General features: G+C 69.6%; 47 protein-coding genes (1 of these 47 cut by a window edge). 21 read left to right on the forward strand and 26 right to left on the reverse strand.

What is annotated here, in order from left to right; translation table 11 throughout:
* Positions 1 to 168: 168 nt before the first annotated feature.
* The 4 genes from AC1DQJ_RS17880 to AC1DQJ_RS17895 all read right to left on the reverse strand — a co-directional run bounded on the left by AC1DQJ_RS17880 (position 169) and on the right by AC1DQJ_RS17895 (position 4,016).
* Positions 169 to 801: a pseudaminic acid biosynthesis-associated methylase gene (locus AC1DQJ_RS17880; RefSeq protein ID WP_477605758.1), complete on the reverse strand. Its 633-nt coding sequence runs from the start codon at positions 799 to 801 to the stop codon at positions 169 to 171.
* Between the two features lie 8 nt (positions 802 to 809).
* Complete coding sequence (locus AC1DQJ_RS17885) at positions 810 to 1,508, reverse strand: cytidylyltransferase domain-containing protein (RefSeq protein WP_477605760.1); 699 nt, start codon at positions 1,506 to 1,508, stop codon at positions 810 to 812.
* 124 nt (positions 1,509 to 1,632) lie between these two features.
* Positions 1,633 to 2,442, reverse strand: a complete 810-nt coding sequence (locus AC1DQJ_RS17890; RefSeq protein ID WP_477605762.1) for a CHAP domain-containing protein — start codon at positions 2,440 to 2,442, stop codon at positions 1,633 to 1,635.
* Between the two features lie 50 nt (positions 2,443 to 2,492).
* The gene (locus AC1DQJ_RS17895) at positions 2,493 to 4,016 is read right to left on the reverse strand and encodes a hypothetical protein (RefSeq protein ID WP_477605764.1); all 1,524 of its coding nucleotides are present in this window, start codon (positions 4,014 to 4,016) and stop codon (positions 2,493 to 2,495) included.
* A 62-nt stretch (positions 4,017 to 4,078) separates the two neighbouring features.
* On the opposite strand from AC1DQJ_RS17895, the gene AC1DQJ_RS17900 reads away from it, so the two are divergent.
* Complete coding sequence (locus AC1DQJ_RS17900; RefSeq protein WP_477605766.1) at positions 4,079 to 5,692, forward strand: hypothetical protein; 1,614 nt, start codon at positions 4,079 to 4,081, stop codon at positions 5,690 to 5,692.
* A gap of 226 nt (positions 5,693 to 5,918) precedes the next feature.
* The gene (locus tag AC1DQJ_RS17905; RefSeq protein WP_477605768.1) at positions 5,919 to 7,001 is read left to right on the forward strand and encodes a methyl-accepting chemotaxis protein; all 1,083 of its coding nucleotides are present in this window, start codon (positions 5,919 to 5,921) and stop codon (positions 6,999 to 7,001) included.
* Here AC1DQJ_RS17905 and recQ read toward each other — a convergent pair.
* The 4 genes from recQ to AC1DQJ_RS17925 all read right to left on the reverse strand — a co-directional run bounded on the left by recQ (position 6,998) and on the right by AC1DQJ_RS17925 (position 11,819).
* Positions 6,998 to 8,866, reverse strand: coding sequence for a DNA helicase RecQ (gene recQ, locus AC1DQJ_RS17910; protein ID WP_477605770.1), 1,869 nt, complete (start codon positions 8,864 to 8,866; stop codon positions 6,998 to 7,000). The genes AC1DQJ_RS17905 and recQ overlap by 4 nt on opposite strands.
* 104 nt (positions 8,867 to 8,970) lie before the next feature.
* The gene (locus tag AC1DQJ_RS17915; RefSeq protein WP_477605772.1) at positions 8,971 to 10,710 is read right to left on the reverse strand and encodes an N-acyl-D-amino-acid deacylase family protein; all 1,740 of its coding nucleotides are present in this window, start codon (positions 10,708 to 10,710) and stop codon (positions 8,971 to 8,973) included.
* A 219-nt stretch (positions 10,711 to 10,929) separates the two neighbouring features.
* Positions 10,930 to 11,382 carry a COG3650 family protein gene (locus tag AC1DQJ_RS17920; RefSeq protein ID WP_477605774.1) on the reverse strand — a complete coding sequence of 151 codons (453 nt, stop codon included), beginning with the start codon at positions 11,380 to 11,382 and terminating at the stop codon, positions 10,930 to 10,932.
* Between the two features lie 14 nt (positions 11,383 to 11,396).
* Entirely contained in the window at positions 11,397 to 11,819 is a 423-nt protein-coding gene (locus tag AC1DQJ_RS17925; protein WP_477605776.1) for a hypothetical protein, read from the reverse strand.
* A 31-nt stretch (positions 11,820 to 11,850) separates the two neighbouring features.
* Here AC1DQJ_RS17925 and AC1DQJ_RS17930 point away from each other — a divergent pair, with 31 nt between their 5' ends.
* The 3 genes from AC1DQJ_RS17930 to AC1DQJ_RS17940 all read left to right on the forward strand — a co-directional run bounded on the left by AC1DQJ_RS17930 (position 11,851) and on the right by AC1DQJ_RS17940 (position 14,495).
* A complete protein-coding gene (locus tag AC1DQJ_RS17930) occupies positions 11,851 to 12,978 on the forward strand; it encodes a DNA cytosine methyltransferase (protein WP_477605778.1) in 1,128 nt (375 codons plus the stop codon).
* Positions 12,979 to 13,067: 89 nt separating this feature from the next.
* Positions 13,068 to 14,048, forward strand: a complete 981-nt coding sequence (cysK, locus tag AC1DQJ_RS17935) for a cysteine synthase A (RefSeq protein WP_477605780.1) — start codon at positions 13,068 to 13,070, stop codon at positions 14,046 to 14,048.
* Positions 14,049 to 14,060: 12 nt separating this feature from the next.
* Positions 14,061 to 14,495 carry a very short patch repair endonuclease gene (locus tag AC1DQJ_RS17940; RefSeq protein WP_477605782.1) on the forward strand — a complete coding sequence of 145 codons (435 nt, stop codon included), beginning with the start codon at positions 14,061 to 14,063 and terminating at the stop codon, positions 14,493 to 14,495.
* Here the strand turns inward: AC1DQJ_RS17940 and phnD are convergent.
* The gene (gene phnD, locus AC1DQJ_RS17945; protein ID WP_477605784.1) at positions 14,492 to 15,499 is read right to left on the reverse strand and encodes a phosphate/phosphite/phosphonate ABC transporter substrate-binding protein; all 1,008 of its coding nucleotides are present in this window, start codon (positions 15,497 to 15,499) and stop codon (positions 14,492 to 14,494) included. The genes AC1DQJ_RS17940 and phnD overlap by 4 nt on opposite strands.
* 120 nt (positions 15,500 to 15,619) lie before the next feature.
* On the opposite strand from phnD, the gene AC1DQJ_RS17950 reads away from it, so the two are divergent.
* A complete protein-coding gene (locus AC1DQJ_RS17950) occupies positions 15,620 to 17,326 on the forward strand; it encodes a lysine--tRNA ligase (protein WP_477605786.1) in 1,707 nt (568 codons plus the stop codon).
* Between the two features lie 141 nt (positions 17,327 to 17,467).
* On the opposite strand, the gene AC1DQJ_RS17955 is transcribed toward AC1DQJ_RS17950, so the two are convergent.
* Entirely contained in the window at positions 17,468 to 19,861 is a 2,394-nt protein-coding gene (locus tag AC1DQJ_RS17955; RefSeq protein ID WP_477605788.1) for a zinc-dependent metalloprotease, read from the reverse strand.
* Between the two features lie 255 nt (positions 19,862 to 20,116).
* On the opposite strand from AC1DQJ_RS17955, the gene AC1DQJ_RS17960 reads away from it, so the two are divergent.
* The 4 genes from AC1DQJ_RS17960 (at position 20,117) to AC1DQJ_RS17975 (ending at position 23,405) form a co-directional block, all read left to right on the forward strand.
* The gene (locus AC1DQJ_RS17960) at positions 20,117 to 20,590 is read left to right on the forward strand and encodes a MerR family transcriptional regulator (RefSeq protein WP_477605790.1); all 474 of its coding nucleotides are present in this window, start codon (positions 20,117 to 20,119) and stop codon (positions 20,588 to 20,590) included.
* Between the two features lie 95 nt (positions 20,591 to 20,685).
* Positions 20,686 to 22,473 (forward strand): acyl-CoA dehydrogenase C-terminal domain-containing protein, encoded by a 1,788-nt coding sequence (locus tag AC1DQJ_RS17965; RefSeq protein ID WP_477605792.1) that lies wholly within the window; start codon positions 20,686 to 20,688, stop codon positions 22,471 to 22,473.
* Complete coding sequence (locus AC1DQJ_RS17970; RefSeq protein ID WP_477605794.1) at positions 22,473 to 22,925, forward strand: OsmC family protein; 453 nt, start codon at positions 22,473 to 22,475, stop codon at positions 22,923 to 22,925. Before AC1DQJ_RS17965 ends, AC1DQJ_RS17970 begins: the two co-directional genes overlap by 1 nt.
* Positions 22,926 to 23,024: 99 nt before the next feature.
* A complete protein-coding gene (locus AC1DQJ_RS17975) occupies positions 23,025 to 23,405 on the forward strand; it encodes a hypothetical protein (protein ID WP_477605796.1) in 381 nt (126 codons plus the stop codon).
* Between the two features lie 138 nt (positions 23,406 to 23,543).
* Here the strand turns inward: AC1DQJ_RS17975 and AC1DQJ_RS17980 are convergent, their stop codons facing one another.
* Both AC1DQJ_RS17980 and AC1DQJ_RS17985 read right to left on the reverse strand, forming a co-directional pair.
* Positions 23,544 to 23,957, reverse strand: coding sequence for a PaaI family thioesterase (locus AC1DQJ_RS17980; RefSeq protein WP_477605798.1), 414 nt, complete (start codon positions 23,955 to 23,957; stop codon positions 23,544 to 23,546).
* On the reverse strand, positions 23,957 to 24,403 hold the full coding sequence (locus tag AC1DQJ_RS17985) for a PaaI family thioesterase (protein ID WP_477605800.1): 447 nt from the start codon (positions 24,401 to 24,403) through the stop codon (positions 23,957 to 23,959). The genes AC1DQJ_RS17980 and AC1DQJ_RS17985 overlap by 1 nt, the downstream gene beginning before the upstream one ends.
* A 476-nt stretch (positions 24,404 to 24,879) precedes the next feature.
* Between AC1DQJ_RS17985 and AC1DQJ_RS17990 the strand changes: the two genes are divergently transcribed.
* A complete protein-coding gene (locus AC1DQJ_RS17990; protein ID WP_477605802.1) occupies positions 24,880 to 25,890 on the forward strand; it encodes a ligase-associated DNA damage response exonuclease in 1,011 nt (336 codons plus the stop codon).
* Positions 25,890 to 27,509, forward strand: coding sequence for a cisplatin damage response ATP-dependent DNA ligase (locus AC1DQJ_RS17995; protein ID WP_477605804.1), 1,620 nt, complete (start codon positions 25,890 to 25,892; stop codon positions 27,507 to 27,509). The genes AC1DQJ_RS17990 and AC1DQJ_RS17995 overlap by 1 nt, the downstream gene beginning before the upstream one ends.
* Positions 27,510 to 27,563: 54 nt before the next feature.
* Here AC1DQJ_RS17995 and AC1DQJ_RS18000 read toward each other — a convergent pair whose 3' ends face one another.
* Positions 27,564 to 29,141, reverse strand: coding sequence for a M28 family metallopeptidase (locus AC1DQJ_RS18000; RefSeq protein WP_477605806.1), 1,578 nt, complete (start codon positions 29,139 to 29,141; stop codon positions 27,564 to 27,566).
* A gap of 170 nt (positions 29,142 to 29,311) precedes the next feature.
* Between AC1DQJ_RS18000 and acs the strand changes: the two genes are divergently transcribed.
* The 5 genes from acs (at position 29,312) to AC1DQJ_RS18025 (ending at position 37,029) form a co-directional block, all read left to right on the forward strand.
* On the forward strand, positions 29,312 to 31,249 hold the full coding sequence (acs, locus tag AC1DQJ_RS18005; protein WP_477605808.1) for an acetate--CoA ligase: 1,938 nt from the start codon (positions 29,312 to 29,314) through the stop codon (positions 31,247 to 31,249).
* Between the two features lie 29 nt (positions 31,250 to 31,278).
* A complete protein-coding gene (locus tag AC1DQJ_RS18010; RefSeq protein WP_477605810.1) occupies positions 31,279 to 31,851 on the forward strand; it encodes an SRPBCC family protein in 573 nt (190 codons plus the stop codon).
* A 66-nt stretch (positions 31,852 to 31,917) separates the two neighbouring features.
* On the forward strand, positions 31,918 to 32,904 hold the full coding sequence (locus AC1DQJ_RS18015) for a small ribosomal subunit Rsm22 family protein (protein WP_477605812.1): 987 nt from the start codon (positions 31,918 to 31,920) through the stop codon (positions 32,902 to 32,904).
* Between the two features lie 112 nt (positions 32,905 to 33,016).
* On the forward strand, positions 33,017 to 34,000 hold the full coding sequence (locus AC1DQJ_RS18020) for an NADP-dependent oxidoreductase (RefSeq protein WP_477605814.1): 984 nt from the start codon (positions 33,017 to 33,019) through the stop codon (positions 33,998 to 34,000).
* Between the two features lie 221 nt (positions 34,001 to 34,221).
* Positions 34,222 to 37,029 carry a M16 family metallopeptidase gene (locus AC1DQJ_RS18025; protein WP_477605816.1) on the forward strand — a complete coding sequence of 936 codons (2,808 nt, stop codon included), beginning with the start codon at positions 34,222 to 34,224 and terminating at the stop codon, positions 37,027 to 37,029.
* A 13-nt stretch (positions 37,030 to 37,042) separates the two neighbouring features.
* On the opposite strand, the gene AC1DQJ_RS18030 is transcribed toward AC1DQJ_RS18025, so the two are convergent.
* The 4 genes from AC1DQJ_RS18030 to AC1DQJ_RS18045 form a co-directional block, all read right to left on the reverse strand.
* Complete coding sequence (locus tag AC1DQJ_RS18030; protein ID WP_477605818.1) at positions 37,043 to 38,341, reverse strand: Hsp70 family protein; 1,299 nt, start codon at positions 38,339 to 38,341, stop codon at positions 37,043 to 37,045.
* Between the two features lie 96 nt (positions 38,342 to 38,437).
* A complete protein-coding gene (locus AC1DQJ_RS18035; RefSeq protein ID WP_477605820.1) occupies positions 38,438 to 40,726 on the reverse strand; it encodes an NADP-dependent malic enzyme in 2,289 nt (762 codons plus the stop codon).
* Positions 40,727 to 40,834: 108 nt separating this feature from the next.
* A complete protein-coding gene (locus AC1DQJ_RS18040; protein ID WP_477605822.1) occupies positions 40,835 to 42,127 on the reverse strand; it encodes a S41 family peptidase in 1,293 nt (430 codons plus the stop codon).
* 45 nt (positions 42,128 to 42,172) lie between these two features.
* Positions 42,173 to 42,781 (reverse strand): TetR/AcrR family transcriptional regulator, encoded by a 609-nt coding sequence (locus tag AC1DQJ_RS18045; protein ID WP_477605824.1) that lies wholly within the window; start codon positions 42,779 to 42,781, stop codon positions 42,173 to 42,175.
* Between the two features lie 71 nt (positions 42,782 to 42,852).
* On the opposite strand from AC1DQJ_RS18045, the gene AC1DQJ_RS18050 reads away from it, so the two are divergent.
* Entirely contained in the window at positions 42,853 to 43,476 is a 624-nt protein-coding gene (locus tag AC1DQJ_RS18050) for a glutathione binding-like protein (RefSeq protein ID WP_477605826.1), read from the forward strand.
* On the opposite strand, the gene AC1DQJ_RS18055 is transcribed toward AC1DQJ_RS18050, so the two are convergent.
* The 4 genes from AC1DQJ_RS18055 to AC1DQJ_RS18070 form a co-directional block, all read right to left on the reverse strand.
* Positions 43,461 to 43,661, reverse strand: coding sequence for a hypothetical protein (locus AC1DQJ_RS18055; protein WP_477605828.1), 201 nt, complete (start codon positions 43,659 to 43,661; stop codon positions 43,461 to 43,463). The genes AC1DQJ_RS18050 and AC1DQJ_RS18055 overlap by 16 nt on opposite strands.
* Positions 43,662 to 43,745: 84 nt before the next feature.
* Complete coding sequence (locus tag AC1DQJ_RS18060; RefSeq protein WP_477605830.1) at positions 43,746 to 45,293, reverse strand: sensor histidine kinase; 1,548 nt, start codon at positions 45,291 to 45,293, stop codon at positions 43,746 to 43,748.
* Entirely contained in the window at positions 45,290 to 46,000 is a 711-nt protein-coding gene (locus AC1DQJ_RS18065) for a response regulator (protein WP_477605832.1), read from the reverse strand. The genes AC1DQJ_RS18060 and AC1DQJ_RS18065 overlap by 4 nt, the downstream gene beginning before the upstream one ends.
* Complete coding sequence (locus AC1DQJ_RS18070; protein WP_477605834.1) at positions 45,997 to 47,472, reverse strand: DUF4153 domain-containing protein; 1,476 nt, start codon at positions 47,470 to 47,472, stop codon at positions 45,997 to 45,999. Before AC1DQJ_RS18070 ends, AC1DQJ_RS18065 begins: the two co-directional genes overlap by 4 nt.
* A gap of 178 nt (positions 47,473 to 47,650) precedes the next feature.
* Here AC1DQJ_RS18070 and dapB point away from each other — a divergent pair, with 178 nt between their 5' ends.
* From dapB to dut, 3 genes are all read left to right on the forward strand, one after another.
* The gene (gene dapB / locus AC1DQJ_RS18075; RefSeq protein ID WP_477605893.1) at positions 47,651 to 48,421 is read left to right on the forward strand and encodes a 4-hydroxy-tetrahydrodipicolinate reductase; all 771 of its coding nucleotides are present in this window, start codon (positions 47,651 to 47,653) and stop codon (positions 48,419 to 48,421) included.
* Positions 48,421 to 49,845 (forward strand): amidase family protein, encoded by a 1,425-nt coding sequence (locus AC1DQJ_RS18080; RefSeq protein ID WP_477605836.1) that lies wholly within the window; start codon positions 48,421 to 48,423, stop codon positions 49,843 to 49,845. The genes dapB and AC1DQJ_RS18080 overlap by 1 nt, the downstream gene beginning before the upstream one ends.
* Positions 49,846 to 49,938: 93 nt before the next feature.
* A complete protein-coding gene (gene dut, locus AC1DQJ_RS18085; RefSeq protein ID WP_477605838.1) occupies positions 49,939 to 50,412 on the forward strand; it encodes a dUTP diphosphatase in 474 nt (157 codons plus the stop codon).
* Positions 50,413 to 50,529: 117 nt separating this feature from the next.
* On the opposite strand, the gene AC1DQJ_RS18090 is transcribed toward dut, so the two are convergent.
* The 5 genes in view from AC1DQJ_RS18090 to AC1DQJ_RS18110 are tightly spaced (at most 14 nt apart) and all read right to left on the reverse strand, a layout consistent with a single transcriptional unit that may run on beyond the window.
* Positions 50,530 to 52,512 carry a TonB-dependent receptor gene (locus tag AC1DQJ_RS18090; RefSeq protein ID WP_477605840.1) on the reverse strand — a complete coding sequence of 661 codons (1,983 nt, stop codon included), beginning with the start codon at positions 52,510 to 52,512 and terminating at the stop codon, positions 50,530 to 50,532.
* Between the two features lie 7 nt (positions 52,513 to 52,519).
* Positions 52,520 to 52,795, reverse strand: a complete 276-nt coding sequence (locus AC1DQJ_RS18095; RefSeq protein ID WP_477605842.1) for a hypothetical protein — start codon at positions 52,793 to 52,795, stop codon at positions 52,520 to 52,522.
* 14 nt (positions 52,796 to 52,809) lie between these two features.
* Complete coding sequence (glcF, locus tag AC1DQJ_RS18100; RefSeq protein WP_477605844.1) at positions 52,810 to 54,129, reverse strand: glycolate oxidase subunit GlcF; 1,320 nt, start codon at positions 54,127 to 54,129, stop codon at positions 52,810 to 52,812.
* On the reverse strand, positions 54,129 to 55,352 hold the full coding sequence (locus tag AC1DQJ_RS18105) for an FAD-binding protein (RefSeq protein ID WP_477605846.1): 1,224 nt from the start codon (positions 55,350 to 55,352) through the stop codon (positions 54,129 to 54,131). The genes glcF and AC1DQJ_RS18105 overlap by 1 nt, the downstream gene beginning before the upstream one ends.
* Positions 55,353 to 55,356: 4 nt before the next feature.
* Positions 55,357 to 56,542, reverse strand: the 3' portion of a protein-coding gene (locus tag AC1DQJ_RS18110; protein WP_477605848.1) for an FAD-linked oxidase C-terminal domain-containing protein. It continues 302 nt past the right edge of the window; the window shows 1,186 of its 1,488 coding nt (coding positions 303–1,488); its start codon lies off the right edge, out of view — the gene reads right to left on this strand; it ends in the stop codon at positions 55,357 to 55,359.

Raw genomic sequence — 56,542 nt, forward strand, 5'->3', positions numbered from 1 at the left:
GCGCGCCACCTCCCCCAAAGGGGGAGGAACTGAGAATGGAGATGCTCCCCCACTGGGGGAGCTGTCAGCCGGATGGCTGACTGAGGGGGACTTCGACCTCCGCCGCATGCCCCCTCCGTCTCGATGCTGCGCATCGATCCACCTCCCCCAAGAGGGGAGGATCTGGGGTCAGCCCTTGCGGAACAGCCACCAGGTGGCGTCGTCGAGCTGGGTGGCGCGCTTCCAGAAGAAGCCGTAGTCGACCAGCTGCAGGTCCGGGAAGCGGTCCATGTAGAGGCCGCCGAAGTCGTTCTTGAACAGCAGGCCTTCCTGACCGCGATAGCTGATGCTCTCCGCCCGCGGCGAGAAGTACTCCGAGCACAGCACGTATTTCGAGGAGACCCGATAGATCTCGTCCATGGTCGCTTCCAGCTGCGACGGGTCGACGTGGATCAGCACGCCCGAGGTGAACGACATCTCCACCGCGCCGTCGGCCACCGGGATGGTGTCGCCGAACCCGGCATAGAGCCGTTCCGGCGGCAGCACCTTGTCAGCCAGCACCCGGGCGCGGGCGGCGGGGTTGGGCTCGATCGCCGACAGCTCGGCGTCGATCAGACGCGGCAAGGCCCGCAGGTTGAGGCCGAGATTGCAGCCGACCTCGAGGATCGATTTCGGCGGGTCGCCCTGAAAGGCCTGGGTGATCCGCGCCCACATCGCCGTACGGATGCGCAGCACGTCCTCGGAAGCGACGTTGCGCGCGGTGTATTCGGCGCCGAAGTCACCCGCCCAGGCGGATTTCGGGTCGGCCAAGGTATCAGTCATGGGGGGTCCTAGAGGTCTGGTTCGAAATGGGAGAAGGGCAGCGCCCGGATGTCGTCGGAGGTGAAGGCGGGCCTGGTCGGATAGAGGGCGGCGTAGACCCGCTCCACGAAGGCGAAATCCTCGGGCGTGTCGACGGTCCAGCGCAGCGGGCTTTCGTCGCGGTCCTGGACCAGCTCGCCCTGGCTGAAGCCGCGCTCCGGGTATCGATAGAGAAACGGGGTCACGTGCTCGCGGTCATAGGGGTCGGTGGCCTCGCGCCCGGCGAGCAGCAGCCGCTGCGCGTCGAACACCTCGACGTCCAGGCCGCGCGGATAGGTCCGCCGCCGGCCGTTGGAGCAGTAGTCGACCGCCAACTCGGCCTGCATGCGCACGCAGTCGTCGATCACCCCGGGATCGGCCAGCGGGCAGTCGGCGGTCAGTCGCACCACCTGGCCGCTGACCCCCAGCGCCTGGATGGCGCCGACATAGCGGCCGAGCACGTCGTGCAGCGAGCCGCGGAACGTCTCGATGCCGATCTCGCAGAGGAAGTCCGCCAGCACGTCGTCGGAGGGGTCGTCGCTGGTCGCCACGACCAGGCGATCCAAGGTCGCAGAGCGGCGCAGGCGCTCGATCTGACGCTCGACCATCGGCCGCCCCGCCAGCGGCTTCAACACCTTGCCCGGCAGCCGCGAAGAACTCATCCGCGCCTGCAGGATCGCGACCGCCATGCGCCCGTCCCCTCGACTGTCGGGACGATAGGATCAGAGCGTTGAGCGGGTATTAACCGCGTTGGGGGAGGCGGTTCGTCGGCGTGAGCTTGAGCGCTGTCCAGACCCAGCGCTAGAACCCTCGTCAGATGTTGCGAACGAGTTCGGGGCGGATGAAACCCTGAACCTGGGCGTTCAGCGGACGGATTCGAGCCGCCACGGTGCCCCCGTTGGAGTTGTTCGTGTCGGAGGTGTTGAACTCGATCGTGTGCAGGTTAGGCGCGGCGAAACTCTCGACGATGCCGACGTGGTCGGGCTTTCCGTCTTGATCCCAATTGTAGACCACGAGCCACCCCGGCTTCGGAGCCAAGGCTCCGACCGCCTCTGACCGGGCGACCCATCGGCGCGTGCCCCTGGCCACGTACATCATGTCGATGACCGAGGGCGTCGGGTAGAAGTGATGATGATCAACGTCGCCCAACATGCTTCGAAGCGCCGTGAGTGTGGTGGCGCCGCCCTTCTGCCGCGCATAGGCTAGCGCGGCGGCATATGAGAGGCCGGCTGCACAGAACGGCACAAGTGAGCCATTGGACGAGAAAGGCAGATTGAAGAGCTCAAGGTACTGCGTGATCTCGGCCTTATTCTTCGTGCGGCTTTTGCCGATAAATTCCGTGCGAAGAGTGGTGAGAAGGGCCGAATTGAAAGAGGGGATTCGCGGCTCGTAGCTTGCTTTCGTGGCCCCCAGAACATCCCGCATCAAGGCGACTGGGTTGAAGGTCAGGCGCTCCGTCGGCAGATTCGAATCGCCGGACTGATCTTCGGAAATCAGTTTGTCAGCATGATCCGGGGCGTCCTGCGCAGCGGCCTCTCCAGAGCCAAGTCCGACGAGTCCCGCCGCGGCCAGGCCAAACGTCATTGCAGCGCGGCGACTTATTGCGTCGTGCTCGATCGTCATTGTGCAAACGCTCCGATATTTTCTGAGGATAGCCGACGGAGGCGAAACAACTAGCGCTCCGCCCGGAAGACGAATTCATTCGGACAGCTCGTCAGCGCGTCCAGATCTGCAACGGTTAGATCCCGATACTTTGAGCCTTCGACCCGAGCAAAGCTCAATGCCTGCAACATGAACCGACGTTGATCGAGCAGCTTCGTGGCCTGGTCTATGATGCGAAGCGGTACGCCGCCCTCAATCAAGGCGCGGGCCGCCGCCCGTACGACCTCCACGGGCGCCTCGGGATGGCAGGCCAGGCCGTTGGTAATCCGATCATTCCCCGGCAGAATTGGTCGCGTCGTCAGGTACGGCGTGCGGGCGTGGTCGAGCGCCGCAACGACACGTTGCCCATCCGCGGACTTCTGAAAATAGGTGACGGCGTAGCGAGGGTCGCGCCATTCCCCCTCGCTCGGGGTGGTGATTTTCGCCTCGGGGGCGAGGACATCTTTTGCGCCGGGGCTGCGCAGCTTGTCTCTGACGCTCACCATGCTTGCGGCGTCATACTTGAACACGATGTCACCCCCGCCAGAGACAATATCGCCCGGCGTCAGTGGCACGTGGCCTGAGATAGGCGTCGTTGCGCGGCCTGTGCTGTTCGCAACTTTGTCGCGCAGCCAAGTCGACAGTTCGGCCCCGCGAACCATGCCGTCGCCGTTCAGGTCAGCGTAGCCAGCAATTCCCATGATGAATGCGGGCGTAAAAATACTAGGACTTGGCGTCTCCTGCGCAGCGTCGCCGGCGGTGATGAAGCTCCGGGCGGGCCTTGCGACGGCGTCGTAGTCGACAAGGCTAATCGCCTTCAGAGGCAGCGCGCCGCCTTTGGTCGTGAAGATGGCCGCAGAGTAACAGGCGTCCACCACGAACAGGAGGTGCCGGGGCTTGGCGCTCTTCGCGAGCGCTATAATTCTCTCTGAAGCTATGCTCAGCGGCCGAGCCGCCTCACCGGCCTCCGGGCTGTCCACCCCTGCGTAGTACCCAATTGACTTCAGGGGCTCCACCCACCCATGGCCAGTCATGAAGATGACCAGGCGGGCGTCGCTTTGGCCGTGTGCATCAAGAAATTTGGCGACCTCGCCCAGGCCGCCATTCTCGCCCCCTGCCGGATTGCAGACCACGCGAACCCGGAACCCCTGCGCCACCAAGGTATCGACCAGGTCCTGCGTCTCGAGGGGAATCGAGCTGAGTTTGCGCCAGTGCAGATAGTCGCTTGATGCGAGAACCAGGGCGTAGCTGCCCGAATACAGCTCCTTCTCGCCCGGCCCTGTCACATATTGCACGGGTACGGACATCGGCCGGCTTTCGCCAAAGTCACCACACGGCGCGGCGGCTGACGCGCCGAATGGCAGCATCAGAAAGCACCACGCCAACAGCCACTTGCCGACGGACGACATGCCCACCTCCCCCCGTTTGACCGGAAAGCTATCGAAGGCCGCATCCGCATCAATGGTTTTGCCACCAACGATGTCATTCACGCTGCGAACAGCGATGGGTTGCGAAAATCGACCCGCATCCTGAAGAAGCGCGTCTCTAGAGAACACGGCTTGATTGTGTTTTACCCGTTCCCCATAGTGCCGCTCTTCGCCGAAGCATGGGGGGCTAGATGCGAATTGGTGCGGTGCTGGCGGCCATGGGCTTGTCGAGCGCTTTGATATTCCTGGCCACCGGCGCCAGCGCCCAGCCATCCACACCGGAATGGTCTCCTCAGCCACCCTTCGCATTTGATCAGAACAAGTACGTTCAACTGCACATCACGGTCACGGATGGCGCAGGGTCAAAACTGGGGCGTTGCCCGAAGCGTGCGCCCTGGGGAGCGGACGTTGCGGACTATGTGAACCGGACAAAGAAGTTGGGCGTCGGCCTGAAAGTGCTTGTTCCGACCCTGGGAGAGACCGAGTTCAACCCCCTAAACCTTGAACTGGAAGCCGGCCTCTTGCCCGGATTGTCAGGCAACAAGTGCAAACTCACTGTTCAAGAAGTGGACTACACCAGCCCTCTATTCTCCATGGGAAGCTACGCGAACCAGGAGTTCGTCGTTACGCCGTCACTCTTCAAAAACGAGCGGCCGTCCGACAATTTGAAGGAAGACCTCAGGAACACCCTGCAGACGCTGGGGACCCTGGCCGGCGTACCAGCCCCGGCCGCAGCCAGCGCGGGGGTGGGGCTCGGGAGGCTTGTCGACGGTGCGGAGATTTCGGTTCAGGAATCATTCCGCGCGCCCTTCGCGATCAAGCCATCACCGCTCAACACGCATCGCGAATGGTCTGAGGCTGACGGCGTCATTTCGAGCACGAACGGATACAAGATCCGCGTCTGGATGAGCGTCGTCGACGCATTCATCACTAAACCTGCGAGCGCCGCCTGGCAGCCGGCGTTCGTCCTCGACACCAGGCTCGCGATCGCTCCCATTCCCGGCACCAACACCTCGCAGACCCTTGGCGGATACGTCTCGGCCTTCGCGGGGGAACAGCTCGCCGCCTTCGCAGGGTCCAAGCCACAGGATGTGGATGCGCGTTGCAAGGCGCTAAGGGGGCGCCTGCAGAACCTCAACCTCACAAATCCAGATCGGGCCCTGCTCGCCTGGGCGCTCACGCGAACGCTTCCAGCCGGGGTCACTGGCGGGCAAATAGATTCCACCGAGTGCATGCAGGGCGAGTGGGCCTACCTCCCCTCTGAAATCAAGCCTCGTTCGGACCAAGCCCCACCGCCCCCCTCGGTTCCAGCCACCACCGCACAAATGAGTTGGGTGGAACGGGAGAAGGTCGGGATAGCCGCATTCTTCCAGACCGCGAGCGCAGAGCAGCGAGTGAAGATCGCCGGCCCGCTGTTCCACTATCCTCTACCCTTCGAGGGTGGCGGATCGGCCGTAACGAACCCTTCGACCGTCACCATTGAGAACAACTATGCGTGGCTGCTTCGCACCACGGCAGCGCCAATGCTCGAGCGCCTCGGATGCTACGCCTACTTCCCTGGCGGCAGAGCTGGTGGCGGGGACTCCTACATGCAGGCGATCGGAAAGCGCCCGCAATCTACGGGGGGGCAGGAGCTATTGTTCACCTTCACGTTTGAGCCATTCGTCGCCGGCAACGTCGCAATCGCTCGAGTAGACGTTTCGACCACGATCTCTCCTGGTGAAAGACGTGCAATCCTTTTGCAGAGGGACGGTGACGCCAGCTGCGCCGGAGGATGGGCGCCAAGGATGTTGGGTTCAAACTGAGTTCTACGCCCGGATTTTGGGCGTCTGGCGCCTGGAAGCGCCTAACAACCGGGCGTGGCGCTACCGGTGTCACGGCAACCATTACGGCATGGCCAAGCTTGCCTTAACGTCCTGATTCGGTTGCGGAACGGCGGCCGCAATTCAAGAGCTTGGAGCGTGAGGGGCGCCGCAACCGGCGTCCGCTTGCGGCTGTCACGCTCCGGAGTCACGATCCGAAGGGGAGACGATGTCTGAGTCCGACGGCACGCTCGTACCCGAGCGGATCCTTGAGCTGTCCCAGCGGCTGTCGACTGTGGCCGGCGACAAGATCGGCGAGATCTCGGCGATCAACCGCCAGGCCAAGATGCTGGCCATCAACGCCCTGATCACCGCGGCGCGGGCCGGGGAAGCCGGCAAGGGCTTCGCCATCGTCGCCGAGGAGTTCAAGCGCATCGCCGCCGAGATCGACGACGTCGCCATGGCCATGGAGAGCCAGGTGCGCACCGACCTGGCCGAGCTGTCGGCGGTGGGGGCGGCGATCCTGGAGCACATGCGCGGCCAGCGGCTGGCCGACCTGGCGCTGAACGCCATCGAGCTCATCGACCGCAACCTCTATGAGCGCACCTGCGACGTGCGCTGGTGGGCGACCGACTCCGCCGTGGTCGAGGCGCTGGCGGCGCCCTCGCCCGAGACCGCCCGCCACGCCAGCCGCCGGCTGGGGGTGATCCTTTCGGCCTACACCGTCTATCTCGACCTCTGGATCTGCGACCCGACCGGGCGGGTGATCGCCAGCGGCCGGCCCGAGCGCTACCCGCAGGCGACCGGCGCGTCCGCCGCCGGGGCGAGCTGGTTCCAGCAGGCGATGCGCACCCGCGACGGCGACGAGTTCGCGGCCTGCGACATCGAGCGGGCCGCGGCCCTGGGCGGCGCGCCGGTCGCCACCTACGCCGCCGCCATCCGCAAGGACGGCCGCTCCGACGGGCCGGTGATCGGGGTGCTCGGCATCCACTTCGACTGGAAGCCGCAGGCCCAGGCGGTGGTCGACGGGGTGCGATTGACCGACGAGGAGCGGAGCCGCTCGCGGGTCATGCTGCTGGACCACGCCGGGCGGGTGCTGGCCTCGTCCGACAAGCTCGGCGTGCTGGAGGAGCAGTTCAAGCTGCCGGCCGACGCGATCGGCATGGGCAGCTATCCGCTGGAAGGCTCCACGGTCGGCTACGCCCAGACCCCCGGCTACGAAACCTATCGCGGCCTGGGCTGGTACGGCTGCATCCTGCAGCGCGAACCGGCCGAGGCGGCGGGCGTCAAGGCGCGGGCGGCCAGGGCCTAGGAGTCCATGCCCTTGAGCACCTGCAGCACCGCCACGCCGTAGCGCTCAAGCTTGCCTTCGCCGACGCCGGACAATGCAGCCAGGTCGCGCAGGCCGCCGGGACGGCGGGCGGCGATCTCGGCCAGGGTGCGGTCGTGGAAGATCACGTAGGGCGGCAGGTGCTGGCGCGCGGCCTCGTCGCGACGCCAGGCGCGCAGGGCCTCGAACACCGGCTGGTCGTGCGGCGCGACCGTCGTCGGCGCGGCCCCGCCCTTGCGGCGGCTGGTGCGGGTGCGGCTGGTGGGCTCCGGCTCGTGCGGCTTGCGCAGCGCCACCTGGCGCTCGCCGCGATAGATCGCCTTGACCCCCTCGGCGTCGCCCAGGCCGATCAGCGGCCGGCCGTCGTTGGGGTCCTCGCGCAGCAGGCCGTCGAACAGCAGCTGGTCGATCAGGTCGCGCCAGGCCACGGCGCTGAGTTCCTGGCCGATGCCGAAGGTGGTGAGGCCGGCCTCGAAGTCGGACGGGTCCTTGGTCTTGCCGAGCAGATGATCGACCAGCCGGCCGCGGCCGAAGCGGCCGCCCATGCGGTGCACCGCCGACAGCGCCATCTGGGCCGGGCGGGTGGCGTCGACGGTTTCCACCTCGCCGAGGCAGAGGTCGCACTGGCCGCAGGCGGCGACGCCCTCCTCGCCGAAGTAGCGACGTACGGCGGCGGCGCGGCAGGAGGCGCCGTCGAGCATGGCGTAGAGCTGGCGCACCTTGCGGGACTGCACCTGCTTGACGCTCTCGTCGACATCGCGGCTGTCGAGGCGGCGCAGCGCCCAGGCCATGTCGGCCGAGCCGTAGAGGGTGATGCCCTCGGCCGGGTCGCCGTCGCGCCCGGCGCGGCCGATCTCCTGCCAGTAGGCCTCGACCGAGCCCGGCGGATCGGCGTGGATCACGTAGCGGACGTCGGGTTTGTCGACGCCCATGCCGAAGGCGATGGTGGCGACCATCACCGCCTCGTCGGCCTCGAGGAACTTCTCCAGCCGGTCGGCGCGGAGGTTCTTGTCCAGGCCGGCGTGATAGGCCAGCGCCGGGACGCCGGCGCCGCGCAGGGCCTCGGCCAGCTTGTCGACCCCGTCGCGGGAGCCGGCGTAGACCACGCCCGAGCGGCCCGGGCGGGCGGCGACCAGTTCCAGCACCCGCTTATGATTGTTGCCGCGCTTGCGCTCGGCGCTCAGCGCCAGCTCCGGCCGCGCGAAGCTGGCCACGAACTCGGCTGAGTCCTGCAGCCGCAGTTCGGCGCGGATGTCCTCGCGGGTGCGGTTGTCGGCGGTGGCGGTGACCGCCAGCCGCGGCACGTTCGGGAAGATGTCGGCCAGCCGGCCCATCATCCGGTATTCGGGCCGGAAGTCGTGGCCCCACTGGCTGACGCAGTGCGCCTCGTCGATGGCGATCAGGGCCAGCGGCGTGCGCGACAGCCGCTCCAGCATCGAGGGCTGCATCAGGCCTTCGGGCGAGACGTAGAGCAGGTCCAGTTCGCCGCGCTCGATCTTCTCCCAGGTCTCGGCCCGCTCCCAGGCCTCGCCGGTGGAGTCCAGCTTGGCGGCGGCGACGCCCGACTGCTGCAGGCCGGCGACCTGGTCGGTCATCAGCGCGATCAGCGGCGAGACCACCAGGCCGAGGCCCGGGCGCATCATGGCCGGGATCTGGTAGCAGACGCTCTTGCCGCCGCCGGTCGGCAGCACGGCCATGGCGCTGCGCCCGGCCAGGATCTCGGCGATCACCTCGGCCTGGCGGCCGCGGAATTCGGCATGGCCGAAGGTGCGGCGCAGGATCTCCCGCGCCCCGTCCAGGCTTGGCGTGTCGTCGATGTCCTGTCGCGGCGCGAGGGAGGCGGCCATGGAGCGCTTATGGCCTGCGTCGGCGCGCGGAGCCATGGGACATTGTCGGCATTGGCAACCTTAGCGCCCACCGTTGTCATCCCGGTTTGCGCAGCACGAAGGTGCTACTCCGCCGCGACCGCCGTGGGCGCGGCCTGGGCGCCGCGCAGCAGCCGGCCGGGCAGCGCGCCGGTGGGTTCGCCGTCGCGGTAGGTGACCTGGCCGGCGACGATGGTGGCGACGTAGCCGTCGGCCCGCTGCACCAGCCGCCGCCCGCCGGCCGGCAGGTCGTAGGCCACCGCCGGCGGCCTCAGGTTGAGCTTGTCGTAGTCGATGACGTTGAGGTCGGCGCGGTAGCCGGGCGCGACCAAACCGCGGTCGTGGAGGCCGAGCGCGGCGGCGGTGTCCTGGGTCTGCATCCGCACCATCAGCTCCAGCGGCAGCTTGGGGCCGCGGGTGCGGTCGCGGGTCCAGTGGGTGAGGTTCGAGGTCGGGAACGAGCCGTCGCAGATCATCCCGACATGCGCGCCGCCGTCGGAGAGGCCCGGCACGGTGTCGCGATGGGTCAGCATGGCGAAGCTCGGGTCCAGCGAGCCGTCGGCGTAGTTGAGGAACGGCAGGTAGAGCATGCCGCGGCCGTCGTTCTGCAGCATGTGGTCGAGGGCCAGCTCCTGCGGTGAGACGCCCCGCGCGCTCGCCAGGGCCAGCAGCGTGCGGTCGGCGGTCTGCTCGTAGTCGGGCGCCTCGCCCATCAGGAACATGATCTTCCAGTTGCGGGTCATGTTGGCGGCGAAGGCGGGGGTCGCCTCGCCGCTGTCGGCCAGCAGCCGGGCGCGGAAGTCGGGATCGCGCAGGTGCGCCACCCGCTCGGCCAGCGGCAGGGCGGCGATCTCGCGATAGGCCGGATGGTGGCTGAACGGATTTAGGGTCAGCTCCAGCCCGAACAGGATGCCGACCGGCCGGCCGCAGACCTGGGCCTTCATCGGCAGGCCGGCGTCGTTGGCCTGCTCCAGCCGCTGCAGCAGCAGTTCGTATTGGCGCGGCTGGACCGGGCTCTGCACCAGCGAGAAGGACAGCGGCCGGCCGGAGCGCTCGACGATCCGCCGCAGCATGGCGAACTCGGCTTCCGGGTCGGCGAAGTCGGAGACGAACTGCAGCGCGCCCTTGCCGGCCGCCGCCAGGCCCATGGCGATGCCGGTGAGCTCGTCCTCCGACGCGGTCAGGGTCGGGGTCGGCTGGCCGTCGCTGGTGCGGTGGTTGAGCGTGCGCGAGGTGGAGAAGCCGAGGGCGCCGGCCTCCATCGCGCCCTTGGCGATCGCGGCCATGGCGGCGATGTCGGCGGAGCTGGCGGCCTCGCGGTTGGCGCCGCGCTCGCCCATCACGAACACCCGCAGGGCCGCGTGCGGCAGCTGGGCGCCGATGTCGACGTCGAAGCTGCGGCCCGAGAGGCTGTCGAGATAGTCGGGGAAGCTCTCCCAGCTCCAGGGCAGGCCCTCGGCCAGCACTGGGAACGGGATGTCTTCGACCCCCTCCATCAGCCGCACCAGCCGGTCGTGGTCGGCGGGCTTGCAGGGTGCGAAGCCGACTCCGCAATTGCCCATCACCACCGTCGTCACCCCGTGCCAGGACGAGGGCTGCATGTGGTGGTCCCAGGTCGCCTGGCCGTCATAGTGGGTGTGGATGTCGACGAAGCCCGGAGTCACCAGCTTGCCGCGGGCGTCGATCTCCTCGGCGCCGGCCCCGTTCACCTGGCCGACCTGGACGATCAGCCCGTCCTTGACGGCGACGTCGGCCTGCACGGCCGGCGCGCCCGAGCCGTCCACGAGGGTTCCGCCCCGGATGACGAGGTCATAGGCCCGTTCCATGGTTTTCTCCCTGGCCGCCTTGTGATCGACGTTCAGGCGAGATTAGCCGCCCGCAGGGGCGTCCAGGTCAAGGGCGCCGCCGCGGCAGGAGTGAAGTAGATCCTCCCCTCTTGGGGGAGGTGGATCGCGGCGAAGGCCGCGAGACGGAGGGGGACTGCGGCCCGCCCCCTCAGCCAGCCATTCGGCTGACAGCTCCCCCAGCGGGGGAGCATCTAGAGGCTATTTCCCTTGCCCTTCCCTGGGGCGCTCCGACGTCTTGGCGGCGCAGCCCTTGTAGGTGGCGCCGCCGAGGGCGACTTCGGCTGCGAGCGGGTACTTCAGGTCGGACATGCCGTCCGAGCAGCCCGGCTGCTCGATCAGGGTGACCTTGATCGGCTTGTCGCCGGCCGCGCTCTCCCAGACCGCCTTGCCGCCTTCGATGGTCAGGCCCTGGTTGGGGAAGGTGATGTTGGCCTCGGGGGTCGAGAAGCTGATCTGCGCCTCGCGGATCTGGACGCCCCAGAACGGCTCGGTCCCATGGGCGTCGATGTCGCCCTTGAAGGCCTCAGGGACCTGCGGCTCGACCGGGGCGACGGGCGCGTCGGCCGGCGGCTGGGCGGGCGAGCCGTCCGGGGCCTGGGGCTGGCAGGCGGCGAGGGTCAGGGCGGCGAGAGCCAGGAGAACAGCGCGCATGGAAGGTCCTCTCGTTAGTGGTCGGCGACCCGGCCCTGCAGGCGCGAGGCGCAGCCCTGCAAGGTCGTCTCGCCGAGCGTGACCATGGCGACATACGGATAGAGCAGGTCCGAGGTTCCGTCCCGGCACTGGCCCTCGTCCAGCAGGGTGACGATCAGCGCCTGACCGTCCACCGTCGTCGACCAGACGGCGCGGGCGTCCTCGCCCAGCACGCCGGGATTGTCGACCACCACCGGGGCGCGGCCTTCCAGGTTCAGGGTCAGCTTGTCGGCGCGGATCTTCAGCGACCAGGGCGGGCGCATGCCCGTCGCGTCGATATCGCCGACGAACGGGTTCTGCGGAGGCGGCGGCTCGTCGATGTGCTGATCGTCCCCGCCCTGCCGTTGGCAGGCGCTCAGCGCCAGAAGGGCGGCTGCGGCAATCACGGTGCGTCGCATGATGGCGTCCTGGCGGTTAGACTTCCCGGCAATGAGTCGGGCCCTCCACTTCTACGAGTTTTTCGCCGGCGGCGGCATGGCCCGTCTCGGTCTCGGCGGCGATTGGGCCTGCGCCTTCGCCAACGACTTCGATCCGCTGAAGGCCGCCACCTACCGCGCCAACTTCGCCGACGCCGCCGAGCACCTGCATGAGGGCGACGTCTGGGCGATCGATCCGGAACGCCTGCCGCCGCACGCCGACCTCGCCTGGGCCTCCTCGCCCTGCCAGGATTTCAGCCTCGCGGGCGGCCGCGCCGGGCTGGCCGGCGGGCGCTCGTCGGCGTTCTTCGGGTTCTGGCGGCTGATGCAAGCGCTGGGTCCCGCCGCGCCGCGGGCCATCGTCATCGAGAACGTCAGCGGCCTGCTCTCCTCGCACGGCGGCGAGGACTTCACCGCCCTCTGCCGGGCGCTGAGCGAGCAGGGCTACGGGTTCGGCGCGCTGGAGATCGATGCGGCCCGCTTCACCCCGCAGTCGCGGCCGCGGGTGTTCGTGATCGCCACCCGCAAGCCGCCGGCGCCGGGCCTTTGCGGCGACAGCCCGTTCCACACAAAGGCGGTGCGCGAGGCGCATGCCCGCCTGCCCGGCGACTTGGCGCGGCAGTGGATCTGGTGGCGCGGCGAGGCGCCGCCGGCCCGCAACGCCGACCTAGCCAGCCTGCTGGAGCCGGACGAGGCGGTGACCTGGAACGACGAAGATCGCACCGCCGCCCTGCTGGCGCTGATGGCCCCGCAGCATCTGGCCCGGATCGCGGCGGCGCGAGACTCAGGCGAGCGGCGGGTCGGGGCGGTGTTCCGGCGGATGCGGGTCGAGAACGGCGTGCGGGTGCAGCGGGCCGAGGCGCGGTTCGACGGGTTGGCCGGATGCCTGCGCACCCCGCGCGGCGGCTCTTCGCGCCAGACCCTGTTGGTGATCGAGAACGGCGAGGTCCGTTCGCGGCTGATTTCGCCGCGGGAAGGCGCACGGCTGATGGGCCTGCCGGAAGACTACTGGCTGCCGAAGGCCGCCACCGGCGCCTTGCACGTGATCGGCGACGGGGTTGCGGTCCCGGTGGTGCGCTGGCTCGCGGCCCAGATCCTTGAGCCGTTGCTGTGTGGTCAGGTGGCGGCGGCCGCCGAATAGCCAGGCTCGGTTACGGCTTAAGAAGAAGTGGCCTTCCAAATCCCAGCGGCGTGCTTAGGTTGGCGGCACAGCTAACCGACGAGAGAGCCATGGCCGACTCCACCTACGACGCAGCCCGCTACAAGCGTTCCGGCCGCGGCAAGATCTTCGACTCCGTCCTCGACCTGATCGGCGACACGCCGCTGGTGCGGCTGCCGCGTCTGACCGCGGCGCTGAAGCCCAAGGGCGAGGTCGTCGCCAAGCTGGAGTTCTTCAACCCGCTGGCCTCGGTCAAGGACCGCATCGGCGTGGCGATGATCGAGTGGCTGGAAGCCACCGGCAAGCTGAAGCCGGGCGGCTCGATCGTCGAACCGACCAGCGGCAACACCGGCATCGCCCTGGCCTTCGTGGCCGCGGCCAAGGGCTATCCGATCACCCTGGTGATGCCAGAGAGCATGTCGATCGAGCGACGCAAGATGCTGATCATCCTGGGCGCCAAGCTTGAGCTGACGCCGGCCGAGCGCGGCATGGCCGGCGCGGTCGCCCGGGCCAAGGAGATTGTCGAGGCCACCCCTGGCGCGGTGATGCCCCAGCAGTTCGACAACGAAGCCAATCCGCTGATCCACCGGGTCTCGACCGCCGAGGAAATCTGGAACGACACCGACGGCAAGGTCGACGCGGTGATCTCCGGTGTCGGCACCGGCGGCACGATCACCGGCATCGGCCAGGTGCTGAAGGCGCGCAAGCCGTCGGTGAAGATGGTCGCGGTCGAACCGGAAGCCTCGCCGGTGCTGTCCGGCGGCCAGCCGGCCCCGCACAAGATCCAGGGCATCGGCGCGGGCTTCGTGCCCTCGATCCTCGACCGCGGCGTGATCGACGAAATCATCCAGGTGTCCAACGACGACAGCTTCGCCATGGCCCGCAGGGTCGCCCGCGAAGAAGGCATCCCGGTCGGCATCTCGTCGGGCGCGGCGCTGACCGCCGCCTTCGACCTGGCCTCGCGCGACGAGTATGCGGGCAAGCTGATCGTGGCGATCATCCCCAGCTTTGCCGAGCGCTACCTGTCGACGGCGCTGTTCGAGGGGCTGTGAGCCTCCGCGCGGATGACTGACGTCTTCTCCACGGAGAAGCGCTCGGCGGTGATGCGCCGGGTGAAGAGCAAGGCCACCGCGCCGGAACTGAAGGTACGCCGGGCGCTGACCGCGCTCGGCGTCCGCTACCGCCTCAACCGCAAGGACCTGCCCGGGTCGCCCGACATCGCCATGGCCGGGCGCGGGCTGGCGATCTTCGTGCACGGCTGCTTCTGGCACGGCCACGTCTGCGCCCGCGGTTCGCGCGTGCCCAAGGCCAATCGCGAATACTGGACCGCCAAGGTCGCCCGCAACGTGGCTCGCGACGCGCGGACCCGCGGCGAGCTGCAGGCGCGCGGCTGGCGGGTCGAGACGGTCTGGGAATGCGAGCTGAAGGACGAGGCGGGGCTGAGGGAGAGGCTGGAGCGAGCGTTGGGGCTCAATGCCGCTCCGCCCGGCGGAGTTTAGGCCGCCGGCAGCGCCTTCTTCTCGGCAGCGATGCGGTCGAGCTCGGCCTGGGCGGCCTGCGCGGCGGCGGTGTCGCCCTTGGTCCTGGCCTGGATCAGCTGGCCGGACGCCTCCATCTCGCGCACCGGCAGCAGGTGCGAATTGTCGGCCCGCTTGAACGGCTTGGTCTGGATGCGCTCCAGGATCTTGCGCTGCCGCTCGGCCTCCGGGCCTTCGCCGGTCCCATAGGAGAAGATGAAGGCGTCGATCTTGGCCTTCAGCGCCGGGTCCAGGTCCTTGCGGCGGATCATCGGGTCCTCCGGAATCGTCGGCGAGGTCCAGATGACGTCGAGACTGGCCAGGGTCTTCTTCGACATCTCCGTGCCCATCATCGCCATCCGGTCCATGGAGGCGGTGTTGTTGGTCGCCGCGTCCAGCAGGCCCTGGGCGACCGAGAGCAGATTGGCCTCATGGTTGGCCGAGCGCACGGTCTTGAAGCAGGTGTTGGGATCGACCCCGTGCGGCGCGAACAGATAGGTCATCGGGGCCAGGGTGCCGGAGGTGGACTTGGCGTCGCCCATGCCGAAGTTCAGCTTGCGGTCGCACTTCAAGAGCCTGTCGAGCGTGATCCCCGAGCCCTTCTTGACCACGATCACCGCCTGGTAGCCGTCGGGGCCGTTCGGCTTGACGGTGCGGGCGAAGACCTCGCCGCCCGCGCGGCGCACCGCCTCCAGCCCCGACTGGTTGGTGAACCAGCCCACATCGGTCTGCTTGAAACGCATGGCCTCGATCAGCGAGGTGTAGTTGGTGCCGAAGAACGGCTTCACCGGCACGCCGATGGCCTTTTCCATGTCGGCCAGGAACGGGGCCCAGTCGTCCATCTGGGTCTGGCGGCCCTCGGTGGACATGATCGAGAAGTTCACCGCCTGCGGCGCCGCGGGCTTGCCCTCGTCCGGCTTGCTGCAGGACGCCAGGCCGATCGCCGAGACGAAGGCGAGCGCCAGGCAAAGACGGCGCGTGATCATGGAAACTCCCCCAACTGTGATCCGACGGGCGCTTTTGCGCCGCTCCGATGACGGACGTGCGACAAGGTTGAGCGCAAAAGTCTGCTTGAGGCGAGGGCCTTGGGGCGCTAGGCCGCGCGGATGTCTAACACCTCGATCCAGAACCCCTCCCTGCGCGGCCTCTCGGCTCAGGCGCGTGAAGCGAAGAGTTGGCCCTTCGAACAGGCCCGCATCCTGCTGGACCGAGTGCTCAAACTTCGGCTGTCCGACGCCGAGCGCGACCTGGCCGCCAGCCTGATCGGCGAGGGCAAGGCCGGCGAGGCGGCCGCCACCTTCCCGGCGCTCAACAAGCCGGTGGTGTTCCAGTGCGGTTTCGGGGCCTCGGGCCTGCCGCACATGGGCACGTTCGGCGAGGCCGCGCGGCCGACCATGGTGCGCACCGCCTTCCGCGCCCTGACCGAGGACGCCATTCCGACCAAGCTGATCGTCTTCTCCGACGACATGGACGGCCTGCGGAAAATTCCGGACAACGTGCCCAACCGCGAGATGCTGGAAGAGGATCGCGACAAGCCGGTCTCCAGCGTGCGCGACCCGTTCGGCGAGCACGAGAGCTTCGCCCACCACAACAACGCCCGGCTGCGCGCCTTCCTCGACGGCTTCGGTTTCGACTACGAGTTCATGTCGTCGACGCAGACCTACAAGTCCGGCCGCTTCGACGAGGTGCTGCTGAAGGTGCTGGCCCGCTTCGACGCCATCCAGGGCGTCATGCTGCCGACCCTGGGCGAGGAGCGCCGCGCCACCTATTCGCCGTTCCTGCCGATCAGCCCCAAGTCGGGCCGCGTGCTGCAGGCGCCGACCCTGGAACGCAATGTCGAGAAGGGCACGATCGTCTTCGCCGACGAGGACGGAACCCCGACCGAGGTTCCGGTCACCGGCGGCCACGTGAAGCTGCAATGGCGTCCCGACTGGGCCGCCCGCTGGACGGCGCTGGAGGTCGACTTCGAAGCCTCGGGCAAGGACCTGGTCGACTCGGTGCGGGTCTCGAACAAGCTGGTGAAGGTGCTGGGCGGCGTGCCGCCGGAGGCCTTCCACTTCGAGCTGTTCATGGACGAGAACAACCAGAAGATCTCCAAGTCCAAGGGCAACGGCCTGACCATGGAGGAGTGGCTGCGCTACGGCGCGCCCGAGAGCCTCGCCTACTACATGTACCAGTCGCCGAAGTCGGCCAAGCGGCTCTATTTCGACGTCATCCCCAAGGCGGCGGACGAGTACCTGCAGCAGCTGGACGCGTTCAACAAGGCGCGCGCCGCCTCCAACGCCACGGCCATCGACAACCCGGCCTGGCACGTCCACCGCGGCGCCCCGCCCGAGAAGGGCTCGCCGCTGTCGTTCTCGCTGCTGCTGAACCTGGTGTCGGCGGCGGACGCCTCGACCAAGGACATCCTCTGGGGCTTCATCAGCCGCTACATCCCGGGCGCCACGCCGCAGAGCGAGCCGATGCTCGACCACCTGACCGGTTATGCGATCAACTACTACGAGGACTTCGTGAAGCCCTCGAAGCAGTTCCGCGCCCCGGACGACAAGGAGCGCGCGGCCATGCAGGACCTGCTGGCCCGCTTCAAGGCGCTGCCGGCCGACGCCGACGCCGAGGCCATCCAGAACGAGGTGTTCGAGGCCGGCAAGGCGGGCGGCTTCGAACCGCTCCGCGCCTGGTTCCAGGCACTCTACGAAGTGCTGCTGGGCCAGAGCCAGGGCCCGCGCTTCGGCTCCTTCGCGGCGATCTTCGGCCTGGAGCGCACCAGCCAGCTGATCGAACGCGCCCTGGCCGGGGAGTTGGTCGCGGCCTGAGCCGACCTAGTTGCTCCCTCACTGGGGGAGCTGTCAGCCGCATGGCTGACTGAGGGGGACTTCTGCCTCGAGAGCAGTCCCCCTCAGTCTCGACGCTGCGCATCGATCCACCTCCCCCAGGAGGGGAGGACCTAGAGGCCGCTACTCCCGACCCCCAAAGTCCCCGTCGCCGATCGGCATGCCGGGCGGGGTCTCCGGCTTCAGCTTCGGCGCGGCCAGGGCCGCCAACAGCTCGGTGTCGCCGAGCAGGGCGATCAGCCGCTGACGGTGGGCGCGGTCGGCGGCGTCGGCGCCGCCCTTCAGCCGCCCGGGCAGCGCGGCGAGGCGGGCGGTGATCTCCGAGGCGGCCGCCGGCGACAGCTTCGGATCGCGCGCAGCGTTGGCCAGGTTCAGCACCAGCCGCGTCTGCACCCGGCGGGAGATTTCGCCCAGCCGACCGGGCGCCGGCGCGAACGCCGTGTCGAGCAGCTCGTCCAGCACCTCGCCGACCCCGAGCTGGGCCGGATCGCGGCGATGCTGGTCGACCAGCCGCGCCAGGCGGTCGGGGGCCAGCAGGTTGTCGAAGGTCAGGCCCGCGGCCACCTCGGCGGCGACCAGCGGATCGAACACCGGCCCGCCGGCGCCCGCGAAGACCTCGATCACGTACTGGCGGTCCGGCTCGCCCGACTGGGCTGAAGACAGCATGGCGGTCAGGGTTTCCGGGGTGTCGAGCTGCGCCGGATCGAGCGTGGCCAGCAGCGCCGACAGCGCCGCCCGCTGCTGGGCGACCAGAACCGGCGGGGAGGTCTCGCGTCCGTCCCCGACCACCGAGTAGGCGAAGTCCACGCCCCCGACCAGCTTGGCGGCCGCGTCGACCTGGTAGCGATGCAGCAGGTAGATTGGCACGTACTTGCGCTTGAGGTTCGCCACCGGCTCGCCGGCCTTCAAGGCGCCCAGCCCGAACTGATCCAGGGCCACGCGGCGGACCGCCATCATCCGGGTCAGCTCGGCGGCGGGATTGGCGCCGTCGTCCCACAGGCTGCCCCAGGGCTGGCCCGCGCCGACGGGGCGGGAGTCGATGTCGGTGACGTAGCGCTGGCCCTGGTCGACCGTGGCCTTGACCTTGCGCAGGGCGCCATCGCCTTCCGCGCCGTAGAGCCAGTCGACGGTGAACTTGTCCCATTCGCCGATGCCGACGTCATAGGCGTCGGAGAGGTCGATGCGGCCGTCCTTCAGATTCACGCGCGGCGGCGGGTAGTCCATCACCGAGGCGCGCTCCTGCGTCGAGGCGGCGAAGTTGTGGGCAAAGCCTATCGAGTGGCCGACCTCGTGCGCCGACAGCTGGCGCAGGCGGGCCAGGGACACCTGGATGGGATCGTTCGGGCCGCCGGTTCCGTTGTGGCGCGCGCCGACCAGGCCTTCGAAGATCAACATGTCCTGGCGCACGCGCAGGGCGCCCAGCACCACCGAGCCCTTGACCATCTCGCCGGTGCGCGGGTCGACGATCGCCTGGCCGTAGGACCAGCCGCGGGTGGCGCGGTCGTTCCAGTTGATGACGTTGTAGCGGGCGTCCAGCGGATCGACGCCCTCCGGCAGGACCTTCACCTGGAAGCCGCCGATGAAGCCCGCGTCGTCGAAGGCTTGCGACCACCACGAGGCGCCTTCGACCAGGGCCGTGCGGATCGGCTCAGGCGCGGCGCGGTCGACATAGAAGACGATCGGCTTCTTCACCGGCGAGCGGGCGGCGGTCGGGTCGGTCTTCTCCAGCCGGAAGCGGTTGGAGAGCCGGTAGACGATCTCGTCGCCGAGCGGCGCGGCGAAATCGAGCACCGTCGAAGAGAAGGTCCCGCCCCGCGGATCGAAGCGGCGCGGCTGGTAGCCGGGCTCGGGCAGCTTGATCAGGCTGTGGCGCACCTGGAAGCTGATCAGCTTCGGGTCAGGGGCGATGTTGCGCACTTCAGGGCCCGGCGTGTCGGAGGCGTAGGTCTGGCGCGCCTCGAACTCCAGGTTCTCGGGGAACACCTTCACCGCGCCCGGATCGGCCAGCGAGAGGTCGGGGACCAGCTTGTAGCCGGCCTCGCCCGCCGCCTTCAGGGCGTCGGCGATCCCGTTGCCGTCGCGGGTCAGGAAGCTCCCGATGTCGACCAGGATGCGGCCGTCGGGGGCGGTTTCCACAACCTCGCCGGCCCAGACGGTGGAGACCGAGAACGCGTCGCGGGCGGCGGCCTGTTCGGCGTCCGGCGCGCCGGCGGCGCGGAACCGATGGTTCTCGTACTCGGCCACCACCTTCTTGCCGATCCGGCGGAAAGCGAGGATCTGGGTGTCGCCGATGCGCGCTCGGTCAAGCCCGACCGGCGCCGAGCCGAGCCCGGTCTTCAAGGCGGTGACATAGAGATAGCGGCCGCTGACGCCCTGCGCGTCCGGGGCCGGCAGCGACAGCAGGATCCGCCCCTTGGCCTGGTCCACATAGACCGGCAGCAGGCCCTCCTGGCGCACCGCGCCGGCGGTCGCCGAGGCTGGCTTCTCGACCGCCTGGGCCGCAGTGGTGAAAGACAAGCAAGCTGCGATCGCCGCTGCCGAAGCTGCAGCCGCCAAACTGGTACGAAACATGAGACGCCCCTAATCGATACCCCAACCTAAAGTTTGTCGGGCGGCCGGGTCCAGTATCGGCGCCACCGTGAATCGCCACTTTAGGGCGGGCTGCCCGTTTCAGGGCGCCGTGCCCGCGGCTGAGTGACCGTTGATCACCTTGACGTAAACGGAAGCATCCCCTTACGGTGTCAGCCGATAGCGCCCAAGGGAGGACGCCGCATGCATGCAGATCTGCGCCGGCCAGGCCGGACCTTCACCATTCGCCAGCTCTGCCTGGAGTTCAAATGCACCCCGCGGGCCCTGCGCTTCTATGAGGACAAAGGCCTGCTCTCGCCTGCGCGCGACGGGCTGAACCGAGTCTATTCGTACAAGGATCGCGCCCGCCTGCAGCTGATCCTGCGCGGCAAGCGCGTCGGCCTGGCGCTGTCGGAGATCGGCGAGATTCTCGACCTCTACGAGCTCGACGACGGCGGGGCGATGCAGAACGCCAAGTCGCTACTCAAATTCCGCGAGCGGATCGTCGCCCTGGAGGCGCAGCGCGCCGACATCGACCACGCGATCGAGGAACTGCGCCAGGGCTGCGACGCGCTCGAGCGGCACCTGGCCACCACCCGGCCGGACCTGCTGCCGCGGGCCGCGGACTACGAACAGGTGCTGCGCGAGCGGCTCGGCGACCTGGAACACGCCAAATAGTTTCCGGTCACGGTTCGCCGTGAACCTGGACCCACGCTAACCTTCAAGGGCTTCCGGCACGGTCGGGAGCTCCTTTCGCCGTCATTGGAGCGGACATGACCTACCAGCCCCCCGTACGTGACCACATCTTCCTGCTGCGCGACGTGCTGGAGATCGAGAAGTACGCGAACCTGCCCGGCTTCGCAGACGCCTCGATGGACGTCATCGAGCAGATCGTCGAGGAGGCCGGCCGCTTCACCGGCGAGGTGCTGGCCCCGCTGAACCATATCGGCGACCAGGAGGGCTGCACCTGGAACCCCGACCACAGCGTCAAGACCCCAACCGGCTTCAAGCAGGCCTACGCACAGCTGGTCGAAGGCGGCTGGCCGGCGCTGGGCGCCGAGCAGGCCTATGGCGGCCAGGGCCTGCCGCATGTGGTCAACCTGTCCTTCTCCGAGATGAGCTCGTCGGCCAACATGGCCTTCTCGATGTATCCGGGCCTGACCCACGGCGCCTATTCGGCGATCCTCAACGGCGGCTCCGACGCCCAGAAGGACCTCTACCTGCCCAAGCTGGCCTCCGGCCAATGGGGCGGCACCATGAACCTGACCGAGCCCCACTGCGGCACCGACCTTGGCCTGCTGCGCACCAAGGCGGTCCCGCAGGCCGATGGCAGCTACAAGATCTCGGGCGGCAAGATCTGGATCTCGGGCGGCGAGCACGACATGGCCGAGAACATCGTCCACCTGGTGCTGGCCCGCATCGAGGGCGCGCCGGCCGGGACCCGCGGCATCAGCCTGTTCATCGTGCCGAAGTTACTGCCGGACGCAGCGGGCAAGCCGGGCGCCCGCAACAGCGTCTATTGCGACGGCCTGGAAGAGAAGATGGGCATCCACGGCAACGCCACCTGCGTCATCCGCCATGAGGAGTCGACCGGCTGGCTGGTCGGCGAGGAGAACCGCGGCCTGTCGCTGATGTTCGTGATGATGAACGAGGCGCGGATCGGGGTCGGCCTGCAGGGAATTGCGCAGGCCGAGGCCGCCTATCAGGCCGCCGCCAGCTTCGCCAAGGAGCGGCTGCAGGGCCGCTCGCTGACTGGCCCGAAGAACGCGGACGGCCCGGCCGACCCGATCATCGTCCACCCGGACGTGCGGCGGATGCTGATGGATTCCAAGGCGCTGATCGAAGGCGGCCGCGCCTTCCTGTTCTGGACCGCGCTGCAGGGCGACCTGGCCCACGCCAGCCCCGACGAGGCGGTCCGCCAGAAGGCCGGCGACTACATGGCGCTGATGACGCCCGTGGTGAAGGGGTTCCTGACCGACAAGGGGCTGCAGATCTGCTCCAACGCCGTGCAGGTGCATGGCGGCTCGGGCTTCACCGAGCACTTCCCGGTCAGCCAGTACATGCGCGATGTCCGCATCGCCCTGATCTATGAAGGCACCAACGGCGTCCAGGCCCTGGACCTGGTCGGCCGCAAGCTGGCCGCCGACGGCGGCCGCGCGGTGATGAGCTTCTTCGCCGACATCGACGCCTTCGTCGAAGCCAATCAAGGCGACGCCACCCTCAAGCCGTTCACCGAAGGTCTCGCCGCCGCCAAAGCTCAGCTGCAGGACGCCACCATGTGGATGATGCAGAACGGGCTGATGAACCCCGACAACGCCGGGGCCGCCTCGACCGACTACATGCACCTCTTCGGCCTGACAGCGCTGGCCTACATGTGGGCGCAGATCGCCAAGACCGTGCAGGCCAAGATCGCCTCCGGTGAGAGCGACCCGTTCTACGCCAACAAGCTGGTGGTCGGCCGCTACTACGTCGAGCGGATCCTGCCGGAGGCCGGCGCCCACCTCACCAAACTGAAAACCGGCTCGGAGCTGATGATGGCCCTGCCTGCGGAGGCGTTCTGATGGCGACCTATACGGCCGATGTGGCCTGGGAACTGCGTGACGGCGAGGACTTCGCCAAGGGCCGCTACAGCCGGGGCCACGTGATCAGCTTCGACGGCGGCCTGATCGTCCCGGCCTCGGCCTCGCCGCACGTGGTCGGCAAGTGGGCGGTCGAGGAAGCGGTCGATCCCGAGGAGATGTTCGTCGCCGCCCTCTCCAACTGCCACATGCTGACCTTCTTGCATAAGGCGCGGATGGCCGGCTTCGTGATCACCGCCTATCGCGACCACGCCAGCGGGGTGATGGAGGAGATCGCACCGGGCAGGTTGGCGGTCACCAAGGTCACCCTGTCGCCGAAGATCCACTGGGAAGGCGAGGCCCCCGACGCCGAAACCCTGGCCCACCTGCACCACGAAGCCCACGAGGAATGCTTCATCGCCAACTCGGTGAAGACCGAAGTGACGGTGGTCTAGGCTCCCCGCCTTCCCGACGAAGGCGGATGAGCGGAATTGGCCCCGATGGAACCCAACCGCCGCTGCGGCGTCCTTTCCCTCAAGCTTGAGAGGACGCCGATGGATCTGCTGGTCGCCAAACGAGCCCTCGGGGTGTTGTCGATCGTCGCCGGCGCGGTGGCGGTGGCGGCGCCCGACAGGGTCGCCCGCTATCTGGGCCTGAATTTCGACGACCAGGCGATGAGCGCCTTCGGAGCGCGGGAGATCGCCTCGGGCGCCGGCCTGCTGGCCCCGGTGCGGCCGGGGCCGTGGTTCTGGCTGCGGGCCGGCGGCGACGTGCTCGACCTGGCCGCGCTGAGCCGGGCGATCAGCCGCGACAATCCCCGGCGCAAGGTGGCGTTCGTGGCGTTCGGCGCGGTGGCGGCGATCGCAGTGGTCGATTTCGCCATCGCCCTTCGCGCCGCCTCTCACAAGGGCGAAGAGGGCCGGGCGGCGGCTTAGGCGCCTCAGATCCTCCCCCACTGGGGGAGGTGGATCGCAGCGGAGCTGCGAGACGGACGGGGCCATGCGGCAGGAGAAAGCCCCCTCAGTCAGCCATGCGGCTGACAGCTCCCCCAGAGGGGGAGCATCTAAAGCCGCTCAACTCCCGCTGAGCAGGAAGTGGCCGCGCAGGGCGGCGGCCGGCTTGTCGCGCGCTTCCTGCCAGGCCTCGACATGCACGTTGGCGATCTGGCGCCCGACTTTGCGCACGTCGGCGCGGGCGTACATGGTCATCGCCTTGCCCGGACGCAGATACTCGATGGTGATGTCGATGGTCTTGTGGACCTTGGCGCTGGGCGCGATCACCGAAAGCTGGGCCAGGGCGGTCATTTCCATGAAGGCCCCGATGACCCCGCCGTGCAGGGCGGGCATCATCACATTGCCGATCAGGTGCGGCGCGAACGGCAGGGTCGCAGTCATCTCGTCGCCGGCCAGTTCAGCGCGCATGCCGAGGAAGCGCACATAGGGCACCCGGCCGAGGAAATGTTCGAGGCGGTCAGCGGCGTCGCTCATCAGGTCGTCCCCCGCTTGAGCACGAAGGCGGCCTGGGCCGTGGCGATCGGATCGTCGGGATCGGCGTCGTAGGCGTGGGCGCGCACGAAGGCGATGGTCCGGGTGAGCTTGTAGCAGTGGGCGTGCGCGGTGATGTCGGCGCGCGGGGCCGCGGGGCGCATGTAGTCGATGCGCAGGTCGAGCGTGGCGGTCGAGAATGGGCTGGCGGCGTCGGCGGCGGTCGAGATGATCGCCAGGCCGCAGACATGATCGAGGAGCGCGGTGACCACCCCGCCAGCGATGACGCCGGTGTCGGGATCGCCGACCAGGTCTTCTCGCCAAGGGGTGAGTATGGAGCCCCGCGAGGGCTCGACGGAGATCAGTTTGAAGCCGAGGGCGGAGGCCTGGGGCACGGTTTCCACCATGTGCCGAGCCGTCTCGCGAAGGGCCTCAGGGGTGATCGTCATCCCCTGTCTTTGAGGCGCCTCCGCCTATCGGTCAATGTGACGGCGGGTCAAGTTCGCCGTCCTTACGCGAAGTTGGTGGCCTTGGTCAGGATCGCGACGGCGATGGCCATCAGCGGGGTGGCGGCGAGAACGAGATTGGCAAATCCGTTCAGGGCGAAGCTGTTCTTACGCATGGTGTTGTCCCTCTGGTCTGGTGTGGTCCGCGATGTCCGCGTCCCGATGAGAGGGGTATACGAAAGAACTCCGGCGAATACTCGTTAAGTCTTAGTCATGACGCCATTTTCACATTATGAATACTATGTAATGTAAAAGGGGCGCATTTCCGCCGCGCCGTCGCCCTGGATTGGGGATCTTCAAGGCAGGACGGGTTTCATGCGCCACCTCCGGCTGGATCGGGCGTTCATGGGTCCCGGCCTTCGGTCTGCGACCGAAACCGGGATGACACTTGAGCAAACGTCGACCCCATATCTGCAGACATGATCCGGCCCGAGACCCTGCTCTGTCCGAAGCCCGAGGGGCTCTACTGCGCGCCCGGCGACTTCTATGTCGATCCGGTGCGGCCGGTGGCCCGGGCGGTGATCACCCACGGCCACGCCGACCACGCCCGCGCCGGCCACGGCACGGTGATCGCCACGCCGCAGACCCTGGCGATCATGGCCGAGCGCTATGGCGCGGACTTCGCCGGATCGCAGCAGCCGCTGGCCTATGGCGAGAGCGTCACGCGGGACGGGGTCGAGGTGACCCTGGTCCCGGCCGGCCACGTGCTCGGCTCGGCCCAGGCGGTGGTTCGCTGGAAGGGCCTGACCATGGTGGTCTCCGGCGACTACAAGCGTCGCCGCGACCCGACCTGTCCGCCTTTCGAACCGGTCCCCTGCGACGTGTTCATCTCCGAGGCCACCTTCGGCCTGCCGGTGTTCCGCCATCCGGACGACAGCCACGAGATCGCCAAGCTGCTGCGTTCGGTCCAGCAGTTTCCGGAGCGCAGCCACATGGTCGGGGCCTATGCGCTGGGCAAGGCGCAGCGGATCATCCGCCTGCTGCGCGAGGCCGGCTGGGACCAGACCATCTATGTCCACGGCGCGCTGGAGCGGTTGAACCGGCTCTATGAGCAGCATGGCGTGCCGCTCGGGCCGTTGGCCCCGGCCACCACCGGAACCAAATCGGACTTCGCCGGCCAGATCATCATCGCTCCGCCCTCCGCGCTGGCCGACCGCTGGTCGCGGCGTTTCCCCGATCCGGTCGCCGCCTTCGCCTCCGGCTGGATGCAGGTGCGGGCCCGCGCCCGCCAGCGCGGCGTCGAGCTGCCGCTGGTGATCTCCGACCACGCCGACTGGGACGAGCTGACCGCCACCATCGACGAGCTGCGCCCGGGCGAGCTGTGGATCACCCACGGCCGCGAGGAGGCGCTGCTGCGCTGGGCCGAGTTGCACGGGATCAAGGCCCGCGCCCTGGCCCTGGTCGGCTACGAGGACGAGGCCGAGGACTGATGCGCGCCTTCGCCGAGCTCCTCGACCGGCTGTCGCTGACCGCCTCGCGCAACGCCAAGCTGACCCTGCTGCGCGATCACTTCGCCAACGCTCCGGACCCGGACCGCGGCTGGGCGCTGGCGGCGCTGACCGGCGAGCTGGTGTTCGACGCCGCCAAGCCGGCCTTCATCCGCAAGGCGGTCGAGGCGCGCATGGACCCGGTGCTGTTCGGCTGGTCCTACGACTATGTCGGCGACCTGGCCGAGACGGTGGCGCTGGTCTGGCCGGCGCGGCCAGGGGCCAATCGCGAGCCGGAGCTGTCGGAGGTGGTCGACGCCCTGCGCGGGGCCTCTCGGACCGAGGTGCAGCGGCTGATCGAGGGCTGGCTCGACGCGCTCGACTCCACCGGCCGCTGGGCGCTGCTGAAGCTGATGACCGGGGGCCTACGGATCGGCGTCTCAGCCAAGCTGGCCAAGACCGCGGTCGCCGCGATGGGGCCGGTCGAGGTCGCCGAGGTCGAGGAGGTCTGGCACGCCCTGCGCCCGCCCTATGAGGACTTGTTCGCCTGGCTGGAGGGACGCTCGGAGCGCCCGACCTCCGACGCCCCGGGCCGATTCCGGCCGGTGATGCTGGCCCAGGCGATCGACGAGGCGGTGGACTTCGGCAAGCTCGACCCAGCCGACTACGCCGCCGAGTGGAAGTGGGACGGCATCCGTGTGCAGGCGGTCAGCGAAGGCGGGGTGCGGCGGCTCTACACCCGCAGCGGCGACGACATCTCGCGCACCTTCCCCGACGTGCTGGACGCGCTGGACTTCGAGGGCGCCATCGACGGCGAGCTGCTGGTGCTGCGCGAGGGCGCCATCGCCTCGTTCGCCGACCTGCAGCAGCGGCTCAACCGCAAGACCGTCACCGACCGGATGCTGGCCGACTACCCGGCCGGAATCCGCGCCTATGACCTGCTGTCGGCGGGCGGCGAGGATGTCCGCCCCCTGCCCTTCACCGAGCGCCGCGCACGGCTGGAGGCCTTTGTCGGGGCGCTGAAGACCAGCCGCATCGATCTTTCGCCGCTGGCGCCGTTCGAGAGCTGGGAGGCGCTGGCCGAGCTGCGCCGCGAGCCGCCGCCGGGCGACCCGCAGATCGCCGAGGGCGTGATGCTGAAGCGCTGGGATTCCGTCTATGAGGCAGGCAGGCCGAAGGGGCCGTGGTTCAAGTGGAAGCGCGACCCGTTCCTGATCGACGCGGTGCTGATGTACGCCCAGCGCGGCCACGGCAAGCGCTCCAGCTTCTATTCCGACTACACGTTCGGGGTCTGGACCGAGGGGGTCGACGGAGCGCGGATGCTGACCCCCGTCGGCAAGGCCTATTTCGGCTTCACCGACGAGGAGCTGAAGGAGATCGACAAATACGTCCGCGACCACACGGTCGATCGCTACGGCCCGGTGCGCGCGGTGCGGGCCGACGTGCGCCAAGGCCTGGTGTTCGAGGTCGCGTTCGAGGGCCTGCAGCGCTCGACCCGCCACAAGTCGGGGGTGGCCATGCGCTTCCCGCGCATCAGCCGCATCCGCTGGGACAAGCCGTCCGGCGAGGCCGACGAGCTGGGGACCTTGGAGCGGATGCTGGAGCAGATGGAAGGGCGGTAACGGCGCGCGCATAGATCCTCCCCCAGAAGGGGAGCATCTAATCTCTGCCCGGGCCTACTTCGCGAAGCGCTTGAAGAAGCTGTCGTCCTTCCAGCGCGGACGCTCGGGTTCGTCGGCGACGGCCAGGATCAGCTGGGCCATGAAGGCGTTGAATTTCGCTGCTTCGGCCTTCTCGACCGGCTGGGAGAGGTCGTCGGCCAGGCCGTGATAGCGCTTGGAGCGCCACTCCTTCTCGACCGCCGCGCGCTCGGTGTCGGGCTTGAACCCGAACTTGAAGGCCAGGGCCGGTACGCCCTGGCGGATGAAGCTGTACTGGTCGGAGCGGACGAAGGAGTTACGGTCCGGATAGGGGTCGGCGAGCACTTCCAGCCCGGCGGCCAGCGAGGCCTTGCGGGCGGTGTCGCCCAGGGTGCTCTCGTCGACGCCGTACATGGTCACAGCGTCGAAGGCCCATAGCGGCAGGGCCATGTCCATGTTGAGGTCGGCCACCACCGAGCCGGCGGGCACGCTGGGCTTGCCGGCGAAGTACTTCGAACCCAGCAGCCCCTTCTCCTCAGCCGTGACCAGCACGAAGACGATCGAGCGCTTGGGCCGCGCGCCGCTCTCCGTCAGCTGCCTGGCGACCTGCAGCACCGAGGCGACGCCGGCCGCATTGTCCAGCACCCCGGCATAGTAGGGCGCGCCCTTGCCGGTGGTGTTGAGGCCCAGGTGGTCGAGGTGGGCGGTGATCACCACGTGCTCGGCCGCCAGCTTCGGATCGCTCCCGGGCAGCTTGGCCACCACGTTAGCCGAGGCGACCTGGCTGACCTGGGTGGCGACCTGCGCCTTGATGGATTGCTTGAGGTCGAAGCCCTCGATCGGCTTGGCGGCGTCGGCCAGGGCGAGCACTTCAGCAAAGCTGTGGCCCGAGCGATCGAACAACTTCTCGGCCTCGGCGGGATTGAAGCTGGCCGAGAAGGCCTGGCCGCGGACGTCGTTCAGCGACGGATCGGCCGGGTACATGCCGGGCTGGCCGGAGTTCTCGACCTGGCGTGCCCAGGGCACGTCCATCGACTTCGGGTTGGCCAGAGAGATCAGCCCCACCGCGCCGGCGGCCTGGGCGGCGCGCCAGGTCTCCGAGCTGCGCGAGTGCGACTTCAGCGCCGCCGAGATGTCGCCGGGGCCGCCGTTCACATAGACCGCGATCTTCCCCTTCAGATCCTGGCGGGCGAAGTCGTCATAGCCGACCTCCGGCAGGTGCAGGCCGTAGCCGATGAAGACCAGCGGCGCCTCGATGACCTGGGGTTGGGGCACGCGCGCGCCGAACAGGATGTCCGGCCCGACCTTCAGCGGCTGCTCGGCGCCGTCCGCGACCAACGCGGCGTTCGACTTGTCGGCCAGCACGCGCTGCTCGGCGAACCGCATCGGCTGCAGGAAGCCGTCGGTGCCGGCCGGCTTGAGGCCGTAGGACTTGAACTGCGCCGCGGCGTAGGCGGCGGCGCGGTCATAGCCGGGGCTGCCGGTCAGCCGGCCCTCGAACTGCGGCCCGGCCAGGGTCTCGACATGGGTCCACCAGGTGGAGCCGTCGGCGTCGGCGGCCTGGGCGCCGGATGCGGAGAGGGCCGCGAGGACGAGGGCGAGAGAAAGACGCAAGCGGCCGCTCCGGACTGACACGAAAGCGCGACCATTCTCCGATCCCGTCCAGCTCGGCAAGCGTGCGGGCCGTCGCACGCGCGAAATGGGCCGGCGCCGCTGCTGCACTGTTGCGCAGCCGGGCGCTCTCCGCATAACTCCCCGCAAGCTTGATAGAGGGAGTGCGCAGCGTGAGCGAAGGCGAGGTCTTTCCGGTTCCGAAGGCGTGGGCCGAGCGGGCGCACATGGACGCCGCCGGCTACGAGGCGGCGGTCGCGCAGGTGGAGGCCGACCCCAACGCCTACTGGACCAAGGTCGCCGGGCGCCTGGACTGGAGCAAGCCCTTCACCCAGGTGAAGGACGTCTCGTTCAACAAGGACGACTTTCGCATCAGCTGGTTCGCCGACGGCGAGCTGAACGTCTCGGTCAACTGCCTGGACCGCCACCTGGCGACCCGCGGCGACCAGCGCGCGATCATCTGGGAAGCCGACGACGGCGAGTGGACGACGCTCACCTACAAGGAACTGCATGCGGAAGTCTGCCGCATGGCCAATGTGCTCAAGGCCAAGGGCGTCCAGAAGGGCGACCGTGTCACCATCTACCTGCCGATGGTCCCGCAGGCGGCGGTGGCGATGCTGGCCTGCGCGCGGATCGGCGCGGTCCATTCGGTGATCTTCGGCGGCTTCTCGCCCGACTCGATCGCCGGCCGCATCCAGGACTGCGACAGCCGCATCGTCATTACCGCCGACGAGGGCCTGCGCGGCGGCAAGATCGTGCCGCTGAAGCGCAATGTCGACGAGGCGCTGCTCTCCTGCCCGGGCGTGACCGACGTGATCGTGGTGCGCCGCACCGGCGCCGACGTGCCGATGATCGAGGGCCGCGACGCCTATTTCGGGGCCCTGAAGAAGGACGTCTCCGACATCTGCGATCCGGAGCCGATGAACGCCGAGGATCCGCTGTTCATCCTCTACACCTCCGGTTCGACCGGGAAGCCCAAGGGCGTGCTGCACACCACCGGCGGCTATCTGGCCTGGGCCGCGCACACTCACGAGCTGGTGTTCGACTACCGTCCGGGCGAGGTCTTCTGGTGCACGGCCGACGTGGGCTGGGTCACCGGCCACAGCTATGTCGTCTACGGTCCGCTGGCCAACGCCGCGACCACGGTGATGTTCGAAGGCGTGCCGAACTATCCGACCAACTCCCGCTTCTGGGAGGTGATCGACAAGCACAAGGTCGAGATCTTCTACACCGCCCCGACCGCCATCCGCGCCCTGATGCGCGACGGCGACGAGCCGGTGACCCGCACCAAGCGCGACAGCCTACGGCTGCTGGGCACGGTCGGCGAGCCGATCAATCCGGAGGCCTGGCTCTGGTACCACCGCGTGGTCGGCGAGGGCCGCTGCCCGATCGTCGACACCTATTGGCAGACCGAGACCGGCGCCTGCCTGGCCTCGCCGCTGCCGGGCGCCCATGCGGCCAAGCCGGGCTCCTGCGCCATGCCGCTGCCGGGGGTGAAGTTCCAGCTGGTCGAGGGCGACGGGACCATCCTGGACGGCGCCGCGTCGGGCAACCTCTGCATCACCGACAGCTGGCCGGGCCAGATGCGCACGGTCTATGGCGACCACCAGCGCTTCTTCGACACCTACTTCTCGACCTATCCGGGCAAGTACTTCACCGGCGACGGCTGCCGCCGCGACGAGGACGGCTACTACTGGATCACCGGCCGGGTCGATGACGTGATCAACGTCTCCGGCCACCGCCTGGGCACCGCCGAGATCGAGAGCGCCCTCGTCGGCAACGAGAACGTGGCCGAGGCCGCGGTCGTCGGCTTCCCGCACGACATCAAGGGCCAGGGCGTCTACTGCTACGTCACCCTGAAGGCTGACGTGAAGCCGAGCGACATCCTCGAGGCGGAGCTGAAGGGCTGGGTACGGCGCGAGATCGGGCCGTTCGCGGCGCCGGACGTGATCCAGTTCGCCCCCGGCCTGCCCAAGACCCGCTCGGGCAAGATCATGCGCCGCATCCTGCGCAAGATCGCCGAGAACGACCTTGGCAACCTCGGCGACACCACCACGCTGGCCGATCCGTCCGTGGTCGACGATCTAGTCAAGAACCGTCACGGCGCCTGACGCGTTGCTCATGGCGGAGAAGCTCCGCCATGAGCCTGGGACGTACGGTCATCCTCGCCCTTCTGATCCTCGCCGCGCCGGCGAGCGCCGATGCGCGTGAGCCGCGCGCCAGCCGCCAGGGCATCAAGGTCGAGGTCGCCGCCGATCCCAACGGCTCCTCCGGTCTGATCCGCGGCAGCGTGGAGATCGCGGCCACGCCGGAGGACGTCTGGAAGGTGCTGGTCGACTGCGACCTGGCGCCCCGCATGGTCCGCAGCCTGAAAAGCTGCCGCATCCTCGAGCGCGACCCCGCCGGCCGCTGGGACGTGCGCGAGCACATCAGCCGCCCGGGCATGCTGCCGACGGTGCGCAGCGTGTTCCGCTCCGACTACGACCCGCCGCAGCGGATTCGATTCTACCGGGTCGGCGGCGAACTGAAGGTGCTCGAGGGCGAGTGGCGGCTAGTCCCGCTGGACGGCGGCGCGCGCACCAGGGTGCTTTACGAGAACCGCGCCTCCACCCCGTTCGCGGTGCCCGCCCCGATGGCGCGGATGGTCCTGCGCAAGGACGTGCCCGACGCGCTGGCCGCCCTGCGCCGGGAGGTTATGGCGCGGGTGAAGTGAGCGGGAGCCCCGCGGGGGAGCAACTGGATGGTGGCTCAGCGCGCGCCAGCCCGCTAATCCAGCCGCATGTCGTTCGATCTGCCGCCCCAGCTTCGCCTCGCCGCCGACCGCCTGATGGTCGGCGTCTCCCGCAAGGACATGGCCCAGCGCGCCGGCGCGATCTCCGCCCGCTACCGCGCCGGCGGCGGCTCCGCCGCGGTGGTCGGCAGCCAGGCGGATGCGACGGCCTATGTGCTCACCCGCCTGCCGGCCACCTACGCCGCCTGTGGGCGCGCGTTCGCCGAGGCCGCCGACCGGGCGCCGGGCTTCTCCCCCGCCAGCCTGCTGGACGCCGGGGCCGGCCCCGGCGGCGGCGGCTGGGCGGCGCTGGAAACCTGGCCGCAGATCGCCAAGGCCAGCCTGCTGGACTCCAACCGCGCCTTCCTCGACATGGCCGCCGCGCTCGCCCAGGAAGGTCCCGCGGCTCTGCGCGCCGCCGACCGCCTGCAGGGCGATCTCACCGCCCCGCGCGATTGGCCGAGCGCCGACCTGGTGCTGGCCAGCTACGCCCTGGCCGAAATCCCCGCTGCGAAGCAAGCCGCCACAGTCGCGGCCCTGTGGGCCTGCACGCAAGGCGTGCTGGCGCTGGTCGAGCCGGGCACGCCGGCCGGCTACCAGCGCATCCTCGCCGCCCGTGAGGGACTGATCGCCGCCGGCGCGACCATCCTCGCTCCCTGTCCGCACCACGCGCCCTGCCCGCTGATCGCTCCGGACTGGTGCCATTTCAGCCAGCGACTGGCCCGTTCGCGCGACCATCGTCTGGCCAAAGGGGCCGAGACCCCGTTCGAGGACGAGAAGTTCATCTACCTGCTGGCCGCCCGCCCGCACGTCGTCGCCGAGCCGCCGACCGCCCGGGTGCTGGCCCCGCCGCGGGTTTCGAAACCCGGCATCGAGTTGAAACTCTGCCAGCCGTCCGGGGCGGCCGAGCTGGTGTTCGCCGCCAAGCGCGACAAGGGCGCCTACGCGGTCGCCCGCCGGCTCGACTGGGGCGACGCCCTGCCCGATCGCGATTGAGGCTCGAACAGGCGTTTGAAAGCGCTGGCCTTACAGCGTTAGGCGCGTCACAACTCCGCTCCGGCCCATTCGTATTCAGGGCCGCAGATTTTCAGAACATTAGGGAAGCCATATGCCCAAGAGCCGTGAGATCCACCTCGTCGCCCGTCCGAACGGCATGCCGACGCAAGCCGACTTCGCCCTGCTGGAGACGCAAGTTCCGGACGCCGCCGATGGCGAGGTGCTGGTCGAGAACCTCTACATGTCGGTCGACCCGGCGATGCGCCCGCGGCTCACCGCCGGCCAGGACCTCAACGTGGCGATGATGGGCGGCGCGCTGGGCCGCGTGGTGCAATCGAAGAACCCCGACTTCGCGGTCGGCGACCTGGTCTCCAACCGCAACGGTTTCCGTGAGTTCTTCGTCTCGAACGGCCAGGGCCTGAGCAAGCTGGCCGCCGATCCGGAGCTGCCGCTGACCGCCTACATGCACGCCATGGGCATGACCGGGTTCACCGCCTATGGCGGCCTGCTGCACATCGGCGCGCTGAAGGACGGCGAGCAGGTGTTCGTCTCCACCGCCGCCGGCGCGGTCGGCTCGGTCGCCGCCCAGATCGCCAAGATCAAGGGCTGCTACGTGGTCGGCTCCACCGGATCGGCCGACAAGGCCGCCTGGCTGAAGGACGAGGTCGGTCTGGACGCGGTGATCAACTACAAGGAAGTCCCGATCAAGAAGGCGCTCGAAGACGCCACGCCCAAGGGCATCGACGTCTATTTCGACAATGTCGGCGGCGACCATCTGGAAGCGGCGCTGCGCCGGATGAACACGCTGGGCCGGATCCCGGTCTGCGGCTTCATCTCCGGCTACAATTCCGGCCATTCGAACGTCTCGAACCTGTCGAACATCATCTATTCGCGAGTGATGCTGCGCGGCTTCGTCGGCACCGACTTCATGCACCTGCATGGCCAGTTCCTGCAGGACATGGCCGGCTGGCTCAAGGCCGGCAAGGTCAAGGCCCAGGAGACCGTGCTCGACGGCATCGCCGCCGCGCCTGACGCCATGATCGGCCTGATGGAAGGCAAGAACTCCGGCAAGATGCTGGTGAAGCTGGCGGGGTAACGCCGCGCTAGTCCTCCCCTCTTGGGGGAGGTGGATCGGCGCATGGCGCCGAGACGGAGGGGGACCGCTCTCAGGCAGAGTCAAAGTCCCCCTCGGTCAGCCCTTCGGCTGACAGCTCCCCCAGAGGGGGAGCAACTTGAACACGCCACATGACAATCCCGTAAGCTTCCCTCGCGCCAACGCAGTGTTACGGTCCCAGGCTCGTAAACCGGGAAGCCTGTATGCTCCGTACCGCCGTCGCCGCGCTCGCCGCTTCGTTCGCCCTGAGCCTTGCGCTCCCCTCCGCCGCGGCCGACGTGGTTCCACCCATCGCCTACAAGGAACGGGTGCTGCCCAACGGGCTGCGCATCCTGTCGTCGGTCGACCGCACGACGCCCAATGTCACGGTCCAGGTCTGGTACGGCGTCGGCTCCAAGGACGACCCGGTCGGCCGCTCCGGCTTCGCGCACCTATTCGAACACATGATGTTCAAGGCCACCCGCGACACGCCGTCGGAAACCATCGACCGCATGACCGAGGACGTGGGCGGCTTCAACAACGCCTCCACCTATGACGACTTCACCAACTACTACGAAGTCGTCCCGGCCGAGCACCTGCAGCGGCTGCTGTGGGTCGAGGCCCAGCGCCTGGGCTCGCTGGTGGTCGATGAGGCGGTGTTCAAATCCGAGCGCGACGTGGTCAAGGAGGAGCTGCGCCAGTCGGTGCTGAGCCAGCCCTACGGCCGGCTGTTCTACCTCTACCTGCCGCAGGCCAGCTACACGACGCACCCCTACAAGCGCCCGGGCATCGGCTCGATCGAGGAGTTGGACGCCGCCACCATCGACGACGTACGCGCCTTCCACGCCGCCTACTACCGGCCCGACAACGCCGCCCTGATCGTGATCGGCAACTTCAACGAAGCCGACCTCGACGCCTGGGTCGACAAGTACTTCGCCAGCCTCAAGAAGCCGGCCGAGCCGATCAAGCGCGTCACCACCGTCGAGCCGCCGCGCACGGCCCCTGGGGTGTTCAAGGGCTATGGCCCCAACGTGCCGCTGCCGGCCGTCATGATGACCTGGCACGCGCCGGACGCCGCCAGCCCCGACGCCGCGGCCCTTTCCGTGCTCGACGCCGTTCTCTCCAGCGGCAAGTCCTCGCGGCTCTACAACAGCCTGGTCTACGAGCAGCAGGTCGCCAGCGAGGTGTTCTCCGACGCCTCCCTGCCCCAGCAGCCCGGCATGATCATGCTCGGCGCCATCCTGGCCGGCGGCAAGACCATCGCCCAAGGCGAGAAGGCGCTGCTTGCCGAGGTCGCCCGCCTGCGCGACGCCCCGCCGACCGAGGCCGAGCTGACCGAGGCGAAGAACGAGCTGGTCGCCGGCAAGCTGCGCGAGCGCGAGACCATCGACGGACGCGCATTCGCGCTCGGCTACGCGCTGCGCACCGCCGGCGATCCGGCCCTGGCCAACCGCGAACTGGCCGAGCTGCAGGCGGTGACCGCCGCCGACGTGCAGCGCGTGGCCCGGCAGTACCTGACCGAAGCCGGCCGCATGACCATCCTCTACCAACCGGAGACCGCCCGGCCGGCCGGCGAGACCGACGCCACGCCCAAGCCGCCGGTAGTCGCCTCGGCCAAGTACGACGGCCCGGTGGTGACGCTCGCCCCCGTGGGCCAGCGCGCGGCCCCGCCGCCGGTCGGCGCGCCGGTGACCCCGGTGCTGCCCAAGCCGGCCGAAAGGACCCTGGCCAACGGCCTGAAGGTGATCGTCGCCAAGTCCGCCGACCTGCCGCTGGTCACCGCCTCGCTGGTGGTGCGCACCGGCGCCTGGGCCGACCCGCAGGGCCTGGCCGGAGCGATGAGCATGACCGCCGGGATGCTGACCGAGGGCACCAAGACCCGCGGCGCCCAGGAGATCGCCAGCCAGACCGAGGCGCTCGGCGCTTCGCTGTCCTCGGGCGGCGGCCAGGAGTCCTCGTCGGTCAGCCTCAACGTCATGCCCGGCAAGCTGCCGCAGGCCATGGAGATCATGGCCGACGTGGCCAAGAACCCGGCCTTTGCCGCCGAGGAACTGGAGCGCCAGCGCAGCCAGTCGCTCGACGGCCTGTCGGTGGCCTACCAGTCGCCCGGCCAGTTGGCCGGCTTCGCCGCCTCGCCGGTGCTGTTCTCCGGCACCCCGTTCGGCCACGTCCCGTCCGGCACTCCGGCCTCCCTGGCCAAGCTCTCCACCGCCGACCTCGGCAAGCTGCACGCCCAGTTCTTCCGGCCCGACAACGCCATCCTGGTGATGACCGGCGACATCACGCCTGAAGCCGGCTTCGAGCTGGCGCAGAAGGCGTTCGGCGACTGGAAGGCCCCGGCCGGCCCGCCGCCGGCCCGCGCCGCGGTCAGCCCCAAGGCGGCGCCCCGCGCCGTGGCCATCGACCTGCCCGGCACCGGCCAGGCGGCGGTGACCGTGGGCAAGGCCTCGATCGCCCGCGGCGACCCCGCCTACTATCCTGCCGTCGTCACCAACTCAGTGCTCGGCGGCGGCTACTCGGCCCGGCTGAACCAGGAGATCCGCATCAAGCGCGGGCTGTCCTACGGGGCCAACTCGCGGCTCTCGGCGATGCGCACCACCGGCCTGTTCCGCGCCGTCGCCCAGACCAAGAACGAGTCCGCGCCGCAGGTGCTGGACCTGATCATGGCCGAGGTGAAGCGGCTGGCCGACGCCCCGGCCGGACCCGACGAGCTGAAGGCCCGCAAGTCGGTGCTGATCGGCGGCTTCGGCCGCGAACTGGCCACCACCGACGGTCTGGCCGGCATCCTCGGCAACCTGGCGCTCTACGATCTGCCGCTGACCGAAGTCGCCGACTACACCACCAAGGTCGAGGCGGTCACCGCCGCCCAGGTGCAGGACTTCGCCAAGCAGAACCTGGCCCCGGACAGCGTCAGCGTCATCGTCGCCGGCGACGCCAAGGCGTTCACCGACGGCCTCAAGCAGCGCCGCCCGAACCTCGAGGTCGTGCCCGCCAAGGAGCTCGACCTGGACTCGGCGAGCCTGCGGAAGTGAGCTCAGACCAGGGCTAGGCGCTTCGCGCCCACTTGGTGAGGTCGCGCTCGCGGCCCATCAGCGCCAGGCCCGAGGCGATCGATTCCAATTCGCTGCCGCTCTCGATCTTCGAGGCGTCGAAGCGGCGGTAGAAGACGTCGCGCACCGCCGGCACCAAGGATGAGCCGCCGGTGAGGAACACCCGGTCGATGCTGCCGGCGTTGAGGCCGGCGTCGGAGAGCGCACGGTCGACGGCGTCTTCGATCAGGTGCAGTTCCGGCGCGATCCAGTCCTCGAACTCGGCGCGTTCGACGTCGCGGGCGATGTCGATGCTGCCGGCCTGGAAGCGGAACTGGGCCAGCGACTGCGAGGACAGCGCCTCCTTCAGCTGCGAGACGGAGCGGTAGAGCCGGTAGCCGTAGTTCTCGTCGAGCACCTCGACCAAACGCTCGATCTTCTGCGGCTCGACCGCCTCGCGCACCAGCTTGCGGATCTCGCGCATGTCGCGGCTGGCCCGCATCAGGGCCAGCTGATCCCAGCGGGCGAAGGTCGAATAGTAGCGGTTCGGCACCGGCAGGATCTTGCCGAACGACTTGTAGCTGGAGCCCTTGCCCAGCTCGGGCGAGACCAGGTTGTCGATGATCCGGTAGTCAAAGGCGTCGCCGGCCACGCCGACCCCCGCCCGGCCGAGCGGAGTGGAGTGAATCTCGCCGTCCTGGCGCGTGAAGCGGATGATCGAGAAGTCGCTGGTGCCGCCGCCGAAGTCGCCCACCAGCACCGTGGCGTCTTCGGTCAACTCGCGGGCGAAGAAGAAGGCCGCGCCGACCGGCTCGTAGGAATAGAGGATCTCCTCGAAGCCCAGCCGCCGGAACGCGGTCTCGTAGCGGGCCAGGGCCAGGTCCTCGTTCGGCGCGCCGCCGGCGAAGGTCACCGGCCGCCCGACGATCACCCGCTTAGGCAGCTCGGCCATGTCGCCGCCGGCATGGTCGCGCAGCTTCAGCAGGAAGGCCGAGAGCAGGTCCTCGAACACATAGCGGCGACCGATGATCTGGGTCTCGCTGAAGCTCTCGGAGGCCGCGAAGCTCTTGAACGACTGGATGAACCGGGTCTCCAGCGGGTCCTCGACATAGGCCTCGATGGCCCAGGGACCGGCCTCGACCTCGCGCTCGTTCGGCAGGTCGGGCGGGGCGTAGAACGACAGCGCCGAGCGGAAGGCGAACACTTCCTTCTCTGGCGCCGGGAACTTGACCAGATGCGCCGGACCGTCGGCCCCTGCGAGCGCGACGACCGTGTTGGTCGTGCCGAAATCGATGCCGATGCTGAGACCGGTCATGGGTCGCGCTCCTTGCTGGTTCGGGGTGGGACGGCCAAGCCGCCCGCACCCCGAGGAGCGGACGGCTGGTTTAGTTCAGTTCGTTGAGCGCGAGGCTCACGCCTGCGCCTCGACGACGTCCTGTTCGTAGGCGGCCAGAGTGGCCATCTGCAGGACGCGGGACACCGAGGACGACAGCGGCGCGATCTGCACCGACTTCGACAGGCCCAGCAGCAGCGGGCCGATCACCGTGGCCCCGCCGAGCGCCTGCACCAGCTGGGTCGAGATCGCCGCCGAGTGGATGGCCGGCATGATCAGGACGTTGGCCGGGCCGGTCAGGCGCATGAACGGATAGTTCACCCGCTTGCTCGGATCGAGCGCCAGCTCCGGCGGCATTTCGCCCTCGTACTCGAAGTCGACGTCCATCATGTCGAGCATGGCCACCGCATCGCGGACCTTCTCGGAGCGCACGCCCATCGGATTGCCGAAGGTCGAGTAGGACATGAAGGCGACGCGCGGGGTGTAGCCGAGGGTCTTGACCGTGCGAGCCGCCTCCATGGCGATCTCCACCAGCTCCTCGGCCTCCGGCATCTCTGTGACGTTGGTGTCGGCAATGAACAGGGTGTGGCCCTTGGCGAGCACCACGCTCATACCCATGACCCGGCCGTCGGGCGCCGGATCGATGACCCGCAGCACCTCTTCGAGCACCTGGTCGTAGGAGCGGGTCACGCCGGTGACCATGCCGTCGGCATAGCCCAGCGCCACCATCGAGGCGGCGAACGAGTTGCGGTCCTGGTTGATCAGCCGCTGGACGTCGCGCTTCAGGTAGCCCTGGCGCGACAGCCGCTCGTAGAGGAAGTCGACGAACTCCGGGTTCCGGTCGGAGACCCGGGCGTTGATGATCTCCAGCTTGGTCTCGTTCGGGTCGAGGCCGGCCGAGACCATGTTGGCCTTCACCAGCTCCTCGCGGCCGACCAGGACGGCGTGGCCCAGGCCCGCGGCCTCGAAGGCGTGGGCGGCGCGGATCACCGTGGTCTCTTCACCCTCGGCGAAGACGATGCGCTTCTTCGGGTGCTTCAGGACCGCGCCCTGCAGCTTCTGCAGGAAGGCGGCGGTCGGATCGAGCCGCTGGGCCAGCGAGGCCCGGTAGGCGTCCATGTCGAGGATCGGCTTGCGGGCCACCCCGGTGTCCATCGCCGCCTGGGCGACGAACGGGGGGATATAGGACAGCAGGCGCGGATCGAACGGGGTCGGGATGATGTACTGCGGGCCGAACTTCAGCTGGGTGCCGTGGTAGGCGGCGGCCACTTCGTCGGGCACGTCCTCGCGGGCGAGCTGGGCCAGGGCGTTGGCGCAGGCGATTTTCATTTCCATGTTCACGCGGCGCGCGCGCACGTCCATGGCCCCACGGAAGATGTAGGGGAAGCCCAGCACGTTGTTGACCTGGTTCGGATAGTCCGAGCGGCCGGTGGCGACGATGGCGTCGGAGCGGACGGCGTGGACCTCTTCCGGGGTGATCTCCGGGTCGGGGTTGGCCATGGCGAAGATGATCGGCTTGGCCGCCATCGCCTTGACCATCTCCTGGGTCAGCGCGCCCTTCACCGACAGACCGATGAAGACGTCAGCGCCCTGCAGGGCCTCGGCCAGGGTGCGGGTGTCGGTTTCGACCGCGTGGGCGCTCTTCCACTGGTTCATGTCGTTGGCGCGGCCGCGGTAGATCACGCCCTTGGAGTCGCAGGCGATGACGTTCTCAGGCGAGACGCCCATCGCCTTGATCAGCTCGAGCGTGGCGATGCCGGCCGCGCCGGCGCCGTTCAGCACCACCTTGATCTGGGAGATGTCGCGGCCGGTGATGGCGCAGGCGTTGATCAGGCCGGCCGCCGAGATGATCGCGGTGCCGTGCTGGTCGTCGTGAAACACCGGGATGTCGAGCAGCTCCTGCAGCTCGGTCTCGATGCGGAAGCACTCGGGGGCCTTGATGTCCTCGAGATTGATGCCGCCGAAGGTGATGCCGATGTTCTTGACCACCGTGATGATCTCGTCGGGATCGGTGGCGCTGACCTCGATGTCGATCGAATCGACGTCGGCGAAGCGCTTGAAGAGGACGCTCTTGCCCTCCATCACCGGCTTGGAGGCCAGGGCCCCCAGATTGCCGAGGCCGAGGATGGCGGTGCCGTTCGAGATCACTGCCACCAGGTTGCCCTTGGAGGTGTAATCGTAGGCGGCTTCGGGATCCTCGGCGATCTTGAGGACCGGTACGGCGACGCCCGGCGAGTAGGCAAGCGACAGGTCCCGCTGGGTGGCCATCGGCTTGGTCGGCGCAATGGCGATCTTCCCGGGGGTCGGGTGCTTGTGGAAGCTCAGCGCCTCCTCGTCGGTGAAGGTGCGTTTCTCGGCGTCGCTCATAGGCGCGGCGTTTCCTCTTGGTCCGCTGGGTCCCGCGTGCGCGGGGGGGCCAACCTATAGAGACGGGGCGCCCCCCCCACAACCGCCCACCGGCATTGGATCGCCGCGCTACTTCGCCGTAGCCGACAAGGTGTTGCGCGCCTGCCGCGCACCGCCGCCGTCGGCGGTCTGCAACACCATCGCGCCGTCCTCGAACAGGACCCGCCGGGTCGGCGCGCCCTCGATCACGAACAGCCCCTCGCCGTTCAGCGGCTTGAGCAGGCTCGGCGGGCGACGCCCGTTGCGCATCTGAAGGCCTTCGCCCTGCACGCTGACCTCGTAGGCGCCATAGGCTCCCGCCCAGCGGGCCAGTTTGGCCGGGTCGAGCTTGGCGGCGGGAGCGAGGGCTTCCAGCGTCCAGCGGTTCTCGATCAGCGCCGGCTCGCCTAGCGGCGCGCTCGCCAACTTGGTCAGGGCCAGCTGCTGGGCCTTGTCCAGCGCCTGGGCGGCCGGCGCGGGCGCGTCGGGAATGACGCCGGTCCCTTCCCAGTTCTTGCCGGTGATCGGATTGATCGGCGTGCCGCCGGAGATGAACACCGAGAGGCCGTCGCCGACCTCGACCGGGCCGCCGGGATTGGCCCCGCCCGCCGAGGCCTCGCCCACCACCGTCGCGCGCCGGGCGGCCTGCAGGGTGTAGGCGAAGCTCTCGCCGGCCGAGGCGGTGCGCCCGCTGGTCAGGATGTAGATCGGGGTCTCCAGCCGCCGCGTCGCGTCGGCGATCGGCACGGTCGGCGCCTCGTGGTCGTCCAGCTGGCCGCGAACCTTGAAGGTGTTGTAGACCTTGGCGCCCTCCGGCACGAAGTGGCCGACCAGATAGCCGACCATGGCCGGCGAACCGCCGCCGTTGTCGCGGAGGTCGAAGATCAGGGCGTCGGTCCCTGCAGTCAGGGCGAGGGCGGCGTCGGCCGCCTGTCGCGCGCTCTGGTCGCCGTCCGGCTCGAAGTGGGCGAAGCCGCGCATGTCGATATAGCCGATGTTGCCCGGCAGCACCTCCACCGACCGGAAGCCGTAGCCGCCGCGCTTCCTGAGGGCGGCCGGACCGCCGCCCGGACGCGCGTTGACGACCATGTCCGGGACGGAGGGGGACCAGTTGACCGCGAAGTGTCCGTCCTGCGGCCGCAGCCGGGTGGTCAGGGCGGCGGCGAAATCGAGCGGGTCGGTCAACTTGTCGTACGCGCCCTTCTTGGCCTCGGCGCGCAGCTCAGCGGCGATCTTGTGGGCCCTGGCCTCGTCGTAGAACTGCTCGTCGATGGCGGCGGCGATCGCCTCGACCTTGGCCCGCGGGGCGATGGTCGGGGTCTTGGCGAGCGCCGCGCCGGCGCTCAGGGCGACGCACATCGTCGCGACGGTAAGCAGTTTCATTTCGACATCTCCGAGTTCGGCGAACCTCGTGACGATCAAGCTTGGCTATTTTGCGGCAGGGCTGATCAGATCGATCCCGGCTTCGTAGATTCGCCGCAGCGCCCCTTCGTCGGCACCGGCGCGGGCGCGGACCGCCATGGTGTGCATGATCGCAGTGGCCAGCGGCGCCAGGGCGGCAGGCGCGCCGCGGAGCTCGCCGGCAGCCGTCTCGAAGCGGGCCAGATAGGCCCCGTCCAGTTCGGCGAAGGCTTGGTCCAGGACCTCGCGCACCTGCGGATCGACCACCGATTCCGTCACCGCCGTGCCGATCAGGAAGCAGCCCTGCTGGCCCGCGGCGCCCGCCCGGTAGATCTCGCTGGTCCGCGCGTAGATCACGCCCAGCACCTGGCGCAGCGGCGCCGGATTGGCCAGCGCCGCGGTCAGGCTGGCGATCATCTCGCGCCGGGATTGCTGCAGCGCTGCCAGGTACAGCGCCTTCTTGTCCCCGAACGCGCCATAGAGACTCGGACGATTGAGCCCGGTCGCCTCGCACAGGTCGTCCAGCGAGGTGGCCGCGTAGCCGTTCTTCCAAAACGTGTCGCGCACCTGCGCCAAGGCGGCGGCGGGTTCGAAGCTGCGCGGCCGCCCACGCTTGGCCTGTTCTTTTTGTACCACTTCGCACGAAATCCTTGACGGTCGTCTATTTTGTATCAAATGGTACGAAAATAAAACTCGGAGGACACCCCATGGATCTCTACTTCTCTCCGCTCGCCTGCTCGCTCTCCACCCGCATCGCCGTCTACGAGGCGGGGGCCGAGGGCAAGGTCCGCCTGAACCGCGTGGACGGCAAGACCAAGACCATCGAGGGCGGCGGCGACTATCTGGCCGTGAACGCCAAGGGCCTGGTCCCGGCGGTGCGCACCGATGACGGCGAGGTGATCACCGAGAACGCCGCCGTGCTGCAGTATCTGGGCGACGCCTTCCCCGAGGCCGGCATCGTTCCGCCGGCCGGCAGCGTCGAGCGCTACCGCCTGCAGCAGTGGCTGAGCTTCGTGGGGACCGAGCTGCACAAGCTGGTGTTCAATCCGCTGCTCTCGCCCGAGGCCAATGACGGCGCCAAGGCCTTCGCCCGTGAGGCCGCGCCCGAGCGGCTCGACTATCTGAACGCCCACCTGACCGGCCGCGAGCACCTGCTCGACCGCTTCAGCGTCGCCGACGCCTATCTGGCCGCGGTGCTGAACTGGGCGCCGTTCGTCGGCATCGACCTGGCGCAGTGGTCGGCCATCGCCGCCTACCGCGATCGCCTGGCCGCCCGCCCCGCCATCAGCCGCGCGCTGAAGGAGGAGTTCGAGCTCTACCGCGCGGCCTGACCCACGTCCCGCCGGCGGATGCGGACCAGGGCCGAGACCGCGGCGGCGGCGAAGGCGCCCGAGCAGCGGGCGCTTTCGGCGCTGTCGGCCGGACCGCTGGCGGCGACCGCCCCGTCGGCTCGCAGCACCCAGCGCCAGCGCTCGCCGCCCTGTTCGATCACCACTTCATAGTTCGCCTCGACCATAGCGGTCCTCCTCCCAATGACTGGCGCAGGTTCGCTGGGAACGATGCAGGCCGTGCCGTGCAAGCTGTGGAGATTTGGTGCAGGTCATGCCGCCCGCGGCAGCACGACCACGAACCGCGCGCCCTCGACGAACGCGATCTCGCCGCCGTTGGCGGCCAGCAGCGAGCGGGCGATGGAGAGGCCAAGCCCCGTCCCGCCCTGCGCCCGCCGGGTGGTGAAGAACGGTTCGAACAGCCGCTGGCGGTCGGCCGGGGCGACGCCGGGGCCGTCGTCTTCCGTCTCCAGCGTCACCGCCTCGCCGCTCGTCCGTACAGAGACGGTCGCCCGGGCCGCGCCGGCCTGGCGGCTGTTCTGCAGCAGCACGCCGAGCACCGCCTCCAGGGTCGCCGCCGGCACCCGCACCGGCGGCAGCTCGGGCGGCAGCGCCAGCTCGACCCTAAAGTCCTCACTGTTGATCGCATCGGCCACGCGTTGCACCGCGCCGGCGACGTCCACCGACAGCCCGGCTTCCGGCCGCGCCATGTCGGCCCGCGCCAGGTCCAGCAGCCGGGTGACCAGCTGCGAGAGCCGCGCGGAATCGGCGGCGATGTTGTCGAGGAAGCGCCGTCGCTCCTGCGGGGTCATCGACTCCCCGTGGTCCTGCAACAGCTCCACCGCCCCGCTAACCCCGGCCAGCGGCGTCTTGAACTCGTGGCTCATCGCGGCGGCGAAGTCGCGCAGGTAGGCCGAACGCCGCTCGATGGCGGCGGCCATCACCCGGAAATCCTCGTAGAGCGACTGGATCTCCACTGCCGCGGTGGTCGGGGTTTCGGGCACCGTTCCGCCCCCGGCCGCCACCCCGCGCGAGGCCACGCTCAGCGCCTCGATCGGCCGCGTCACCCCGCGTGAGACCAGGCCGGCCAGCACCACCAGCAGGGCCGCGATGCCGATGACGCCGATGGCGATCTTGCCGCGGTCCTCGTAGATCCCGCGGAACAGCGCCCGCGGCGAACGCGACAGCAGCACCACGCCGACCACCTGGCCATCGACCTCGATCGGGCGGGCATGATGCAGGCGCAGGCCTGAGGCCCGGCTCAGCCATTCCAGCGAATAGCGCGGGCGATAGTCGCCGACCCGCCGCAAGACCGTGCGCGGCGTTCCGGCCAAGGCCGACTGCACCTCGGTCAGATCGGCCAACGAGCCGCCGCCGGCGGCGAGGTTCCCGCGTCCGTCCAGCAGCACCACCGCGGCCAGGGTGGTGCGGGTGGTGGCCTCGATCATCGGAGCCAGGCGCTCGGCCACGGCGCTCGCCGTCGCCTCCGGCGGCGCGGCGGTCTTCGGGGTCGGACGCTCCGGCAGCATGGGAGAAGCTTGCAGGTCGATGGTGGTCGGCTCGGGCGCATAGGCGTCGGCCGCCATGGCGGTCGGCGGCGGCGCGCCGGGCCAGGAGGTGGCGGCGGCCGCCGCGATGGCCGCGCCCTGGGCGACCAGCTCGGCCTCGGTCTGACGCACCAGGGTGTTCTCGTAGACACGCAGGAAGATGGCGCTGAGGCCTGGCATGGCCGCGGCGAAGAAGAGCACCGCGAACAGGATGGTCCGCAGCCGCAGGCGCGGCCAGTGACGCTTGGCGAAGGCCTTGACCGCTCCGATCACGCCGCCCCGCCCAGGCAGGCCCCGAGCCGGTAGCCGACCCCGGCGCGGGTCTCGATCACGTCGTGGGCGCCCAGGGCCGCAAACTTGGCGCGCAGGTTGCGGACGTGGCTGTCGACGGTGCGGTCGGTGATCGCAAAGCCTGGGCCGCGCAGGCGGTCGATGATGGCGTCGCGGCTGAACACCTTGGTCGGGGCGGCCGCCAGGGCGCGCAGCACGCCGAACTCAGTGACCGTCAGGGACAGCGGTTGACCGTCCCAGAGCGCCAGCCAGGCGTCCGGATCGAGGGTCAGCCGCCCCTGAGCGATCGCGGCCTTCGGGGCGGCGGGCGGCGGCGTCCCTCGGGCCCGGCGCAGGATCGCGGTCACCCGCGCCGTCACCTCCCGCGGGCTGAACGGTTTGACCACGTAATCGTCGGCGCCCAGCTCGATGCCCAGCACCCGGTCGATCTCCTCGTCGCGCGAGGAGAGGAACAGGATCGGCAGTTCGCTCCTGGCCCGCACCTGGCGGCAAACCTCCAGCCCGCTGAGCCGCGGCATGTTGATGTCCAGCACCAACAGGTCGGGCGCAGCCGCCTCCAACTGGGCCAGCGCCGCCTCGCCGTCCTCGGCCTGGGCGGTCTCGAACCCGGCCTTCTCCAGCGCAAAGGCGAGCAGCTGGCGAATGTGCGGGTCGTCGTCGGCGATCAGGATCTTGGCCATGCGGCTCATGTTCCGGCTTGGGCCGCCGGCGTCAACGGCGCGGGCGCATTCCAGCCGCCCGCGGCGCGGGCCGCATCCAGCCGCCGCTGGCCGCGCCACGTCCAGGTGCGCCAGTGCGATTGGCGCGCCGCGAGGTCAAGCTGCGCCGTCATCCGCGCCCCGCGCGCCTGCGCGGCCAGCTCAGGCGGCAGCGGGCGCTGCGTCAGCTCGACAAGCGGGACCAGCGCCGCGGAGCCGAGCTCACGCAGATAGGGCAGGTCCAGGCTGGGATCGCTGGCGACGCCGGTCACCTCGCGGGCGTGGCGCACGTTCCAGGCCGCGGCCGCCGCGCCAATGTCGGCCACTGCTACAGCGCTCAGCACCAGGCCCATGGCCAGGGCATTGGTCCCGATCAGCCAGCTGGCGCTCCGGCCCCGCATCAGCCGCACGCAGATCAGCACCAGCCCGACCGCGACCAGCGCCATCCAGGCCAGGGCCGCGATCCGCAGCTGGGTCAGGCCGTAGGCCTCCACATAGTCGATCGTTCGCAGAGCACTGGAGGCGACCAGCATCAAATTCTGGCCGACCCAGGCGATCACCAGCCAGCGAACCGCAGGGGCCTGCGCCGAGCCCGGCCGCAGGAAGACCAGCACGAAACCGCCGGCCAACAGCGCCGTGACGATCAGCAGATAGGCGCCGCGATGGGCGTAGTCGGCGAAGCTCACCCCGGCCGGCAGCGGCGCGCCGCTCCACAGGAAGGCCAGGTCGAGGCCGTTCTGCAGGGCGAACAGGGCGTTGAACACCACCAGCGAGATCGCCACCGAGGCCGAGGTCGCCCCGACCGCCGGCAAGCGGCGGGGTCTCGGCGTGAACCGCCGCCTCGCGCCGCGCGGCCGCAACAGCGCCCAGGCGACGACGGCGACGAGGCCCCAGAACAGCAGTCGCGGCTCCGAGAACGGCGGCAGCCGCAGGTTGGCCAGCAGCGACTCCAGCAGCGGATTGGCCATCACGAAGAGGCTGAGGAACACCGCGCCACCGAGCACCGGCAGCACCGCGCCCAGGGCCACGCGCCGCGCCAGGCCGGGCTGGCCGCCCTGGGCGAGAAGGCGGCGGGCGTCCAGCACCGGGGCCGGGATCGCGAGCATCGCGGCGCGCAGCAGGCGCAGGGCCCACTCGGACACGTCGTTTCGCGCATCCGACCGCGGCGACAACACCGCAACAGCCAGCGCCACGGCGCTCAGCGTCCAGGCGATCAGTCCTGGGCGGTCGAGCAGCAACAGGCAGAACCCGGCGGCCACGGCGAAGGCGGCCAGAGCCCGCCGATCGCGCCGCGCCTCCGGGTGGACAAGGACCGCGGCGGCGAGGGCTGCGGACATCGCCAGCGCCAGGTTGGCCCCGAACTCATGGTCGAACAGCAGGACGTCGGCGGCGGCGACCAGGGCTGCGGCCAGCGCGGCCTTGGTCCAGATCGAGGTCCGCCAGCGGAAAGGCGCGCCGGTCATGCGAAGGCTCCGAGTGAAAGGAGCCCTGCTTGTGCCTGCGCCGCTTCCAGCCTTGCGGGACAGGCCGTCCACACCTGAAGGCGGCGCCGTGCAGAAGCTGTGCAGGCTTGCGCCTTGACCCGCGCGGCCAGGACGCGAGACTAGCGGCCCAAAGTTCGCGTTCGCCGGAGAGCCTCCCCTGTCCATTCCCATCGAAATCGCCGTGGCCGGCGCGCTCGGCCGCATGGGCCAGGCCGTGACGGCGGTCATCGCCGGGCGCGAGGACGTGCGGCTGGCCGCCCGCTTCGACCGGCCCGGCGTGGAGGCCGAGGGGCTTGTCCCGCTGGAGGACGCCCTGGCCAAGGCCCAGGTGGTGATCGACTTCACGACGCCGTCGGCCTCGGTCGCTCTGGCGCAGGCCGCGGCCAAGCGCGGCGGACCGGCCCTGGTGATCGGCTCGACCGGCGCCTCGGAAGAGCAGATCGACGCCATTGGCGCGGCGGCTCAGGCCGTACCGATCGTGTTCGCCGGCAATTACTCGCTGGGCGTCAACATGCTGATGGGCCTGGTCGCCCAGGCGGCCCGCGCCCTCTCGGCGCAGGCCTATGACATCGAGGTCACCGAGTCCCACCACAAGCGCAAGGTCGATGCCCCGTCCGGCACCGCCCTGATGCTCGGCGAGGCCGCCGCCCGCGGCCGTCAGGTCGCCCTGGCCGATGTCGCCCAGCGGATCCGCGACGGCATCACCGGCCCGCGCCCGGCCGGCGAGATCGGCTTCTCGGTGATCCGCGGCGGCGGCATCATCGGCGAGCACTCGGTGATCTTCGCGGCCGAGGACGAGATCCTCACCCTCAGCCATTCGGCCCGCGACCGCGGCCTGTTCGCGCGCGGCGCGGTGGAGGCGGCCCGCTGGGTCGCCGGCCAGCCGCCCGGCCTCTACGACATGCAGGACGTGCTGGGGCTGAAGTGATGGCCGATCTCCTCGCCCGCGACGCCACCGGCCAGCTGTCGGCGCTGAGGACCAAGGAGATCTCCGCCGTCGAGTTGCTGAAGCTCTCGCTCGCGCGGCACGAGCAGACCCATCAGCGGCTGAACGCGGTGATCGTCGCCGATCTCGAGCGGGCGCTGGATCTGGCTAAGGCGGCCGACGATCTGCGAGCCAAGGGGGCGGGCGGGCCGCTGACCGGCCTGCCCATGACCATCAAGGACACCCTCGACGTCATCGGCATGGCGGCGTCTTCGGGGCTTGAGGCCCTGCGGCGGCGCAAGCCGGACGACGCGGCCGCCGTCGCCGAGGTGCGCCGGGCCGGGGCGGTGATCTGGGGCAAGACCAACGTGCCGGTGATGGCCGCCGACTGGCAGAGCTTCAATCCGCTCTACGGCGTGACCAGCAACCCCTGGGACACGGCCCGCACGCCCGGCGGCTCCTCCGGCGGCGCGGCGGCGGCGCTGGCGGCGGGGATCACCCCGCTGGAGATCGGCTCCGACATCGGCGGCTCGCTGCGGGTCCCGGCCAGTTTCTGCGGGGTATTCTCGCACAAGCCGACCTGGGGCCTGGTCAGCCAGGTCGGCCACGTGCCGCCGGCCCCCGGAACCCATGCCGAGCGCGACATCAACGTGGTCGGGCCGATGGCGCGGTCGGCCCGCGACCTGCGCCTGCTGATGTCGATCCTGACCGAGGGCGTGCCGGCCAAGGCCGAAATCGCCAATCTGAAGACCCTGAAGATCGGGCTGTGGCTCGACGGTTTCCCGCTCGACCCCGAGGTCCGCACGACGTTGGAGGACCTGGCCGGGCGGCTGCGCGCCGCCGGCGCCGAGGTGCGGCCGATCTCCGCGCCCGTCCCGCTCGATCAGCTGATGGACGCCTATCAGGTGCTGCTCGGCTCGGTGGTCGCCACCGACATGCCCGAGAAGGTCCAGGCCGGGATGCGGCGGATGCGGGGCCTGGCCGGTCTTGCCCGGACGTTTGGCCGGCGCGCCTCGGCCGAGCTGATCGCCGCCTACGCGGCCACCCACGCCGAGTGGATCGCCGCCGACGAGGTCCGCGCGCGGCTGCGCCATACGGCCGAGGCGGCGTTCGCTCGGTTCGACGTGATCCTGGCCCCGGTGGCCCCGGTCGTCGCCTTTCCGCACGACCACAAGCCGTACGCCTCGCGCCGGCTGCAAGCCTCGGACGGCAGCGTGATCCCCTATCCGGCCATGCTCAACTGGATCAGCCTGGCCAGCGCCCTGCACCTGCCGGTCACCGCCATCCCCGCCGGCTTGGCGGCCTCCGGCCTGCCGGTGGGCGCCCAGCTGATCGGCCCGCTCGGCGCCGATTCCCGCACGCTCTCCATCGCCCAGGCCATCGACGAGGCGCTCGGCGGCTTTATCGCGCCGCCGGTGGCGGGATAGTTTTCCTCCCCTGCGCAGGGGAGGAACTGAAGGCCCCTTGAGCCCCCTGCCCGCCTCTGGCATTCCCGGCCCATCCAATTCAGAGGGCGACCCATGACTGAACCGCGCGGCCTGACGCCCCTGACGGCGACCTTCAAGCGCTGGGACGGCAATCACGACCTGCCGCTGCCGGCCTACGCCACCGCCGGCGCCGCGGGCTTCGACTTCCGCGCCGCGACGCCCGACGGCGAGACGATCACCATCGCCCCGGGCGCGCGCAAGCTGATCCCGACCGGCTTCGCCGTCGCTCTGCCGATCGGCTACGAGATGCAGATCCGTCCGCGCTCGGGCCTGGCCGCCAAGAACGGCGTCTCGATCGTCAACGCCCCGGGCACCGTCGACTGCGACTATCGCGGCGAGATCCTGGTCTGCCTGATCAATCTCGGCGCCGAGGACTTCCACGTCCGCCGCGGCGACCGCATCGCCCAGGGGATCATCTCCGCCGCCCCGCAATGGGTGCTGGTCGAGGCCGACGAGCTGGACGACACCGACCGCGGCGCTGGCGGTCACGGCTCGACCGGGGTTTAGGCTTCTTCCTGCAGATCCTCCCCCGCTGGGGAGGTGGATCGGCGCATAGCGCCCTGACGGAGTCAGCCGTTGGCTGACAGCTCCCCAAGTGGGGGAGCATCGTTGCTGTTTCGCCGCCTACCGCCGCAGCACCAGCCCCATCCGCAACGTCCGCGGCGCGTCGAAGCTCTCGACGCCGTCGCCGGTCTGGGCGGTCTCGATGCTGGCGTCGAACAGGTTGTCGGCTGCGGCGTAGAGGGTGATCTGGCGCGACACCGACCAGTCGGCGCGTAGGGAGACCTCGGTCCCGGCCCCGAGCTTGCGGCTGTTGAGATCGTCGTCGAAGCGCGAGCTCTCGTAGCGCATCACCGCGCGCAGGCTGAGCGGATCGATCGGCCGCCAGGTCGCCTCGCCGGCAGCGGTCAGGCGCGGGGTCTGGGCCGGGCGCAGGCCGGTGAGCTGCGGCGCGGCGCTTCCGCCGTCGACCTCGGCCTGGGTGTAGGCGCCGGCCAGCCGCAACGAGACCGCCTCCCAGCTCCGCTCGACCTCAGCTTCGACGCCATAGGCGTTCACCTCGCCGGCGTTCTGGCGCTGGCGCAGCACGCCGCCGGCCGGAATGAACCCGGCGATCGGGAAGGTCGCGGGCCCCGATCCGATCGTGACGTTGGCCACCGCGCCGTCCAGGCGGCTGGCGAAAACCGTGAGGTCCCAGCGCAGCTCGCCCTCGCCCCCGAGGCCCAGCTCGACCCCGTAGAGTTTCTCCGGCTCGAGGCCGGCATTGGCCTCGGTGACGTCGTTGCCGACCCGGAACGGACGGTAGAGCTCGTTCAAGGTGGCCGGCCGGAAGCCGGCATAGGCGGCGGCGCGCAGATGGGTCTGATCGGCGATGTCGTAGCGGGCGCCCAGGCGTCCGGTCGGCAGCCAGCCGTCGCGATCCTGCGGCCGGTTGTCGAGAGTGGTCGCGCCGGTCGCCGCGTCGTGCTCGGTGCGATGGCCCTCGAAGGTCGCCCAGCGGTCGAGCCGCAGGCCACCGGTCACCAGCCAATCGCCAGCCGTGCGCCAGGTCTCGCCATAGAGGCCGACCACCGACTGGGTCCCGCCGGCCACGCGCTCGCGGGTGAAGGCGCCGGTCAGGTAGCGGAACTTCTCGCGCGTCTCGCCGTCGAACAGCCGCGCGTCGCCGCCGACTTCCCAGCCGCCCGCCGCGCCGTCGCGGCGCAGGGCGGCGTTGAAGCCGTAGCCGGTCGCCGGGGTGGCGAACTGCTCGCTGGCCGGTGTGGTGGTGTTGCGCCCGGCGCCCACTGCCGCCGAGCGGTTTTCCAGATCCGAGCGCTTGGCCCAAGCCTGCAGCCGCCAGCCCAGCTCATCGTCCTGGCCCGGATCGGCCAGGGTCGCCGACAGGGTCGCGCCGGTCGCGCGCGAGTCCGCCCCGACCAGGCCGGCGCCGCGCTTTTCCTGGAAACCCGAGAGCCGCAGGGCCAGCTGCCGTTCTCCGACCTGCGGGGTCCAGCGCAGCAGGCCGCCCAGGCCGCGATAGTAGAGCTCGGTGTCGGCCGCGCCGCGGCCCGCGCCGACTGGGATCCAGCCGTCGCTACGTTCGGCCGAGGCGGCTGCGAACAGGTCGCCGACCGCGCCGGCCGCAGAGCCGCCGACCAGACCACGCTCGCCGCCATAGACTTCGTACTCGCCGCCGCGCGGAACCTGGGTGCGCTCAGACAGCTGAATGGTCCCGGTCAGGGCGCCGGCGCCGTAGGCCCCCGACCCGGCCCCGCGGACGACGCGCACCTGCTCGATGGCCACCGGCGGCAAGCCGGTCCAGAGCACCCAGCCGCCGAACGGATCGTTCTGCGGCGCCCCGTCCAGGGTCACCAGGGCGCGGCTGGCGCCGGAACCGGCGATGGAGCGGACGCTGATCCCCTGGGTGGTCGGGTTCGAGGCCTGGCTGGAGGTGCGGCGGAACAGCTGCACGCCCGGCGTCGCGGTCAGCGCCTCGTCCAGGCGCGGCGCGGTGGCGATCGCCGCCCCGTCGATGGTCAGGATCGAAAAGGCGCGGTCGGCCGGCGAGGCCGGCAGGCGCGCGGCCTCGACGGTGACCACCTCGAGCGTCGTGGGAAGGTCCATGCAGCCCCTAGTTCGAACGGCGCGTCGGCAGCGTCTTGTCGAGATAGGCGCGGATCTCGGCCAGTTCGTTCGGCTTCGCCTCCGCCCCGCGTTCGACCATCGCCTGGATGACGTCGGGCCAGGCAACGGATTTGTCCACGCGATGGACGATCACGTCGGCCTCATGGCAGGTCGTGCAGACCCGGGCGGCCACCGCGCGTCCAGGACCGGGCGGCAGGGCCGCGGCCGGATCGGGCGTAGCCGCGCCCGCGAGCCACAGGCTGGCCAGTAAAGCAAAACTCATCTTGTCATTTCCCCCTAGAGCCTGGCGGAGGCTCTCGTTCCAAAGTCACGCTCCAAGGCGGCCGGCACGGGGCCGCCCGCCGCCCAGTCGAGCAGCTCGACCGTATGGACCACCGGCACGCCGGTACCGTGGGCGATCTGGGTCAGGCAACCGATATTGCCGGCGGCGATCACGTCCGGCGCCGTGGCCTCGAGATTGGCGACCTTGCGCGCGCCCAGCTGGCCGGCCAGGTCCGGCTGCAGCAGATTGTAGGTCCCGGCCGAACCGCAGCAGATGTGAGCCTCTGCCGGCTCGACCACTGTGAAACCTGCCGCCTGCAGCAAGGCCTTGGGAACATTGCCGATCTGCTGGCCGTGCTGCAGCGAGCATGCCGAGTGGTAGGCGACCTTGAGCGGCGGGGCGGCCGAGGCTTGCAAGGGGCCAAGCTCTTGCAGAACCTCGGAAACGTCCTTGGCGAGGGCGGAGATCGTCGCCGCCTTCTGCGCCCATTCGGCAGATTCCCGGAAGATGAAGCCGTAATCCTTCACAGTCGTCCCGCAGCCGGAGGCGGTGACGATGATCGCGTCGAGCCCCTCGCCCTGCAGCTCGCGGGTCCAGGCGGCGATATTGGCCTTGGCCAAGGCCTGCGAGCGATCGGCCTTGCCCAGGTGGTGCGGCAGCGCCCCGCAGCAGCCCGACCCGGCGACGGTGACGACGTCCGCGCCCAGGCGGTTCAGCAGCCGGATCGCCGCGCCGTTGATCTCCGGGGCCAGCACCGGCTGGGCGCAGCCGGCCAGCAGCGCCACGCGCATCCGACGCTCGCCGTGCGCCTTGAAAACATTTGGCTTCTCGGCCGGGTCGGGCGGCGGCAGGCGGGCCGGGGCCATCGCCGCCATGATCTTTAGCCGACCTGGCAGCAGGCCTTGCAACGGACGTCCGAGCTGGGCCAGCCCCAGCGCCCAGCGGAACGCCGTGCGGCTCGGCAGCACCCGCGCCAGCAGCTCGCGCAGGATACGCTCCGGCCACGGACGAACATGGTGCTCCTCGATGTACGCGCGGGCGTGATCGACCAGGTGCATGTAGTTCACGCCCGAAGGGCAGGTGGTCATGCAGGAAAGGCAGGAGAGGCAGCGGTCGACGTGCTTGACCGTCCGCGGCGAGGGCGGGCCGCCCTTCTCCAGCATCTCCTTCATCAGGTAGATCCGGCCCCGAGGGCTGTCGAGCTCGTCGCCGAGCAGCAGGTAGGTCGGGCAGGTCGCGGTGCAGAAGCCGCAGTGTACGCAGGTGCGGATGATCTTCTCGGACGCGGCGGTGTCCGGATCGGTCAGCTGGGCGGGGGAGAAGCTGGTCTGCATCAGGCGTACATCCGCCCCGGGTTGAAGAGGCCTTGCGGGTCGAACTGGCGACGCACGCGCTCGCTGAGCGCGGCCAGGCCCGGGGCCTGCGGCTGGAACGGCGCCACGACGGTGCGCACAGCGGCCGGGGCGCGCATCAGGGTGGCGTGGCCATCGCGCCCGGCGACCTCGAGCAGGACCGCGCGCACCCGGGCCGCGTGGGCGTCGGGCGCGGCCGGCAGCTCCAGCCAGACCCCGCCCCCACCCCAATCGTAATAGCAGCGCCCGCCGAGTTCCTCGGCCAGGCGGCGGCCGACCGCCGCCCCATTGGTCGGCGCCACCGAGAGCTTCCAGACGTCGCCGGACGTGCCGACGAAGGCGCTGGCGTCGGCGATCTCCTTCCAGGCCAACAGCGAGGCGTCGCGGTCGAGCACCGCCTGGCGGGTCTCGCCGGCCAGCAGCTCGGCGAGATGGGCGATGCGGGCGCTCACCGAGGGCCGCACGCCCTCGACCCGCAGCAGGGTGACCGAGCCGCCGGCGGCTGCGAGCTCGCCGACCCTGGACGCGGCGGCCACGTCGGCTGGCAGGTGGGCGGCGGCCGAGACCTGGGCTGGACAGCCCAGCGCCTTGGACATGGCGCCGATGGCCGCCTCGTCGGTGAGGCCGCGGATCAGCAAGGTCTGGGTCTCCGGCGGCGCGGGCAACACCTTCAGGGTCAGTTCGGTGGCGACGCACAGCGTCCCGAAGCTGCCCGCGACCAGCTTGGGCAGGTCGAAGCCGGTGACGTTCTTGACCACTCGCCCCCCGGCCGCGAACGCCTCGCCAAAGCCGTTGACGCCCTTGACGCCCAGGCTGTGGTCGCGCGGCCCGCCGGCCGTCAGCCGCCGAGGTCCGCCGCGGCCGGTCATCACCGCGCCGCCGACGCTGCCTGCGCCGGCCGGCAGCCCCCAGAGCGGCCCGAAGTCCGGCGGCTCGAAGGCCATATGCTGGCCCCGCTCGGCGAGAAGCTCGGCGATCTGCGCCATCGGGGTCGCCGGCCGGACCGCGAGGATCAGCTCCTCGGGCTGGTAGGCGACCACCCCGTCGAGACCCGAGAGGTCCAAGGTCACGTCCGCATCGACCGGCCGGCCGAAACTGCGGCGCGCGCCGCGGCCGAGCAGCTCCAGCGTCCTGCCATCGGCCAGGGCGTCGCTCACCGCCTGCGCGGCCTCCGCCGCCGTTGTCGGGGACCAGGTCTCGCTCACGCCGTCAGAACCGTTCGAGCTCGGGGAAGCGCACCTCGCCGCGATGGATGTGCATGCGGCCGAGCTCCGCGCAGCGGCAGAGCGTGGGGAACACCTTGCCCGGATTGAGCAGCCCGCCGTCGTCGAAGGCGCACTTCAGCCGTTGCTGCTGGTCGAGGTCGGCGGGGCCGAACTGAACCTCCATCAGGTCGCGCTTCTCCACGCCCACCCCGTGCTCGCCGGTCAGCACCCCGCCGACCTCGACGCAGAGGGTGAGGATCGCCGCGCCCAGCTCCTCGGCGGCGTGCAGCTGGCCGGGCTGGTCGGCGTCGTAGAGGATCAGTGGGTGCAGATTGCCGTCGCCGGCATGGAAGACGTTGGCGATGCGCAGGCCGCAGTCCTCGGCCAGCTCGTTCATCCGTGTCAGCACTTTCGGCAGGGCGGCGCGCGGGATGGTGCCGTCCATGCAGTAGTAGTCGGGCGAGATGCGGCCCACGGCGGGGAAGGCCGCCTTGCGCCCGGCCCAGAAGCCCTTGCGTTCGTCCTCGTTCGTCGAGACGCGCAGGTAGCTGGCGCCACACCCCTCGCCAATGCCGCGCACCACCTCGATCAGGTGGTCGACCTCGGCCGGCGGACCGTCCAGCTCGATGATCAGCAGGGCCTCGACATCGAGCGGATAGCCGACCTTCACGAAGGCCTCGGCCGCGGCGATGGCCAGCCGGTCCATCATCTCCATGCCGGCCGGGATGATGCCGGCGGCGATGACGGCGGCGACGCAGGCGCCGGCCGCCTCGATGTCCTGGAAGCCCATCAGAAGCGCGCGCTGGGTCTCGGGCGCCTGCAGGATGCGGACCGTCACCTCGGTGACGACGCCCAGCAGCCCTTCGGATCCACAGACCACGCCGAGCAGGTCAAGGCCCTCGGGGTCTAGGTGCGGACCGCCGAGCCGCAGCACCGTGCCGTCAATCAGCACCAGCTCGACGCCGAGCAGATTGTTGGTGGTCATGCCGTACTTCAGGCAATGCACGCCGCCGGCGTTCTCGGCGACATTGCCGCCGATCGAGCAGGCGATCTGGCTGGAGGGGTCGGGCGCGTAATAGAAGCCGCGGCCGGCCACCGCCTGGGTGACCGCCAGATTGGTCACGCCCGGCTGCACCACGGCGCAGCGGTTGTCGTAGTCGACCTTCAGGATGCGGTTGAACTTGGCCATC

Source organism: Phenylobacterium sp. P4_E10 (assembly GCF_056401675.1).

Coding starts and splice junctions, on each gene's coding strand:
- AC1DQJ_RS17880 (WP_477605758.1), bottom strand. CDS start 801: ATGACTGATACCTTGGCCGACCCGAAATCCGCCTGGGCGGGTGACTTC.
- AC1DQJ_RS17885 (WP_477605760.1), bottom strand. CDS start 1,508: ATGGCGGTCGCGATCCTGCAGGCGCGGATGAGTTCTTCGCGGCTGCCG.
- AC1DQJ_RS17890 (WP_477605762.1), bottom strand. CDS start 2,442: ATGACGATCGAGCACGACGCAATAAGTCGCCGCGCTGCAATGACGTTT.
- AC1DQJ_RS17900 (WP_477605766.1), top strand. CDS start 4,079: ATGCGAATTGGTGCGGTGCTGGCGGCCATGGGCTTGTCGAGCGCTTTG.
- AC1DQJ_RS17905 (WP_477605768.1), top strand. CDS start 5,919: ATGTCTGAGTCCGACGGCACGCTCGTACCCGAGCGGATCCTTGAGCTG.
- recQ (WP_477605770.1), bottom strand. CDS start 8,866: ATGGCCGCCTCCCTCGCGCCGCGACAGGACATCGACGACACGCCAAGC.
- AC1DQJ_RS17915 (WP_477605772.1), bottom strand. CDS start 10,710: ATGGAACGGGCCTATGACCTCGTCATCCGGGGCGGAACCCTCGTGGAC.
- AC1DQJ_RS17920 (WP_477605774.1), bottom strand. CDS start 11,382: ATGCGCGCTGTTCTCCTGGCTCTCGCCGCCCTGACCCTCGCCGCCTGC.
- AC1DQJ_RS17925 (WP_477605776.1), bottom strand. CDS start 11,819: ATGCGACGCACCGTGATTGCCGCAGCCGCCCTTCTGGCGCTGAGCGCC.
- AC1DQJ_RS17930 (WP_477605778.1), top strand. CDS start 11,851: ATGAGTCGGGCCCTCCACTTCTACGAGTTTTTCGCCGGCGGCGGCATG.
- cysK (WP_477605780.1), top strand. CDS start 13,068: ATGGCCGACTCCACCTACGACGCAGCCCGCTACAAGCGTTCCGGCCGC.
- AC1DQJ_RS17940 (WP_477605782.1), top strand. CDS start 14,061: ATGACTGACGTCTTCTCCACGGAGAAGCGCTCGGCGGTGATGCGCCGG.
- phnD (WP_477605784.1), bottom strand. CDS start 15,499: ATGATCACGCGCCGTCTTTGCCTGGCGCTCGCCTTCGTCTCGGCGATC.
- AC1DQJ_RS17950 (WP_477605786.1), top strand. CDS start 15,620: ATGTCTAACACCTCGATCCAGAACCCCTCCCTGCGCGGCCTCTCGGCT.
- AC1DQJ_RS17960 (WP_477605790.1), top strand. CDS start 20,117: ATGCATGCAGATCTGCGCCGGCCAGGCCGGACCTTCACCATTCGCCAG.
- AC1DQJ_RS17965 (WP_477605792.1), top strand. CDS start 20,686: ATGACCTACCAGCCCCCCGTACGTGACCACATCTTCCTGCTGCGCGAC.
- AC1DQJ_RS17970 (WP_477605794.1), top strand. CDS start 22,473: ATGGCGACCTATACGGCCGATGTGGCCTGGGAACTGCGTGACGGCGAG.
- AC1DQJ_RS17975 (WP_477605796.1), top strand. CDS start 23,025: ATGGATCTGCTGGTCGCCAAACGAGCCCTCGGGGTGTTGTCGATCGTC.
- AC1DQJ_RS17980 (WP_477605798.1), bottom strand. CDS start 23,957: ATGAGCGACGCCGCTGACCGCCTCGAACATTTCCTCGGCCGGGTGCCC.
- AC1DQJ_RS17985 (WP_477605800.1), bottom strand. CDS start 24,403: ATGACGATCACCCCTGAGGCCCTTCGCGAGACGGCTCGGCACATGGTG.
- AC1DQJ_RS17990 (WP_477605802.1), top strand. CDS start 24,880: ATGATCCGGCCCGAGACCCTGCTCTGTCCGAAGCCCGAGGGGCTCTAC.
- AC1DQJ_RS17995 (WP_477605804.1), top strand. CDS start 25,890: ATGCGCGCCTTCGCCGAGCTCCTCGACCGGCTGTCGCTGACCGCCTCG.
- AC1DQJ_RS18010 (WP_477605810.1), top strand. CDS start 31,279: ATGAGCCTGGGACGTACGGTCATCCTCGCCCTTCTGATCCTCGCCGCG.
- AC1DQJ_RS18015 (WP_477605812.1), top strand. CDS start 31,918: ATGTCGTTCGATCTGCCGCCCCAGCTTCGCCTCGCCGCCGACCGCCTG.
- AC1DQJ_RS18020 (WP_477605814.1), top strand. CDS start 33,017: ATGCCCAAGAGCCGTGAGATCCACCTCGTCGCCCGTCCGAACGGCATG.
- AC1DQJ_RS18025 (WP_477605816.1), top strand. CDS start 34,222: ATGCTCCGTACCGCCGTCGCCGCGCTCGCCGCTTCGTTCGCCCTGAGC.
- AC1DQJ_RS18030 (WP_477605818.1), bottom strand. CDS start 38,341: ATGACCGGTCTCAGCATCGGCATCGATTTCGGCACGACCAACACGGTC.
- AC1DQJ_RS18035 (WP_477605820.1), bottom strand. CDS start 40,726: ATGAGCGACGCCGAGAAACGCACCTTCACCGACGAGGAGGCGCTGAGC.
- AC1DQJ_RS18040 (WP_477605822.1), bottom strand. CDS start 42,127: ATGAAACTGCTTACCGTCGCGACGATGTGCGTCGCCCTGAGCGCCGGC.
- AC1DQJ_RS18050 (WP_477605826.1), top strand. CDS start 42,853: ATGGATCTCTACTTCTCTCCGCTCGCCTGCTCGCTCTCCACCCGCATC.
- AC1DQJ_RS18055 (WP_477605828.1), bottom strand. CDS start 43,661: ATGGTCGAGGCGAACTATGAAGTGGTGATCGAACAGGGCGGCGAGCGC.
- AC1DQJ_RS18065 (WP_477605832.1), bottom strand. CDS start 46,000: ATGAGCCGCATGGCCAAGATCCTGATCGCCGACGACGACCCGCACATT.
- AC1DQJ_RS18070 (WP_477605834.1), bottom strand. CDS start 47,472: ATGACCGGCGCGCCTTTCCGCTGGCGGACCTCGATCTGGACCAAGGCC.
- AC1DQJ_RS18080 (WP_477605836.1), top strand. CDS start 48,421: ATGGCCGATCTCCTCGCCCGCGACGCCACCGGCCAGCTGTCGGCGCTG.
- dut (WP_477605838.1), top strand. CDS start 49,939: ATGACTGAACCGCGCGGCCTGACGCCCCTGACGGCGACCTTCAAGCGC.
- AC1DQJ_RS18090 (WP_477605840.1), bottom strand. CDS start 52,512: ATGGACCTTCCCACGACGCTCGAGGTGGTCACCGTCGAGGCCGCGCGC.
- AC1DQJ_RS18095 (WP_477605842.1), bottom strand. CDS start 52,795: ATGAGTTTTGCTTTACTGGCCAGCCTGTGGCTCGCGGGCGCGGCTACG.
- glcF (WP_477605844.1), bottom strand. CDS start 54,129: ATGCAGACCAGCTTCTCCCCCGCCCAGCTGACCGATCCGGACACCGCC.